50 protein-coding genes and 5 pseudogenes (1 of these 55 cut by a window edge) are annotated in these 57,671 nt (G+C 52.6%); 24 read left to right on the top strand and 31 right to left on the bottom strand.

All coding sequences use genetic code 11. The features are described from left to right. Nucleotides 1-323: 323 nt before the first annotated feature. The gene (locus ACERJA_RS13875) at nucleotides 324-551 is read right to left on the bottom strand and encodes a hypothetical protein (protein ID WP_373608853.1); all 228 of its coding nucleotides are present in this window, start codon (nucleotides 549-551) and stop codon (nucleotides 324-326) included. Between the two features lie 324 nt (nucleotides 552-875). On the opposite strand from ACERJA_RS13875, the gene ACERJA_RS13870 reads away from it, so the two are divergent. Further along, the gene (locus ACERJA_RS13870; protein ID WP_373608852.1) at nucleotides 876-3,644 is read left to right on the top strand and encodes a hypothetical protein; all 2,769 of its coding nucleotides are present in this window, start codon (nucleotides 876-878) and stop codon (nucleotides 3,642-3,644) included. Nucleotides 3,645-4,699: 1,055 nt separating this feature from the next. Then, nucleotides 4,700-6,664 (top strand): homing endonuclease associated repeat-containing protein, encoded by a 1,965-nt coding sequence (locus ACERJA_RS13865; protein ID WP_373608851.1) that lies wholly within the window; start codon nucleotides 4,700-4,702, stop codon nucleotides 6,662-6,664. 116 nt (nucleotides 6,665-6,780) lie between these two features. Here the strand turns inward: ACERJA_RS13865 and ACERJA_RS13860 are convergent, their stop codons facing one another. Then, nucleotides 6,781-8,889 (bottom strand): DUF262 domain-containing protein, encoded by a 2,109-nt coding sequence (locus ACERJA_RS13860; RefSeq protein WP_373608850.1) that lies wholly within the window; start codon nucleotides 8,887-8,889, stop codon nucleotides 6,781-6,783. Nucleotides 8,890-9,199: 310 nt separating this feature from the next. Further along, nucleotides 9,200-9,715, bottom strand: a complete 516-nt coding sequence (locus ACERJA_RS13855; RefSeq protein ID WP_373608849.1) for a hypothetical protein — start codon at nucleotides 9,713-9,715, stop codon at nucleotides 9,200-9,202. Nucleotides 9,716-10,064: 349 nt separating this feature from the next. On the opposite strand from ACERJA_RS13855, the gene ACERJA_RS13850 reads away from it, so the two are divergent. Next, on the top strand, nucleotides 10,065-10,649 hold the full coding sequence (locus ACERJA_RS13850) for a hypothetical protein (RefSeq protein ID WP_373608848.1): 585 nt from the start codon (nucleotides 10,065-10,067) through the stop codon (nucleotides 10,647-10,649). A gap of 139 nt (nucleotides 10,650-10,788) precedes the next feature. On the opposite strand, the pseudogene ACERJA_RS13845 reads toward ACERJA_RS13850, so the two are convergent. Further along, nucleotides 10,789-11,085 (bottom strand): annotated as a pseudogene (locus ACERJA_RS13845) (cell division control protein Cdc6); the annotation flags it as partial. A gap of 396 nt (nucleotides 11,086-11,481) precedes the next feature. Between ACERJA_RS13845 and ACERJA_RS13840 the strand changes: the two are divergent. From ACERJA_RS13840 to ACERJA_RS13825, 4 genes are read left to right on the top strand one after another with little or no spacing between them, the layout of a single operon-like run. Next, nucleotides 11,482-12,672 (top strand): metallophosphoesterase, encoded by a 1,191-nt coding sequence (locus ACERJA_RS13840; RefSeq protein ID WP_373608847.1) that lies wholly within the window; start codon nucleotides 11,482-11,484, stop codon nucleotides 12,670-12,672. Continuing rightward, a complete protein-coding gene (locus tag ACERJA_RS13835) occupies nucleotides 12,669-15,977 on the top strand; it encodes an AAA family ATPase (RefSeq protein ID WP_373608846.1) in 3,309 nt (1,102 codons plus the stop codon). The genes ACERJA_RS13840 and ACERJA_RS13835 overlap by 4 nt, the downstream gene beginning before the upstream one ends. Then, on the top strand, nucleotides 15,978-17,258 hold the full coding sequence (locus ACERJA_RS13830; protein WP_373608845.1) for a DNA double-strand break repair nuclease NurA: 1,281 nt from the start codon (nucleotides 15,978-15,980) through the stop codon (nucleotides 17,256-17,258). Continuing rightward, nucleotides 17,251-19,125, top strand: coding sequence for an ATP-binding protein (locus ACERJA_RS13825; protein WP_373608844.1), 1,875 nt, complete (start codon nucleotides 17,251-17,253; stop codon nucleotides 19,123-19,125). Before ACERJA_RS13830 ends, ACERJA_RS13825 begins: the two co-directional genes overlap by 8 nt. 43 nt (nucleotides 19,126-19,168) lie before the next feature. Here ACERJA_RS13825 and ACERJA_RS13820 read toward each other — a convergent pair whose 3' ends face one another. After that, nucleotides 19,169-19,315 (bottom strand): hypothetical protein, encoded by a 147-nt coding sequence (locus ACERJA_RS13820; RefSeq protein WP_373608843.1) that lies wholly within the window; start codon nucleotides 19,313-19,315, stop codon nucleotides 19,169-19,171. A gap of 141 nt (nucleotides 19,316-19,456) precedes the next feature. On the opposite strand from ACERJA_RS13820, the gene ACERJA_RS13815 reads away from it, so the two are divergent. Next, the gene (locus ACERJA_RS13815) at nucleotides 19,457-20,497 is read left to right on the top strand and encodes a hypothetical protein (protein WP_373608842.1); all 1,041 of its coding nucleotides are present in this window, start codon (nucleotides 19,457-19,459) and stop codon (nucleotides 20,495-20,497) included. A 958-nt stretch (nucleotides 20,498-21,455) separates the two neighbouring features. Continuing rightward, on the top strand, nucleotides 21,456-22,388 hold the full coding sequence (locus tag ACERJA_RS13810; RefSeq protein WP_373608841.1) for a hypothetical protein: 933 nt from the start codon (nucleotides 21,456-21,458) through the stop codon (nucleotides 22,386-22,388). 156 nt (nucleotides 22,389-22,544) lie between these two features. On the opposite strand, the gene ACERJA_RS13805 is transcribed toward ACERJA_RS13810, so the two are convergent. After that, on the bottom strand, nucleotides 22,545-23,534 hold the full coding sequence (locus tag ACERJA_RS13805) for a homing endonuclease associated repeat-containing protein (RefSeq protein ID WP_373608840.1): 990 nt from the start codon (nucleotides 23,532-23,534) through the stop codon (nucleotides 22,545-22,547). Nucleotides 23,535-23,718: 184 nt separating this feature from the next. Between ACERJA_RS13805 and ACERJA_RS13800 the strand changes: the two genes are divergently transcribed. Then, a complete protein-coding gene (locus ACERJA_RS13800) occupies nucleotides 23,719-23,934 on the top strand; it encodes a hypothetical protein (protein ID WP_373608839.1) in 216 nt (71 codons plus the stop codon). Nucleotides 23,935-24,113: 179 nt separating this feature from the next. Here ACERJA_RS13800 and ACERJA_RS13795 read toward each other — a convergent pair whose 3' ends face one another. The 6 genes from ACERJA_RS13795 to ACERJA_RS13770 all read right to left on the bottom strand — a co-directional run bounded on the left by ACERJA_RS13795 (nucleotide 24,114) and on the right by ACERJA_RS13770 (nucleotide 30,250). After that, nucleotides 24,114-24,491, bottom strand: coding sequence for a hypothetical protein (locus ACERJA_RS13795; protein WP_373608838.1), 378 nt, complete (start codon nucleotides 24,489-24,491; stop codon nucleotides 24,114-24,116). After that, nucleotides 24,488-24,733 (bottom strand): hypothetical protein, encoded by a 246-nt coding sequence (locus ACERJA_RS13790; protein WP_373608837.1) that lies wholly within the window; start codon nucleotides 24,731-24,733, stop codon nucleotides 24,488-24,490. Before ACERJA_RS13790 ends, ACERJA_RS13795 begins: the two co-directional genes overlap by 4 nt. A gap of 647 nt (nucleotides 24,734-25,380) precedes the next feature. Then, complete coding sequence (locus tag ACERJA_RS13785) at nucleotides 25,381-26,676, bottom strand: TRAP transporter large permease (RefSeq protein ID WP_373608836.1); 1,296 nt, start codon at nucleotides 26,674-26,676, stop codon at nucleotides 25,381-25,383. Continuing rightward, a complete protein-coding gene (locus tag ACERJA_RS13780; protein WP_373608835.1) occupies nucleotides 26,673-27,260 on the bottom strand; it encodes a TRAP transporter small permease in 588 nt (195 codons plus the stop codon). The genes ACERJA_RS13785 and ACERJA_RS13780 overlap by 4 nt, the downstream gene beginning before the upstream one ends. A 20-nt stretch (nucleotides 27,261-27,280) precedes the next feature. Then, nucleotides 27,281-28,408: a TRAP transporter substrate-binding protein DctP gene (dctP, locus tag ACERJA_RS13775; protein WP_373608834.1), complete on the bottom strand. Its 1,128-nt coding sequence runs from the start codon at nucleotides 28,406-28,408 to the stop codon at nucleotides 27,281-27,283. 717 nt (nucleotides 28,409-29,125) lie between these two features. Further along, nucleotides 29,126-30,250 (bottom strand): class II histone deacetylase, encoded by a 1,125-nt coding sequence (locus ACERJA_RS13770; RefSeq protein WP_373608833.1) that lies wholly within the window; start codon nucleotides 30,248-30,250, stop codon nucleotides 29,126-29,128. Nucleotides 30,251-31,080: 830 nt separating this feature from the next. On the opposite strand from ACERJA_RS13770, the gene ACERJA_RS13765 reads away from it, so the two are divergent. The 4 genes and pseudogenes from ACERJA_RS13765 (at nucleotide 31,081) to ACERJA_RS13750 (ending at nucleotide 33,708) form a co-directional block, all read left to right on the top strand. After that, entirely contained in the window at nucleotides 31,081-32,307 is a 1,227-nt protein-coding gene (locus tag ACERJA_RS13765; RefSeq protein ID WP_373608832.1) for a Zn-dependent hydrolase, read from the top strand. Between the two features lie 155 nt (nucleotides 32,308-32,462). After that, nucleotides 32,463-32,808 (top strand): annotated as a pseudogene (locus ACERJA_RS13760) (ISH3 family transposase); the annotation flags it as partial. Nucleotides 32,809-33,170: 362 nt separating this feature from the next. After that, nucleotides 33,171-33,329: pseudogene (locus ACERJA_RS13755) on the top strand (transposase); the annotation flags it as partial. Between the two features lie 106 nt (nucleotides 33,330-33,435). Further along, entirely contained in the window at nucleotides 33,436-33,708 is a 273-nt protein-coding gene (locus ACERJA_RS13750; protein WP_373608831.1) for a hypothetical protein, read from the top strand. 139 nt (nucleotides 33,709-33,847) lie between these two features. On the opposite strand, the gene ACERJA_RS13745 is transcribed toward ACERJA_RS13750, so the two are convergent. Beyond that, the gene (locus ACERJA_RS13745; RefSeq protein ID WP_373608830.1) at nucleotides 33,848-35,548 is read right to left on the bottom strand and encodes an ATP-binding protein; all 1,701 of its coding nucleotides are present in this window, start codon (nucleotides 35,546-35,548) and stop codon (nucleotides 33,848-33,850) included. Nucleotides 35,549-35,805: 257 nt separating this feature from the next. On the opposite strand from ACERJA_RS13745, the gene ACERJA_RS13740 reads away from it, so the two are divergent. After that, on the top strand, nucleotides 35,806-36,126 hold the full coding sequence (locus ACERJA_RS13740; RefSeq protein WP_373608873.1) for a helix-turn-helix domain-containing protein: 321 nt from the start codon (nucleotides 35,806-35,808) through the stop codon (nucleotides 36,124-36,126). Nucleotides 36,127-36,131: 5 nt separating this feature from the next. Here ACERJA_RS13740 and ACERJA_RS13735 read toward each other — a convergent pair whose 3' ends face one another. Next, entirely contained in the window at nucleotides 36,132-37,436 is a 1,305-nt protein-coding gene (locus ACERJA_RS13735; RefSeq protein ID WP_373608829.1) for an RNA-guided endonuclease InsQ/TnpB family protein, read from the bottom strand. A gap of 44 nt (nucleotides 37,437-37,480) precedes the next feature. Between ACERJA_RS13735 and tnpA the strand changes: the two genes are divergently transcribed. Further along, entirely contained in the window at nucleotides 37,481-37,888 is a 408-nt protein-coding gene (gene tnpA / locus ACERJA_RS13730; protein WP_373608828.1) for an IS200/IS605 family transposase, read from the top strand. Nucleotides 37,889-38,547: 659 nt separating this feature from the next. Here tnpA and ACERJA_RS13725 read toward each other — a convergent pair. The 6 genes and pseudogenes from ACERJA_RS13725 to ACERJA_RS13700 all read right to left on the bottom strand — a co-directional run bounded on the left by ACERJA_RS13725 (nucleotide 38,548) and on the right by ACERJA_RS13700 (nucleotide 42,664). Continuing rightward, entirely contained in the window at nucleotides 38,548-39,081 is a 534-nt protein-coding gene (locus tag ACERJA_RS13725; RefSeq protein WP_373608827.1) for a hypothetical protein, read from the bottom strand. Between the two features lie 75 nt (nucleotides 39,082-39,156). Next, nucleotides 39,157-39,612, bottom strand: a pseudogene (locus ACERJA_RS13720) (ImmA/IrrE family metallo-endopeptidase); the annotation flags it as partial. Further along, nucleotides 39,612-40,061 carry an SRPBCC family protein gene (locus ACERJA_RS13715; RefSeq protein ID WP_373608826.1) on the bottom strand — a complete coding sequence of 150 codons (450 nt, stop codon included), beginning with the start codon at nucleotides 40,059-40,061 and terminating at the stop codon, nucleotides 39,612-39,614. The gene ACERJA_RS13715 and the pseudogene ACERJA_RS13720, both read right to left, overlap by 1 nt. 435 nt (nucleotides 40,062-40,496) lie before the next feature. Continuing rightward, nucleotides 40,497-40,943, bottom strand: a complete 447-nt coding sequence (locus ACERJA_RS13710; RefSeq protein ID WP_373608825.1) for a pyridoxamine 5'-phosphate oxidase family protein — start codon at nucleotides 40,941-40,943, stop codon at nucleotides 40,497-40,499. A 209-nt stretch (nucleotides 40,944-41,152) separates the two neighbouring features. Beyond that, nucleotides 41,153-41,791 carry a hypothetical protein gene (locus ACERJA_RS13705; RefSeq protein ID WP_373608824.1) on the bottom strand — a complete coding sequence of 213 codons (639 nt, stop codon included), beginning with the start codon at nucleotides 41,789-41,791 and terminating at the stop codon, nucleotides 41,153-41,155. A gap of 408 nt (nucleotides 41,792-42,199) precedes the next feature. Then, nucleotides 42,200-42,664: a hypothetical protein gene (locus ACERJA_RS13700; protein WP_373608823.1), complete on the bottom strand. Its 465-nt coding sequence runs from the start codon at nucleotides 42,662-42,664 to the stop codon at nucleotides 42,200-42,202. 420 nt (nucleotides 42,665-43,084) lie between these two features. On the opposite strand from ACERJA_RS13700, the gene fer reads away from it, so the two are divergent. The 4 genes from fer (at nucleotide 43,085) to ACERJA_RS13680 (ending at nucleotide 45,578) form a co-directional block, all read left to right on the top strand. Beyond that, nucleotides 43,085-44,257, top strand: a complete 1,173-nt coding sequence (gene fer, locus ACERJA_RS13695; RefSeq protein ID WP_373608822.1) for a ferredoxin Fer — start codon at nucleotides 43,085-43,087, stop codon at nucleotides 44,255-44,257. A gap of 115 nt (nucleotides 44,258-44,372) precedes the next feature. Beyond that, on the top strand, nucleotides 44,373-44,684 hold the full coding sequence (locus tag ACERJA_RS13690; protein WP_373608821.1) for an IS200/IS605 family accessory protein TnpB-related protein: 312 nt from the start codon (nucleotides 44,373-44,375) through the stop codon (nucleotides 44,682-44,684). A 6-nt stretch (nucleotides 44,685-44,690) separates the two neighbouring features. Next, nucleotides 44,691-45,035 (top strand): hypothetical protein, encoded by a 345-nt coding sequence (locus ACERJA_RS13685; RefSeq protein WP_373608820.1) that lies wholly within the window; start codon nucleotides 44,691-44,693, stop codon nucleotides 45,033-45,035. A 159-nt stretch (nucleotides 45,036-45,194) separates the two neighbouring features. Further along, nucleotides 45,195-45,578 (top strand): hypothetical protein, encoded by a 384-nt coding sequence (locus tag ACERJA_RS13680; RefSeq protein WP_373608819.1) that lies wholly within the window; start codon nucleotides 45,195-45,197, stop codon nucleotides 45,576-45,578. A gap of 4 nt (nucleotides 45,579-45,582) precedes the next feature. Here ACERJA_RS13680 and ACERJA_RS13675 read toward each other — a convergent pair. Further along, nucleotides 45,583-45,951, bottom strand: a pseudogene (locus ACERJA_RS13675) (RNA-splicing ligase RtcB); the annotation flags it as partial. A gap of 79 nt (nucleotides 45,952-46,030) precedes the next feature. On the opposite strand from ACERJA_RS13675, the gene ACERJA_RS13670 reads away from it, so the two are divergent. From ACERJA_RS13670 to ACERJA_RS13660, 3 genes are all read left to right on the top strand, one after another. Continuing rightward, nucleotides 46,031-46,945, top strand: a complete 915-nt coding sequence (locus ACERJA_RS13670; protein WP_373608818.1) for a DUF6159 family protein — start codon at nucleotides 46,031-46,033, stop codon at nucleotides 46,943-46,945. 81 nt (nucleotides 46,946-47,026) lie between these two features. Continuing rightward, nucleotides 47,027-47,719, top strand: coding sequence for a hypothetical protein (locus ACERJA_RS13665; RefSeq protein ID WP_373608817.1), 693 nt, complete (start codon nucleotides 47,027-47,029; stop codon nucleotides 47,717-47,719). A gap of 1,225 nt (nucleotides 47,720-48,944) precedes the next feature. Next, nucleotides 48,945-49,916, top strand: a complete 972-nt coding sequence (locus tag ACERJA_RS13660; RefSeq protein WP_373608816.1) for a hypothetical protein — start codon at nucleotides 48,945-48,947, stop codon at nucleotides 49,914-49,916. Nucleotides 49,917-49,968: 52 nt separating this feature from the next. Here the strand turns inward: ACERJA_RS13660 and ACERJA_RS13655 are convergent, their stop codons facing one another. Then, nucleotides 49,969-50,193, bottom strand: a complete 225-nt coding sequence (locus tag ACERJA_RS13655) for a hypothetical protein (protein WP_373608815.1) — start codon at nucleotides 50,191-50,193, stop codon at nucleotides 49,969-49,971. 124 nt (nucleotides 50,194-50,317) lie between these two features. Beyond that, a complete protein-coding gene (locus ACERJA_RS13650) occupies nucleotides 50,318-50,836 on the bottom strand; it encodes a DedA family protein (RefSeq protein WP_373608814.1) in 519 nt (172 codons plus the stop codon). A 229-nt stretch (nucleotides 50,837-51,065) separates the two neighbouring features. Between ACERJA_RS13650 and ACERJA_RS13645 the strand changes: the two genes are divergently transcribed. Further along, the gene (locus ACERJA_RS13645; protein WP_373608813.1) at nucleotides 51,066-51,356 is read left to right on the top strand and encodes an ArsR family transcriptional regulator; all 291 of its coding nucleotides are present in this window, start codon (nucleotides 51,066-51,068) and stop codon (nucleotides 51,354-51,356) included. A 664-nt stretch (nucleotides 51,357-52,020) separates the two neighbouring features. On the opposite strand, the gene ACERJA_RS13640 is transcribed toward ACERJA_RS13645, so the two are convergent. The 8 genes from ACERJA_RS13640 to ACERJA_RS13605 all read right to left on the bottom strand — a co-directional run. Further along, a complete protein-coding gene (locus tag ACERJA_RS13640) occupies nucleotides 52,021-52,386 on the bottom strand; it encodes a hypothetical protein (RefSeq protein WP_373608812.1) in 366 nt (121 codons plus the stop codon). 6 nt (nucleotides 52,387-52,392) lie between these two features. Beyond that, nucleotides 52,393-52,893 carry a hypothetical protein gene (locus ACERJA_RS13635; protein ID WP_373608811.1) on the bottom strand — a complete coding sequence of 167 codons (501 nt, stop codon included), beginning with the start codon at nucleotides 52,891-52,893 and terminating at the stop codon, nucleotides 52,393-52,395. A gap of 84 nt (nucleotides 52,894-52,977) precedes the next feature. Beyond that, on the bottom strand, nucleotides 52,978-53,418 hold the full coding sequence (locus ACERJA_RS13630; RefSeq protein WP_373608810.1) for a hypothetical protein: 441 nt from the start codon (nucleotides 53,416-53,418) through the stop codon (nucleotides 52,978-52,980). 164 nt (nucleotides 53,419-53,582) lie between these two features. Further along, nucleotides 53,583-53,876, bottom strand: coding sequence for a hypothetical protein (locus ACERJA_RS13625; RefSeq protein WP_373608809.1), 294 nt, complete (start codon nucleotides 53,874-53,876; stop codon nucleotides 53,583-53,585). Between the two features lie 25 nt (nucleotides 53,877-53,901). After that, complete coding sequence (locus tag ACERJA_RS13620; protein WP_373608808.1) at nucleotides 53,902-54,624, bottom strand: hypothetical protein; 723 nt, start codon at nucleotides 54,622-54,624, stop codon at nucleotides 53,902-53,904. Nucleotides 54,625-55,274: 650 nt separating this feature from the next. Then, nucleotides 55,275-56,159 (bottom strand): hypothetical protein, encoded by an 885-nt coding sequence (locus tag ACERJA_RS13615; RefSeq protein ID WP_373608807.1) that lies wholly within the window; start codon nucleotides 56,157-56,159, stop codon nucleotides 55,275-55,277. A gap of 823 nt (nucleotides 56,160-56,982) precedes the next feature. Continuing rightward, nucleotides 56,983-57,312: a hypothetical protein gene (locus ACERJA_RS13610; protein ID WP_373608806.1), complete on the bottom strand. Its 330-nt coding sequence runs from the start codon at nucleotides 57,310-57,312 to the stop codon at nucleotides 56,983-56,985. Between the two features lie 9 nt (nucleotides 57,313-57,321). After that, nucleotides 57,322-57,671: the 3' portion of a hypothetical protein gene (locus ACERJA_RS13605; RefSeq protein ID WP_076610457.1), read on the bottom strand. It continues 7 nt past the right edge of the window; 350 of the gene's 357 nt are visible here — the last part of the coding sequence; its start codon lies off the right edge, out of view — the gene reads right to left on this strand; its stop codon occupies nucleotides 57,322-57,324.

The following is a 57,671-nucleotide window of genomic DNA, read 5'->3' as shown; positions in this document are numbered from 1 at the left end:
TTCATGATGTCCCGTTATCAATTACTGTATGTAGGTACACTCTCATGCTTCCTTGGTAACCACACACAGTTCGAATAAGGATGGACCATCACGATATTCCGATATTATATTTCACCTGATTAGCCAGAATTAACCGCTTCCAGAGTGCGTTCCGTACTAAACCAACTGATGAGAATTTCTCCTCGGTTCGATAGGTACCCAATCCATCTTAGGGGTATGTCCCTAAGGGTTCAGGAATTGCTTCGAAATGGGATTCGATAGGGACAACTCGAGCGTCCAGTGGGCCAGAGTGGTACTCAGGTATACTTGTTGTCGACTTCGCCTTAGGGAGTGTAGTCCTCTATGAGTTCCCTTTTCCGCTCCGCGTACATCTCCGCCAACTCATCACCATCATCAGCTTCCTCAATCATCTCCTCAATCTCTTCTTCGGGAACTTCCGTTTGATCCGCGAGATCCGTCAACCGCTGTATATCTGAATCATCAAGGTCATGATCCAGCGCCTTTGCGACCATATGCGCTATCTCCTCATTATCAGGCGTATCATCCGACATGACATACCACGGGTCACCGAGCGAAGTGATAAAACTCCGGGAGAAACTCAAATAACGACACCAGCGAGCCAACCGAGTGCGCATATCCCAACCACAGCAGGCTTGATGCACTACCTCACTGTATTAAAACAGCAATTGATGACACGCTCACAACGTTTGACGAAAGTCACAATATGAGAATTGCCAATACACTTTCACAACGATGACCACTTTGTCGTCAGCTTTCCGATCCCTGAACTCGGCATTGATATTAACGATGACAATAATTTGTCCATTTGGTGCAAGTTGTTAGTTATTTGTATTGATGGCTGGGAGAGGGGGTGTGTGACATTACCAGACCGCATTTCCCGAAGAACACTGTTAGCATCACTTAGCAGTGGAACCGTGGCAGGTACGGTAATCGGCCAGTCCGAATCCACAGAAGAAGAGGAGACGAACAATAACGATACGCCCGAATGGCTGACTGTGAGAGCAGGGGAAGACGTCTCCCGCAATGGGCGGGTTATATCTGGAGCCGAGGGCGAGGCAGTCACTGCCTCGGTAGGCATGTCCGACGAAATACTTCCGATTGAATTCTCGGTTGACTACACCGTGCCGGGGACAAATAGGGAATTCCCACTCAAATTCATTTACCACGGAGGTTGTGAATTGGAAGCGCAAGTAGACACTGCTACAACCGCGTCCATCGGAATAACTGAAGAGTGCCAAGAAGAATACGCATTTGGGATAGATGTCGTCTCGTTTTCTGGCGAGTTACGACTGGACCCCGAACGGGAACGCATAGCCCCGGGGACATACATAATAACGGGCCTCGACTATGAACTAGAATTTTGCGCTGAGCTTCAAGACGAATGTGGGGACATTAACGATTTAATTGACCTCGATGCCCTTGATGGGTTCAACGATTATAGGAATAACATTGAGAATTACGAGATATGGGATGGCGATGAGTTCTACGAGCAGTGGGAAACAGGAGAATATCGTACACGGTGGGAATCAGGTTATAGGTATACGGACCCAGACATGGAGATTCGGGAGGTAGATACTCCAGAAGAAAGCAATCACGCACTCTCGGTTGAGCATGATGCCACAAGTCACCAGTTCCTCGAGACTCGTTATGAATTCCCATGGTCAGGTGAGTGGACGGTAGAAACAGTGTATCGAATTAACACGGAAGAATTATACTCCAGTCAGAAGCTACGGCTTTGGATTGCTGCTTCTACTGATAGTGAGGTTGAGGGTGGTGTTGTCTGCAATCTCGGATACAATGATCCGGGAGGGATTGGTGCCCCACGTCGCTTTGGGCCGAAATTCAACAGATCATGGAGTACACTGTTAGATGACACCGGATATGAAGAAACAATGGACTGGAACATCGGTCGGTGGTACAAGGCAAAGTGCTACCACGATGGGAACGGTGAGTACGCGATCAAGGTTTGGGAAGCTGAAGAAGAAGAACCGTCTGATTATCAAGTGACTGTATCTGGGGACGTACCCGATTCCGAGCGGTCGTCATTAATGATTCACACCTACTATAATAGCGCTGCGCCAGAGACAGCGTTTGACATTGCTTCTCTTTCAATTACAGAGGGTGACAGTGATGAGTTAGAAGATTTGGAAGATGAGCATGAAGACTCAGAAGAAGAGGAAGACGAAGAGGAAGAAGAGGAAGAAGAGGCAGATATCACAGCTGCGCCTGACACGGAATTGTTATTCGAAACAGAATTGCCGTCCGGCGTCGAATCGCATGAAATCGAGTGGAGTGACGGCGATAATGAAGACAGTTCTGGTCTATTTTTAATGGGGTATCAGGACCATATCGGAAATGCTGCGTACTCAACGGCATTTGAGGGGACTGGTACTTATGAGGTCACGGCCGAACACCCCGATGGAAGCGAACTCGAAGCGTGGATTGTCAGTATCGAAGATGAAGCTCTGAGTGAACCAACCATCACCGAGATGGAAGCTGAGCCAAGCACCGACGACGTTATTCATGCAGACGAGTCGGTTGATATCACCGTAACAGCGAATGATCCAGCAGGTAACCTTGATCGTGTCCTATGGCAGGAGGGCCAAAACCAAGTTGATATTTGGGAAGAGACATCCGTAAGCGGAGGAGAGGACACGGCTACGATCACTGTGACTGGGCCCGAAGGTGACCAACCAGCACATTGGCTTCTAGCAGGATACTCGACTCTCGCAGTCGCGATTACAGAAGACAACCGTATTAGCGCAGTCGAATCCGATGACGGTCCGGAGATCATGCCACCACTTATGATCGATATTGAGGAGACGGTCGTCAATGAAGAAGTCGAGATAACTGTTACCGTCCAAAACGAAGGGAGTATGCAGAACGTGCGGATGGACGAGGAACAAGAAATCACGCTTGCACTCGATGGTGAGCAAATCGATTCCGAATCAGTAAGCGTAGACACAGTTGAGTCGGAAACCGTCACGCTAAGCGGTGATCCAGCAACTGATACGGATGGCGAGGTTGATGTAATGGTTGAGAGTCCTGTCGACGAGGCCTCTACAACCGTCGAATTAGATGCTGATAATGATGTTAACCTCGAGGTAAACATCACCAATACAAACACACCGGTTGATGCTGGCGAATTCCTTGAGGTAACTACCGAACTCGAGAACACGGGGTCTTCTGAGGTCACAGAAACAGTTGAACTCGTTGTCGGCCATGACTCGGAAGTTGTTGAGAGAGAGACTGTCTCGGCCGCTGGTGGCGAACAGATGGAATTGTCACTCGGGTATGAGACACCAATGGTTGACAACGACCAAGAATTCCCAGTCCACTTTGAAACCGAAAATGACGATGATGAGCAAATTGTGACAGTGTACGGAACGGCTGAGTCTGACAACGAACCAGATGACGAATTTGATGAGTTCGAACCAGACGATGGGGACGACGAGACTGAACCAGACGATGAATTCGACGGGTTCGAACCAGATGACGGGGACAACGGGACTGAACCAGACGATGAATTCGACGAATTTGAACCAGATAATAGTGGGGATGAAACCGAACCAGACGATGGTTTTGAGTCCACAGAAAATGATGATGATGTTGGACAATCATAGTGTCCACTGATAAAGCTACTAACGTATGTCGGTCTAGACATACTCGCGACCAGCAGCGACACATCCTATACCCGAAATTGCAAAATCCAAGTCCTCGATAATATCTATGTTGTCTGTACCATTATGTTCGGTAGCGGGCTATCCGACGGACCATTCTACATATTGATCACAGGGGAGAGACAGACGCGTGACAACGGGGGTAACGGTCATACAGTAGGTGTATCTAATATCAGACGAGCGCGTATATCCTGACCTCATTGCGTCTGATGCACTATACTACTGTATTAATAAAAAGTCAAGCCCCCAATATTCTATTTACCCGTAGACATTATCATGACAAGCAAACTCTACGCAATCCGACTCGAGGATACGAACGAGTTCAAAAGAGAAATTAGTAAATTGGAAATCGAACATGACGAATCTCATGGGGCGTACTCTCATGAAATCCATACGGCCATGTTCCGACTGGCAGTAGGCACTCCAGACCAGTTCCTCACAAAATTACGCAATGTGGAGGGGGACTAACCGCTATGGGCGACTGAAGTCCTATACTATCCTGTATGGGTTGGTATTATTAGATTGAAAGCGTAATTGACAGGATACAAGCTCGGTAACTCCACTCAATTGTAATCTCAGTGAGTATACACTGTCTCTAGTTCTGTACCTGCAGCGCCCATCCTGCCGCGTAACGCCTAGGAGTTACACGACGGCGCCGACTTTCTTATAAAGAATCCGCACGCAACGCGGGAGAGTCCATCACGTCGCAACACGCGGGTCGCCTCCGTCATGGGATTCGCCGGATCAAACCACTCGGCGCTGCAACATAACGTCAGTGCAATGCTCAGCCAGGGATAAAAATCTCGATTCCATGAATTATTTTCCCTAATCATGAATTGGTTCACTATTCATTTAGTGAACAGTGGACCGGCGGGTACGGTCATGACGACCCATACGGAGTTTGGCATTCGAAACTACACACGGGTACCCTTGGCAGCACCACGCACCTTTCCCGTGTTCTACGAACTAATATAGGGTATAAAAACGAACATGAGGGAGTGACACGACGGGTCTCGAATGAGGATCTCCTCGATGAACTGCGACGTCTAAGTCGAGAACTCGATTGCGTCCCTACGGCAGCGGATATGACCGATGATGGAAAATATGGGGTTAACACCTACTCTCGCCGATTTGGATCGTGGACAAAGGCAATTGAATCCGCCGGACTCGAGCCTTCGCAAAGACGTGACATTCCTACTAACGAACTTATAGAAGAGATTGATCACCTCTGCGACCGACTTGGCCGGGTGCCGACCGCTGACGAGATGAATGAGAAGGGGAAGTTCTCGGAAGCAGTGTACGCAGATCGATTTGGGTCCTGGAACAGTGCGCTTGAAGCGGCAGGTTGCGAAGTGAACTACATTTATGATAACACCGACGAGGAGCTTTTGGCAGAACTTTGTCGAGTGCGCGACCACGCTGACAGAACACCCCGAAAAAAGGATATGGATGAAATTGGCGAATTCCACAGCACGACCTATATCAACCGGTTCGAATCGTGGAATACCGCTCTGAAAAAGATCGGTTGCGAACTAAACCAACAGATCGAAATAGGGCCAGAAGCCGCTCTCGAAGAGGTGAAGCGAGTGGCTGATTTGGTGGACGGGTCCCCAACGCAGGAGGATTTCACCGAATACGCGGATTTTTCGCTCGCTGTTATCCGCCGTCATCTTGGAGGATGGAACGCCGCTCTCGAGGCTGCTGGATTGGAACTCAACCGTCGAAACGACGTTACACGAGAAGAACTACTTGAGGAGATCGAACGGTTGTACGAGAGGACAGGAGAAACCCCGACCTTGTCCGTTCTTGACGATCACAGCAAATACACACGCTACACTTACTACAACGAGTTTGGGTCATGGACTGCCGCGCTCGAAGAGTGCGACTTTAAACCGGAGACCGGCGGGATCGAGTACACTAAGGAGGAACTTCTAACCGAACTTCACCGCTTGGCAGAGGAGTTGGACAGAACGCCTACCACCGAGCAGATGACGCGGTTGAGTAAGTACGGCGTCGGTTCCTATCAGCGCCACTTTGGATCATGGAATGACGCGCTCATTGAGGCGGGCCTCGCTCCCAACGTGCGGATCGACATTCCACGCGAGGAACTTCTAGAAGAATTGGAAGGTGCCGCCAACCGTCTCGGACGCAGTCCGACCCGAGAAGAGATTCCCGAGATGTCGAAATTTTCGGCAGAGCCGTACAAACGGGAGTTTGGCTCTTGGAACGAGGCCCTCCGCGCTTCCGAACTGCCGGTCGTAAAGCGCGAAAAGATTGCTGACGAAGAACTTCTTGATGACCTGCAACGGGTCGCTGGCGAACTCGGGGGGACGCCATCACGTGCACAGATGGAGAGGCACGGAACGTACTTCCCATCTATCTATCCGAAGCGGTTCGGAACGTGGAACGCGGCCGTTGAGGAGGCTGGTTTAGAACCCACACCACAGGTTGAATACACGAGAGAGAAATTGCTCGCGAATTTGGAGGACATCATCGACTGCCTTGGCCATGTCCCGACCCAGGAGGAACTGAATGAACATGGAGACATTTCGGAGGGACCATACCACAGCACCTTTGGATCGTGGAGCGACGCGATTCAAGTTGCTGGCTTTGAACCGCGCTTTCCCCGCGACGGGGAGTATGACTACACGTACTACGGCGCGAATTGGCAAAGACAGCGCGAAAAGCGGATTTCGGTCGATGGGTATCAGTGCCGCAGATGCGGGATGGGACGCGGTGAGCACTACAAGGAGTACGACCGGGATCTATCAGTTCACCACATCCGTAAATTCAACAAATTTAGTATATATAAGACAGCCAATGTACTTGCAAATCTGATTACAGTCTGCGAGAAGTGTCACAGGATTATAGAGGGAAAACCTAAGTCGTACTTCAACAAACTCATGCCGGACGACATCGTCACGGATGATAAGGAACACTACCGGCTAGATATGTTTAAATAGAGTAATTATTTTCCATTACGGTAATGTACCACCTTCCATTCAAAAGGTATTGAGCATGTGCTGTCGTAGAGAAAGGAAGGGTCTAGGATCAGATTCGTTCGGGCGACGTGTAGACTTCAGGGCAGCGAGAGCCTTTCCACAAAGATGCATTCCTGTTCGTCGTCGAGTGTCAACCACCACTTGAACTGATTGCCGGTCCACTGCGCCGACATGATCGAGCGTCTGAACGCCTTCGAATGCTTCGAGGTCAATCCCGCCAGAATTCCGGACAGCCCGTTACTCCCACCGACTGTTTCACCGTGATCGGCCTCCATTCGGCGAACGAGTTCGTCAGTGGTTATTGGACCCTCCGCTTCGTACAACACGCGGAACATCGCCTCTTGCTTCGTGGTCAGGCGATCGAAGAAATCCGACGGGAAGTAGCCCTCGAACTCCTCCGGAACATTTGAATTCGATTGGTCGATCTCGGGCGGATCGATCGCCCACTCCTCGAGGGCAAACTCAACGAGGGTCTCCTCTCGCGAATCGATCTCCGATTTACCGAATTCGTCGAATTCGGCCAACTCCCGCTGGACGCGCAGTGTAGAGGACTCATAGTCCTTCTCGCGGCTGCCGGTGGACCGCTTCTTCTCGGCAAACGGCAGATTGCCGTACGAGCTGTTCCAGTATCGACTGGCAATCGTCAGGTTGCCGAGCCGGTGGACGTGCTCGTCAAAGTCTTCGGCCACGCTCTCCGGAATCGCCTCCTCCGGGAGCTTCCGCGCGAGGACGTGCTCGACCTGAAACTCGCTCGAGAGGATGTGCGACAGATCCTTGAGAACCTCCTCGCCGGCGTCCGAGTCGATCTGCTGGCCGTACCTGTAGAACAGGTACTTCGCGTCGCGGCTGGTGTTGCTTTCGTAGAAGTCGGGATCTCGAAGCTTGCGTTCGAACCGCTCATCGGACGTGTAACGATCAGTGATGGCATCGATGCTCATCACGATTTCCTGGGCCTTGAGCGATCGATCGGTGTGGACCTCGTGGGCCAGACGGACCAATCGCCCTCGCCCGGTATCTGCGCGCCGACCATCAATCGCGTACATCCTGAACGCGAGCGTCTCGCAGGCATCGACGATCGCGGCGAACGCGTCCGGCTCGTCCGTGCCGAATCTGAGATACGACGCCATGAGGAGGGGCAGGACGTTCGCCATCCGCCCGAGTTCCAGCAGCCGCACCAGCGGCGTCCGCACTTCGTCCAGCCGGTTTTGCGGCTCGAAGATCGCCGCAAACGCCGAGGCCGCCTCGCGGAGATCCTGCACGTAGTGATCGATCTCCTTCTGAACGGCCTCGAGGTCGCCCGCGCGGTAGCGCTCCCGCAACCGTGTCTTCAGCGTCTCGAAGCCCTGGAAGTACTCATCGGAGTCGTAGCCGTCGTATATCCCCCAGTGAAAGCGGAGAAAGCTGTCCTCGTCGAAATCGGAGACTCGCTCGTGTCCGGTGCTGAGGACGAAGAGTTCGCGGTAGATGCTTCCAAATCGGTCCTTGATCTTCTCTTCCAACGCTCCCCCGTTGCTGGAGCGATCATCCATGTACATCAGGAAGCTCTTCGTCTTATCTAGCGTCGAGAGCGGCCGTCCGCGATCGTTCAGGCTCTCGAAGATCGAGGCAGCCTCCGATCCATCATCTATCTCGACGACGTTCACTCGACAGTCGTACCGGAGTTTCTCGGCCAGTTCTCGGATCATCCCCTTGCCGTCCAGTTGCTCGAACTCGCGCTCGAAGAATTCGGAGGCTCGTTTGAGTCGCTCCTGGGACGGCGTCTGGGTGTCGATCGCAGCGGAACCGAGCAAGCAATCGCGGAAGTACTCCTTGTCCTGATCCTGCGGAAGCAAGCGCGGTCGTTCTGCGATCGGCGAAACGAGGTTGTCTTCGTCCAGGGTCTCGGCCACCGTCTCGTCGAACTGCGCGGCCACGTGGAGGAAGATGACGGCGGAGGTCAGCCGCTGTTGCCCGTCGACGACGTCGTACTTGTCGAATCGCCTGCCACGATCCGTTCGAAATTGCTCGCCTTGCTTGTCCAGGATGATGTTCCCGAAGAAGTGTGACTTGCCGTCCGGGAGGTACAACAGATCCTCCAGTAGCTCTTGAAGCTGTAACTCTTCCCACGAGTAACTCCGCTGGTAGCCAGGGATATCAAACAACCCATCGGTTAACAGAGAGTCTAGGTGGACCGTTCGGGTCTCCATGAACGCGTTGACCAGTCACTCGGATATAATTTCTTCTCCTCCATCACTGGTTTTCATTGCTTAAGCATCCTCGAATATCACCGAAATTTGGTACTGCTGATGAGCATACTTGGCGTAGGTGTCACACTCGCCTCGATCGAGGTGGGCCGATGACGAGAGACGAAAAGAGACAGCCAGATCACCCGTTCGTTGGTCGCGACCGATGGGAGTGAACTTGCGAATCAAGAAAGCAACGTTGAGCGAGCACTTTCTCACGCGAATCATTGCGCGCAGAAATTCGAAAACGCAATAAAAAAGTGGGAACCGTTACCTACCGATTACGGTCGAATTCCACTTGGAACCGCGTCGCCAAGACGGCCTCCGTCTCGGTGATTCCCCAGTAGACGAATCTGCACTCGCCCGAAAGGAGCGGCCGACAGCGAGAGGTCTGGTCCTCGATTTTGAAGCCTTGCGGATGGGTCGTGAGTTTCCACGTCACCACGCTGTCAGGGTTGAGGACGGATCGGTTGGAAGGGGCAAAGGCATCGGGATTTCCGAAGGGCGTCACCCACTCGCGCTTGCCAACTCGATGCTGGAGGGCGATCGGTTTCCATTCCCGAATCGCGACGGGCGTCGGCCCGTCGTTTCGCAGTGTGATCCGGCGGTCAGTGCGCAGTCCGTCCGGGTAGGTTGTCGTCTCGACCGTAAAACGAAGCGTCAAGTCGTCGGTCACCAACTCGTCTTCTTCGACCTGTTCGAGGTCGAAGCCGGACCCCAGTCGATCAAACGCCACGTTGCACGCGTAGCAGTAGTACTCGGAGTAGTCGTCAAGCGGGTTTCGCGTCACGTCGGCGTCGTCATTACACCACGGACACGGCCAAGCGGATGGATTGAACGGACGCTGACACCGAGAGCAGTAGTGAAGTTCGGGCCAGTTTGTCGTGTTCGATTCGATGGAGTCCGTCGCGCAGCAATTCGGGAACGGTTCTTCTGCCACGTTTCAGTAATCAGTGAGTTACGTGCGGCACTTGAACTGCTCGTCCCAGGGGGTGGTCCCGGAAGGGCCGAGCGTTGTCGGTCGGATCCTGCTACTCATCACGCCGCGACAGAGCGCGTGCTCAGCAGACCCGCTGTACTAATGACTGAACGAAGAATTCACACTTGCTTACTTATTCTGGCGAGTTCATCGTGACTCCATGCCAGTGAATGCAGGATGGGGAGAATTGCTTGTCGGCGCGTATCACAAACGATTGAACGGCTGCGAGGTTGTTAGCTACAACAATCGCTCGGAGAAACCGGGTAACCAGATGGAAGCGGATGTCGTTGCAATAGACAACGACCGGGAAACAGGTGATCAGAACGTCTACGTCTGCGAAGTTGTCACCCACATGAGCGGGGATCTGTATTCGGGATCGCCGGATGAAGGCTGGTGGACCGAATATTCCAACACCAAGGCGTACCATTACTCACTGCAGAAACTTTGGGAGAAATTTCAGTCAGACTATCAGTACGTCAATGATACCTTCCCGGAAGCAGACGGGTATTCGTATCAATTCTGGGCTCCGGTGGTGTCCGGTTGGCAAAACGGAGGTGCACTAATCGAGGGCCTCGAGGCACTCGCAGAGAAGTTCGAGGAAGAAACGGACGAAGAACTGGACCTCGTAATCAATCAAGACTACACCGCGAGGATTCGTGACCTTCAGGATGCGGCAAAGGGCGACATCAGCGATCACGGGGCGCCGGCGTTTCGCTTCCTCCAGATTCTGGAAAACTTGAAATAGAAACCGGTTACCATCCCTAAGAGAGCGCTTAGACAACCAGAGGTTGACCACGCTCAGGACGCGATTCTTGACGCAATCCACATAGTGTATATTAGTAGATGAAAGACACGTATTTGGACTGTTGTAATACCCTTCCTATGATATTATTCTGAAGAGACATTCCACCGACGATCTCCAGCACACGGCTTTTGACGGCCGAATCATTGGCCGCATGCACATGCTGCTCCATGACGACCGCCTCACCGTTTCTGTTCGTAATCTCTCCTGCGTCACGAAGCAGGTCGATTGCCCGTCGCGCGTCACCTTCGTTTTTCGCTCCGTATGCAGCAACAAGTTCAATAACACCTCCATCAAGGGACCCGTCTTTGAACGCATCACGGCGACGATTGATAATTTCAATGAGTTCGTTAGCATCATAATCAGAGAAGTTCAGACCATTATCGAAATGAAAACGGAAAAACGAAAACAGAGATGTGCGAGAGGTCCCAAGTCTTAGGAAAAAATAATGGCGTGATTTCTTTGTCAAGATTTGCTAAATAGCAGTATCAGTTCTATCGGAATCCTCTCTTACTCACATCAAACAAACTGCTGCTCACTACAGTTGCTAATCTATTAATCCTGAATGTTCAGCGTCTCCCCTGAGTGGATAGCTGTCAGAGCTTCATCTCTGTCTTACATTCTTTAAAATAGTGCTAAAGTAATAAATATCTCTGCTGAGCGAAAGTAAAGATTGTTTATTCGATCAAAATAAGGATCAAGCACATCGGTCCCGTCCTTCGCTTTCACCTCTATGTCTGTGTGTTTATATATGCTGGAGAACATCATCTGAAATGTGTCACGAACCCGTTTACTCCATATCAGCGACACTCATCTCGGAAATCGACAGTACGGATCGGACATTCGTCGCGAAGACTTTGCGGATGCTTTCGAACGAGCGATCGATGTCGCCGTCGAACGCGACGCCGATGCCGTGATCCATACCGGCGACCTATTTGATGATCCTGTACCATCGCTCGAGACGATTGTACGTGCTGCTGACGTCATCAAATCGCTTGAGGAAAACGACATTCCATTCTATGGGATCGTTGGCAACCACGAACGAAAAAATGACGAGCAGTGGTTAGATCTCTTGCGGCGGACGAGCACCGCTAGTCGGCTGGGGAAGCAGCCAACGCTCGTCGGAAACGTTGCACTCTACGGGATAGACGCAGTTCGGCCGAGCATCTGGGATAGCGTCGACTTCGGACTCGAAGAGCCACCGGAGGAGGCGGCATGGACGATCCTCTGTATGCACGAACTCCTTTCCCCGATGGTCTCCGGTAAGGGCCGAGTGTACCCGACCTCGGAAGTGCTCGACCGTGTCGACATCGACGTTGATGGTCTAGCACTCGGCGACCTTCATCAGCCGGAGAGCACGAAAGTCAACGGGACAGACGTCTGGTACGCGAGCGCCACCGAACGCGGCGGAAAAGACCAAGAGGAAACTGGCGTCGTCCAGCTCATCGACGTCGATAATGGCGGCATCACCCGTCGACAGATCGAGATCGACACGCGCCCATTCGCTGTGCTGACCATCAACTTCGGGGAGCACGATGGCGCTCCGCACGCTCGCAACGTAATCGACCGCCATGACCTTGACGGGGCCGTTGCAAAGATCGAACTCACGGGCGATCGGAGCTCGGTAACCGCGATGGAGGTGACGCAGATGGCTCGTGACGCTGGCGCCGAGGTCGTGAGCGTCGACGATAATCGCGGCCGCGTTGACCTCGATGTCGAGTCGATCGAGGCGATGTCGCTGCAGGGACTCGATACCGCCATCGAAGAGAAACTCGCGGATGAGAATTTGACGGAGGTAGCCCTCGAAATCGACAGGCGTGTCCGGGAGGGTGACGCGGAAGATACGAACGTGAATCGAGTCGCTGACGAACTGGATGAACCGCTTCGCGAAGCACAGCAGCGGGCGTTCGGGGATGCCGATATCCCAGAGTCAGAGGAGAACGCGACGGCGGAGGTTCACGAATGAAGGTCACAAACCTACGGCTTCAAAACATCCGCAGTTACAGCGAGGAAAGAGTTGAATTTCCAGAAGGAACGTTACTGATCCATGGCGATAACGGGTCAGGAAAGACGACGCTCCTGATGTCGATTTTCGGCGGATTGTTCCTCTCGAAGATTCGAAACGTTGGATCGAACGATTTCAACCTCGACGATATCGTGCGACGTGGGGAGCGTGAGGGAGAGATTGAACTCACATTCGAGGTCGAGGGGACGCCATACACCGCAACATGGAATATCGATACCGAGGGGCAGAACTCAGCCACACTCGAGTCTCCCGCGCTTGAGGGTCCGGTCTCTGGTATTCGAGACGTCCGGTCAGAGGTCATCAACATTGTGGGCATGGACGAGGACAGTTTCTCGAGTTCCGTGTACGTGCAGCAAGGGGAGGTAGACCGGCTCTTCGATGACGATGCTCGGGCAGAACTCATCGATGACCTCCTCGGCCTCGACCGGATCGACCGGTACCGCGTCCGAATGAAGGGAGCGCGCCGTGCGGCAAATCGTCTTATAACCGAGAATGAGCAAGCAGCAGAGAACCATCTCCAGACGATCGACGAAGAGTTCGACTATGACGTCGGGGGATATGAGTCGGAAATTGTTGACGTCGAGGACGACATCAGCGACAAGGAGTCCAAACTGACGGAGGTCGAAGACTTCCTCGAGCAATTGGAGGACGCGAAAGACGACCTTGAGTCGACGATCGACAAATACGACGAACTGGTTGAGAAGTTAGAAGAGGCTGAATCGAAACGTGATGGCCTCCTCGACGATCGCGCCGACGAGCATCTCGCTATCGAGGAGGCAGAGGGAGCCATCGAGGAGGCCGAGTCGAAGATCACCTCCCTCGAGTGTGATATCGACGAAATGGCCGCAGCGATTGATGAACTTAACACTCCCGCTACGGCAGACTCGGTCGATGTCGATATATCTGGAAAGGATAGGGCGAAAAAGACACTCAACGCCGCGCAGGACGTCGTCGAGACAACAAAGGTCGCAAGGAGTGACGCTAAGAGTACTCTGGAGCAAGCCGAGGATGAACGTGACCGGCTGGTCGACGAGCGTGACGAGCTGGCGGACGAGAAGAAAGAAGTGAGCGAGACGCTGGACGATCTCGAAGGGAAAGTCGAAGACGTACAGTCCAAAGTGAGCGCCGCTGAGGACGAACTCGCTGACGCAAAGAAAGAGCGCGACGAGGCGACAGAAACGTTCCTTCCAGCGGACCTGTGTCCAAAATCTGTCGGCGATGCGACCAGAGACGTCGTAGAGTCGCAGGTGGACGACCTCACGACCGAGAAGAACGATCTTGAGCAGGAGAAGGCTAGGCAGGAGGCTTCATTGGATGCAGCAGAGCAGCGCGTTAGCGAGGCCAGTGATGACGTTGACGAGGCCGAAAGCAAGAGCGACGACCTCAAAGAACGGATCGATGAAGTGGAAACCAACCTCGAAAGTTCGCGCAACGAACTAGAGGAAGCTCAGACCGAACTTGAGGATGACGTCGACGTCCTCCAAAACGATCTCGAGGAGTTTGACCTGTCGGTTTCGGTCAACGAACTCCAGAGCCTGATTGACGACCAAATCCCGGATACGAAAGCCGAGATACAGGTAGCTATCGAGGAAGCCAACAACCGGGTTACCGAACTGGCAATGCGGGAGTCCACGCTCGAGAACGATCGGGAAGAGATGGCAGTCCTCGATGGCGTCGCAACGTGTCCAAAATGTGGTCAAGACGTCGAACCTGAACACGTCGAAAACGAACTTCGGAACATCGACACAGAACTGGACGAACTCGAGGAGCAACTTGAGGAAGCCAAGGCGGAACGCGACGACCTCATCGACCACCGCGACGAGTTGGAGGCCCTCCGAAAGCGGGCCCTCGATCTACGATCCTTTAGCGAGGGAACTGTCGACGCCGAAACCGAACGTGTCGATGACCTCTCAGATGAGCTGGAGGAACTTGAGGTCGAACTCGAAGAGGCGAAAGAGGATCTCAAGGAGGCCGAACAAGAGCACAAGGATGCTGAATCTGCTGTCGCCGAGTTCCAAACTGAAATCGACGAACTCGAATCAGAAATCACGGATCTCGAATCAGAAATCGAGGAAGGCGAGAAAGTGCTGGAAACGTTTGACCGCGTCGAGGAACTTCGGGACGATCTGGAGGATCATGAATCCGAACTCGAGGATTTGCAGCGCGAGCAAAACGACATTGAGGAGGAGATTACGGAGGCTGAAACGGAAATCGAGGGACTCAAAGAGCAGATCGAGACACAGCGTGAAACCGTCGACGAGGCCGAATCCGAACTCGAGATTGCCAAGGACGCGGTAGCGACAGCAGAAGAGCAGCGGGAACTGGTTTCGAAGGCGGTTGACGCGTATGACGAGATTGACGACCTCGAGACGGATATCGAAAGCCACAGGCAAGATATTGACCACGCACAGGACACTATAGAGAACCTCAACGGACAGATCGACGATCTCGAGGATGATATCGAGGAGTTTGAATCAGAGAGCGGTGAGATGGATATCGAGGCGTCGCGCGAAAAACTGGACGACGTCGAGGAACGGATCGCCGAGCGTGAAGAGACCGTCGCTGAACTTGAAGAGGAGGTTCAGTCGCTTAGAGAAGACCGGCGCGTTCTTGAGAACGAACTCCGGAGTCTCGAGCGGTTCCACGATCGGCTCGAACTCGCGGAAGAGAAGCGTGAGTGGGCACAAGGCCGACACGACGAGTTCGATCGGATGATTGGCGTCTATCAGAGCACCAAGTCTGATCTCCGAGAACAGTACCTTGCGTACGTAAACGAGTACACAAACGACATTTTCAACGACATCTACAAAAATAGTAGCTACCAGCAAGTCCGCATCCTCGAGGAGGGGCCGGATGGCACACCGTACGCGATCCAGCTCTTGCGCGACGACGGGACGCTCGAACACCCGAGCAACGCCAGTGGCGGTGAGCGGGCAATTGTCAATCTCGCGCTCCGCGCCGGGGTCTACAAGCTCATCGCGGAGATGCGCGAGGGGAACGCCGGGCGTCTCCCGCCGTTCATCCTCGACGAGCCAACAACCTTCCTCGACATGGGACACGTCGGGCGTCTCGAAGACATGCTCGACAGTATTTCCGAGTGGGACGTCCCGCAGGTGCTCGTTGTCTCACACGACGAACGCCTCATTCAGGGGGCAGAACACGAGATGGCTGTCTCAATCGACGAGGAGACGAACGCCAGTCGGGTTGACCTCCGGCGCGGCGGCCGCACTACGGGTGACGACTAGATGGACGAGCGCGCGTTCGACGTTGTCCGCCAACTCGCCGAGCGCGTCGACGCCGGCATTCCACGAAAAGTGGACGATCAGGCGACGTACGCTCGCAGCCTGTTTGATCTCCTCACTTACGACGGGGGAACGGTCGACCCACTCGGCGACCCGGAGTACTTCAAAACCCGGAAAGCCGAGCTCGGAACGTGGACGGACGACCCGTGGGACGGTCCCACGTACGGTGTCGATGCCAGCACGACCCGTCCTCTCGAGTACAATAACGGGCTCGTCGTCGACACGGCCCACGCGAAACTCGGTGTGAGCGGTGCCGACGCTGACCGGATACCCGAACAGCGCGGGACCCTTGTGACGGGGGTCTACCTCGAAGACGACGACGTCAAACTCCAGCAGGAACGTGTTGAACGCGGTGATGTCGAGGGAGAAATCATTCGTATTCCGGAGATGCGCCAGCGGACAAACGTTACCTCGATTCTCACGTCGACGGTACAGCGGCTCGCAGAGGGTCGTCACGCGCGTCGTTGTCTGGAAGATGTGGACGGTCCGTTGTTCCTCGACGGTTCCGTGTACCCGCTTAGCGTCATCTACTGGACGCTCCTCGAGCGTTCGGGGCAAGGCGCACCTGTTGGAAACTGGGACCTGCCCAAGGAAGTGATCCAGAACTACGTCGCAGTCGTCGACGCCTGCTACGAGCAAGACATCCCCGTGCTCGGCGTTGTCAAGACGTCCTCGATGGGTGAACTGACGGAGTCGCTTCGCGAGAAAATCGCTCAGAACAATCTGCGCGGTCCACGCGGAACACTTCGAGACATCCCATGGCTCCGCGACCACCAGTTCGTCGGCGAGGTACTTCGCGACTCGAGTCTGGACCACCTCACATACACCTCGTGGTTCGTCCAACAGCGCGTAGAGCTACGTGGTGACTCGTTCTCCCTACTCGAGGCGGTCGAGAACGAACTTGAACACGGCCGGCCGGCAGACTATCGACGCGCATTCGCGTATGTGCGGACACCGAAGACGGGCAACGTCTTCCGTATCGAGGCGCCCGCGCTATTTCTCACTGACAATGAGCGCCGTGAACAGGTACTACTGAAGGCACTCAAAGAAATCGCGCGTCAAGGTGACGTTCCGGGCGCCGTCGCGCGCGCCGACCGTATCGCCCGCATCAGTCCCGACAACCGCGAAACGATCCGCGACGCGCTTCAGACGGTTGAACCTGCGTTCGACTACAATCGCGACGGTCGCTGGAGCCACCTCGAAGATTCCCGAACCTATGAGTGACAATATCGACAACATCCTCGACAGCGATCCAGTTACAGACGAAAAGAATGACCAGAACCCTGACCAAAACGAGGTATCAACTAACGACAAGGCCAACGATACACAGGTGCCAGAGCGATCCGTCCCCAATGGCGCATCCGCTCCTGCTGACGACGAGCTTGGTCATGTCGTCGCGAGCGAAGAGATCCACGTCAGCCGACGTGACTACCAGATCAATGCCTTCATCAGGACTGCAGCTCGCGATGATATCCGGCTCGGCGACTACGTGCAGATACCGTATCCCGACGCCGGAACGGAGTTGTTCGCGGCAACAGACGCGCTCCGCTACGAACCGTATACAGATCTCGACGACAAGTCCGACGCACACAATCAAATAAGCGCGTACGTCGATCTTGACGAATCCGAGTACGTCCAAGTTGCAGAGTTGGAGCCGCTTGCGATCCTGAAGAACGTGGGAACAGACGATATCGAAAGCGGAATCGTCAACCGAATCCCGAAGCCGAACTCCCCAGCTCGCCTCGCTCGTGACGAGGACTGCCTGCGGACGGGGCTCAATATCCCGGGTGACGGTATTTTCGCTGGATGGCTCTCTGTCGGTGGTGAGGCAATGACCGTTGGCGACGACGACTTCCCCTACTACCTTCACAACCCGGGTATCGACCCCGGAACGGGGGAAGTAGAGGACGGCGAACCCGCCGTTTTCCGTCACGCTCTCGTCGCCGGCTCGACGGGGAAAGGGAAGACGCACTTCACGAAGAACGTACTTCGCCAATTCGTTTCTGAGAAGCGATATCCAATTCGTCACCACGACACCGGAGAAGAGCAACAGCGCCGACTCAACCTGGTCATTTTCGACCCAGAGAACGAGTATTGGGAGATGCGCGAGGACAATGAGGCCGTCGTGAACGACGAAGCGATCCAACGCAAACTCCGAAAGCATGGAATCAAACACGGTGGTGTTGATGATCTCGAAGTGTTCGTCCCGCAAGTTCGGGGGACGAACGCGCCATCGACAATGGAGAGTCGCGAATTGACGATCCCCTTTGAGGTCGTGCGCGGGCGGCCGGAGATGCTGATGCCGTACAAGCCGACCGAGGTCACTCGAGGAGCGATCGAGGACTGTCTTAGCGCGTACTTTTCCTGCTTTGAGCAGGGAGGGTATCCTTCACGCGACATTGCCCGGCCGACGTACGTGGATTTCCTCGCGTTCCTTGACGAAAACGATAATGAAGAAAGCCGACTTCGCGCCGAGAACGATATCGGCGGTGGGACGTGGAGCGCGATCAACCGCCGTGTCGACCGCGACACGTTCCGCGCAGTGTTTGATCAAGGGACCGACTTCTTGCCCGAGATCTCTGACGAGGTGTTCCGAGAGGGGCAGGTCACCATCATCCCAACGAGCCACCTCAACAGCGGGAAAGACAGCCTGACCGTTCTGTCGCTCCTCTCGTACATTATTGAGAACAAGATAGACGACTATCAGGTCGACGGAGCGGTCCGAAACACGCCGATGCTCGTCGCTGTCGACGAGGCGCATAACTACTTTGCGAGTGCCGACAGCCTCCGCGAGAAGTACATCCTCCGTCGTGCACGAGTTGCGGTCAAGCAGGGCCGGAAGTACAAGCTTGGGCTCTGTCTCATCACGCAGAACCCAGATGACATTGATGACGACGTCATCAAGCAAATTAACACCAATATCTTCCTCGGACTCAAGGCAGAGGTCGTTGACGACGTTCCCTCTATTCCAAACGAGTTCAAGAAGGACCTCCCGAACTTCGGCAAGGGGCAGGCGGTTGTAAAGGCGCCCGACGTCGAAGCTGTCGAGGTTGTCGGTCTCCCATACTGTTTGACTCAGCACGGGAACTGACTCTTTGTCTCCTTTTTGCTCGATAACTCGAGGAAGAGGTGTATTAGGTGGATTTGAACTGCTCGCCGGACACTAGCATCGGCAGCACGGCATCGAATGACGGACCTGCAGTCACCGTGTCGCGATCGCGTTTGATAACGCCGAGTTCGGCGAGTGGATCGAGATGGTAGTCTTGCAGTTTGTGAACCATCTCTGTCACGGACTGACGGTCAACGCCCTCAGAAGCGACCTTGCCAGCCTCGACGACTGCAGTAACTACACAGGAGCATTGGACATCATCTCTGTAGCTTTGGCCAGTATATTAATACGTTATCCCTGCACAGACTATATTATGGATGAAATTTCAGATATTTCTAAAGTTTACAATGAGTACAGTTTAGATATTGGAGAAGATTTATTTGAAGATATTGTAGGTGAAAAACTGGGTTTGGCTGCTGGGATGGGGTATAACGAAGATACTGCAAGAATGGCTGCCAATGAAATTCAGTTATATAACAAATCTGGTTTTGATATCCCATTTGATGCCTTTATTAATGAAGTGAAAGACAAATCAGTTTCAGATATGCTAAAGAAGGATTCAGAAGGAAAATATGATGAAGAAGATGTTTTATCCAATAGACCGATAGTGGCTGAGAATTATAAGTCAATGGAAATGATGATAGCCAATGATCAAGCAACACCAATTAAGTCTGCTCGTAAAAGGAACGACCTCTTGGTGGTCTGCGGAGAGGTTGTTGAGTACAAATCATCGAGTTCTCCATCCGATGAGTGGGATAATTGGGTCAGTGCTGAGATAGAGGATGAAAGCGGTTCTATTGATTTGATGTTGCATGATTGGACCGGGGAGAAGTTCTTAGAAGACGTGGATATCGGAACAACAGTTAGAGTTTGTGGTAAAACTCATATTAGTGAGCAGGTAGGGAATATGAGAGTGAATTACTTTAAAATAGATGAGGAAACAAATATTGATACTGAACTTTCGAAGCGAATTTTAATTGAATACCTAGAAACTGATTACACAGCCGTTCCGGTTGCTGGAGAGATCATTTCTATTGGTGAAGAACAATCAATTTCAACAGATATTAGAAACGATGTAATGACATCTAATATTCTTATTGGCGATGAATCAGGCTTCATTGAGGTTGTCTTTTGGGATAATAAATCGGATGTGATAAATAGATTAGAGGTCGGGAATGAGATTAGACTAACCGATGCTTCTGTCAAATCGACAGAGGATGGCATGAGGCTGGATGTTAGCCCTGGGTGTCAAGTTACGACGATATATGATGAAGTGGAGTTTAGGACTGATATCGAATCAGTTGATCAATCACTTGCAAAAGAGAATATGACTTTCTATGATATAAATGGATAGTCACTTTATCCCATAATAATTTGAAAGAACGATTGTGGAGTTTTCGAGTTCTTGTTTATTCAACTCAGCCATTAGATCGGCCTGACCTCGGTCAGTAATCCTGTAATAAACACGACTGTCGCTACCTTCTCTGGAAGTTCATGATCAACCTATTGTGGCAGGCGCTCTTTTCGTTAAAAAAGACTGGAGAGAAATGAACTAGAAACGAGCCAACAGACGTGTCTACTCAGAACTGTTCGAACCGGAATCGCGAGCCCGACGCTTGCCTTTCGAGACTCGTTGACCGCCAAAGATCGGTGATCCACTATCGCCCGAGTCACTCGAGCCCTTGTCACCGCTGCCATCATCGCTCATAATATGATGGATACGACGAATCAATGAATAGATCGGGGCCGCTTCTAGGAGGATCATCCGCGTAGCCACAAATCTAATGCCTGAATTTGTTCACGGAGTTCGTGTACATCATCGCCGTCTTCGTCATTCATCATTGCTGTCGGTTTTCAATCCAAATTTGCTCGGAGCGTCGCCTGTCGAGACTGCTGGCAAGAGTCGCCGGCCAATCAAAACGAGCTGACCCTCGAGCAGTGGTTCTTCGCTTAGGACTTGGTCGTCACTCATAAGTCAGCCTCGTTACAGACGAACCCTTGTGGGGTTGAAGCATTGTTTGTGGTCGCCAACGTTGTAAGTTGATGGATACGTGGGTCCAAGTGATGGATCTAGTAAACGCAAAACTTGACCATCCCGTCTCTATGCTCCGGATCAATAGCATCGTCTTGCAAGCTGGGAATCATCTCAGACAATGGCGATTGTCGTGCCGAAAGTAGAAGCACTCTCGAGGCGTACTTCGAAGACGAAGTGGGACTTGCCACGATGGACAGCAAACGACTAGCACGAGAACTGACTGTTGCCCTCGAGTAGTGCATGATCCAGAAGGGAGACAGCACACCAGTCATACAATATGAGCCTCACAGACTTTATTAAGCAAGAGGACGTCCGGGATCGCCTAACTGCAGAGTTTCCAAATAAAGGAACTCGAGCGAGTGAGCCAGTGAAGGCCAGCTGGCAGACGAAGAATTACATGCTCGTCGGCACGGCGTTTGATTACCTCCTTCGGTGGTGGATGCGCCGAAAGGTCAATGAATTCCAAGCCCGTCCGTGGGTTGCTGAGACGTCGCTAAAACTAGCCGATGAAATCTGTCCAGAGCTGAAACCGGATATTGAAGAGACCATAGACGACGCGAAAGGGAATCGTGACGAGTACGTCGACACAGGGACTGTGACACGACCGTTGGTCGAATCCGCTATCGATCTCGCTCGTATCGACGGGATCTATAGGGGCGGAGCACCTCCAACTGATCTTGGGAAATACGACGATGGAGATATCGTTGACTGCATTCGCCTTCTCGAAATTCTCGAGACCACAGAGTCTCTCGATGGTCAGAATGCTCACCTGAATTCCGCCTTCGGACTTGGCTCTTCTCTCGTCAGTGGAGCCGATGCTGATGTAATTCTTGATGGCATGCTCGTCGACGTAAAGGTGACAGGGAGAGCAACGTTCAAGGCCGACTATTGGCGGCAACTCGTTGGCTACCTTGTCTTAGCGGACATACACAACGTATTCCTCGAAAGTGGAACATACGATCAGCTGGGAATACGTGATGAGCCCGATTTCCAGCCACTTCCTCAAATCGAGACTTTCGGTGTATACTTTGCCCGCCATGGTGATCTCTCGACGATACCTGCTAGTGTAGTGTACGAGGCAGAGGATTACACAGAATTCAGATCTTGGTTCGTTGAGTCTGCGTTGGACTACAATTCGCAATTTGGCACGGAGTTCAGGAACGTATTCAGGACTATTTTCAGCCCGACTCAACACGGAACATCCAGTTGAACGACTACGAGAGGACGAATCAGAGCAGAACGACTGGCTCTGAGACCCACCTACAGCGGTTCGGTTGTGATGCGTGCCCGAGAAATGGTTGGGGCCTCTGGCTGAACGGGAGAAACTCGCACAGCTCGCAACGAACTCTTTAGTCTCAAACACTTCTTAACCCTGAGATTGGCTGACGGTTTGTGGTTGGATTCCCCATGATTCGACCGTCCGGTGACAACCGAGACAGAGCGTAACCAGATTGTCGACCGAATTCATGGATTCCCAATTTGGTCTTTCACTCTCCTCGTAGAAACTTCTCACCGGCGTCCTGTGATGTACACTGAGACCTCGGTTGAGGTCGTTGAGGGATTCTTCCCGTGTCAGGCTGCAGCGTTGGCACTGAAATCCGTCGATTTGCAGTCTCTTTCGACGTTGGCGCTGCCAGTTCGGTCCGTAGTATACATCCCCGCCACCTTTCCATCGAGGATGGTTTTCACCGGTTCGTTCGAACGAGCACCATTCACTGTAGCACTCAGAGTCGCAGAAGTGGTGCTCACGATCGGTGACGATGGAGGGTCGCCGAATCTTTATCTTCCCGCACACATCGCATTCAACTTCTACCCGATGGTAAAGCGGATGGTCCTCTCCACAGAAATGTTCGCTTCGCCAGTCATTCAAACAATCCGGTGAGCAGAACACTCGGTCTTGGTTTTGAATACTACTGGCGAGCCGCTCCTCTTCTGATTCACAATACTGACAGGATGCTTCGACGGTTTCTGGATCTGTGGGCCTGTTAGGCTCATACCCTAATTCGCGCAATGCGGCGTTCCAACTGTCAAATTCGTTCCGGTATGCCCCCTCTGAGTATTTGCCGTACTCTTCCATTTGGTCTCTGGTCGGCGTTCCACCAACGTTGTCGGCCAGTTCGTGCAACGCATCAACCAACTCCGATCGCAGAATTTTGTTCTGACCACCCCGCATGTCAATTTCAGGAAGCCCCGCCTTTTCTCTCCCGGCAGTATACTTCCCGAATTCTCTCCTAACAGCGGATGATGAATAGTCTCCGTGTTCGTCGTAGTCATTCTCAGAGGGCGTTTTTCCTAATTTGTGGTGAACGCGCCGTATGTCCTGGAGCAGTTCGTCTTCAGAGACTGGTGCTGGCATATTCAGGATAGTAGACCTGTGTGACATTAAAAATAACATTTATGAACATTATCCTGGTGCTTTATCCGAGAGGTCGGTGGGAATTAGTGCAACTACTCCCGAACCCGCTCGAGTCGCCACGCTAAACAGCGAATAGCCGTTCGTTGCCGATACCTTCAAGTCTAATGTGAAAGAATACTAACTCGTGGTCAATATCAAATTTGATTTTGACGACGATATGATTGCGATCGACGACCACGACCGCAAACGCCGACTCGTCGCCGCCCAAGACGGCGGTGTCTGGCGTGTACTCGAGGGGCCGATCGGCGGCCCGAACACGCTCTCACAGCGGACGACTGTCGAGACAGCGAATCAGGTCCTCGTCGATACGTTGCAGTGGCTTGCTGAGTCTGACGAATAGCGAGTACTACGGCCTACTTCTCACTGAACTCGCTCGAGTGCGACGTTTTCGGAAACGAACAGTCGCTATTCGGTTACGAATCGAACTCTAACCCGGCCCGAACCCCCCTCTGATACCCTATCTCCTAGATTTCTAACTCGTCGTCGGTCAGCCCCTTGAGAATACTCGACCCATTCTCATCATTGATGCACTCGACGCCGCTGTACTCTGTTGAGTCGAGATTGCCACGGTCGCGGCGGTCGAGATAGGTAGGAGTTCTGCCTGACCACAATCTTGTCATCGTCCCGATCGGGGCTCTGGTCGGCAACGGCGGTGTTGAGCATCACCCAGCTGTTGTAGATCAGCGTGGACATCACCCAGAGATAGCGGCGGAAGCCGAGGTCTCGAGACCGCTTCTTGATCTGGAACCGCTCTTTTTGATCTCGGAAGGCGGTCTCGACGCCCCAGCGATCCCGATAGTGTCGACCGTTCCCCCACGCGGTTCCTTCGGGATAATGACCAACAGGGTTCCCGTTCGAGTCGATCCCGATGCCTGGGATTTCCCTGTTTGTAATCATGCAGAAGTAATCAATCTCCTTATCGTCTTCCTGTGACTCGTCGATAGCCTGCCGATCGTCAGCTGCTGCTCGCCGGTCTGGACTTCTTCCTCGTCACCAGTGAAGTCCGAGAGCGTTGTCTCTTCGGTCTCCTCGTCTTCCCCATCTTCATTATCATCGGACGAGCCCTGAATCCTCTTGAAGTTCTTTTTCATGGCGACCAGCGTTGTGCCGATCTCGTCGAAGCGACCTTTGCTGATCATCGTCTAGTCAGCTTTGCCCTCGACCTCTTCCTCGATGGTGACTTTGACCGAGTCCGTAGCGTCTTTCCGAAAGATGAAGTCACAGCCGCGATGGGTGATTTACCGAGCAATATCGACGGTCACAGACTCAGCGTCGGTCATAATCGTGTCGATGTTCACGAGGTCCTGTGATCGCTCGATTGGGTACTGGACGTACTGGAACTGGTTGTTCGTCGGTAGATAGTTGACGACACGATTACGAACGCTCGTCTGTTGATTTTGATGCTCGTTTGGAGTTCCTTCCAAGCGTAGCTGGTACCAAGGTGGCTCTGCTTGTGGACACTAATCGGCGGTCGGCTGTCGGTCGAAGAGTGCCGCGAGTAGTTGTGAGACGTATAGTCGATCCGAAAATTAAACGATTCATCTTCGTCAATTACATCTTCTCTTTTGAGTCACTAAATCTGGCGCTCGACGCCTTCTTCGGTCTGCCGGTGCCAGACAGACGTTTTGCCCCGTGGCTATGAGAATTGATTGTCCAGTCCCGTTCGAGAAATTCAGGGGCGACAAACCGGTTGGTCGGTCGCAAAGATAGTAAGACACTACGACTCAGTATGCGATTCACCAGAGAACTATCAAATCAGATTCTATTAGAATATGGAAACGCCGATTTAAATATATCCCCACCGTTCTGGTAATGCAAGCGTCATCTCTGGGATAAACATAATAAGCAATAGGACCGCCGCGTTAGTAACAAAGAATGGTAAGATCTTCTTAGAGATATCCCACACAGGGACCTCACCAACACTCGATGCGGCAAAGAGACAGATTCCAACTGGTGGCGTTATAAGGCCAAAATTTAACGTTAGTATGAATATGATACCAAATTGTAAATCTGGGATTCCTACATCTGCAGCTAAATCTGCGAGAATTGGTCCAAGGAGAATAGTAGCAGCACCAATCTCTAACCATGTTCCAACAAATAGCAGAATGACAGCGATGAGCAGCAGGAACAAGATTGGACCGAGTCCGAGATCTGCAACATATGCTGCTAAGTCTCGAGTCACGCCTTCACGACCAAGAATCCAAATCATCAACCCTGAAAATCCAATTATTGCGTATAACTGCGTGGTTCTCTCGACAGTTACATAGAAGGCAGATTTTATTTTACTGAGATTTAACGACCGATATACAACAGTACCAAGTATGAACGCATAAGCTGATGCGATGGCTGCTGCCTCTGTCGGCGTCATATAACCTTGTGTAATTCCGATGAGAATGACGGCCGGCACGGATAGCGCAACGATAGTGTGGAAGAGAAGGCTCGGAAGTTCACTAGTATCCACATCGGGTTCATGCTTGGGAAGGTCGCTGGTTTTTGCTATGATAGCGACAGTAGTCATTAATCCAAGCCCAAGGAGTACCCCTGGTATGAGAGCGGCTGTGAACAAGGCACCAATTGATACGCCTGTTACTGCCCCATAGACGACAATGATGATACTAGGTGGAATAATAGGCCCAACAAGCGAAGAGGCTGCTGTCACAGCAGCACTGAAATCCCTGTCATAACCGTTATCAGCCATTGAAGGGATAAAAATTCGTCCCAGAGCAGCAACATCAGCAACTGCAGCGCCTGATAATCCAGAGAATAACAGGCTAGCACCAACATTGGACTGTGCGAGCCCTCCTCGAAAACGTCCAACAGTGAAATTTGCAGCGTCAACTAGACGACTCGTAACACCGCTCTTGTTCATTAACTCTCCCGCCAATAAGAAAAACGGTATAGCTAGTAGGACAAAGCGGTCCAGACCGCTGAATATCCTAGTCACACCAATAGTACCAGATTGACCTGAAATTGCTAACCATACAATTGAGATCAATCCTATTGCAAAAGCAATTTCCAGTCTAAGGAATATAAGAATAAGCAGCAAAGCAAATAATCCTATAACTATGAACCCATCAGTCATCGTTGTCCCTCGTTTTCCATTTCTACGTTCCCATATCTCATCTGATGATCACTTTCTAGTTGATTTGGATTTAGGTTTATTTGTATCAGCTTTGATAGTGAAAACACGACTATGGACAGGCCAGAAACTGGAATTGAAAGGTAAAACCAAATCATCTGGACTCCAATTGTTGATGAAACAGACGCTGTTCCGAGATTAAGAGCATATTCCAAACCGTATGTTATCAATTCAACACCAATGAAAACTATTAGCAGTAGCTGTATGGACCGGATGCGTCTTTTACTACTGTCTGATAGCCGTTTAAATATGAATTCAACCTGAAGATGCTGATCTCGCCAAACTAAGGGTCCAATGAGTAGCAACGCCACCCATATAGCAATATATGTAGATAAGGTGCTTCCCCAAACAGGCGTCCAGCCAATGAGATAGCGCGTAAACACCTGCAAAGTGATTAAAACCACCATTCCTGCTGTCAGCAGGAGACTGATTTTCCATATAAGTTCAGATATTGAATCTAGAATTTCAAACCATTTATTGAACAGATTTTCGTACTCCCTCAACTGCGCTTTTGATTTAATCGACATGATGGAAAAGGCGAATGTATTTAGACGTACTGGCTGGTTCCTAGTTCTTCTTCAGCTGTCTCAATAGCATCAAACAACTCATCAATTAAACCAGGATTGTCCATTTCGTCCTCCAGAAGGTCGATAACGGGCTCCTGAGTTGCTTCACGGAATTCATCTATTTCTTCTTCTGTCGGAGTATAGACCTCTACACCGTGCTCATTCTGAATATATTCGAAGCCGTATTCCCTGTGTGTCCTATTCACTCGCTGTGAGTCAAATGACGCTCTTGCCAAGCCTTCACTTACTAGCCGTTGGTAAGTTGGATGTAGACCACTATACCAATCTTCATTCGCAAGCAAAAAGTTCATAGAAAACACGTGTCCGTCCCTGATGTAGTAGTCCTGAACTTCTTCAAGAGATGCCGCCATCATGGTTGGTAGAGCGTTTTCTTGTCCATCAACTACACCCGTATCGAGTGCTTCGTACAGCTCTGCCCAGTCAACTACCTCGGGATTTGCACCCAATTGACGGGTTATCTCCATATGTGCTGCACTATCTTGATTCCTAATTGTTAGTCCCTCAAAATCGTCAGGGGATTGTAAAGGCTCATTAGCTGTAAAGTCTCGGAAGCCACCATTATCGTGGTGACCAAGGGCTAAAAGTCCGGTCTCATCTGCCAACATAGATTTCAATTGTTCACCAAATTCATTCTCCATTACATAATTGCCAACGTCAACACTGGGGAAGGCGTATGGAACTCCAAGGACATCAATATCTGGGAAGAAAGGAGCAAGGTGTCCTTCAGTTGGACCGGCCGCAATCTCGATCGCACCCTCCATACATTGTTCGACTGATTCTACGGCTCCCGCCAGCTCATTGTTGGGAGCAATATCAACAGTAAAACGTTGGTTGGTTGCATCTTCCATGAATCGTTTGAACGTGGTTGCTGCTCGGTGATTGTCTTCCCAAATGTCTGCAGGGGACATATGATGATAGAGTATCTCTTCCTCTGGCAGTTCATCTAATTCATCGTCACTAATACTCCCCTCATCATCGCTTTGGAGAAGTGAGGTACACCCAGCAATTGCTATTGTACTACCAACTGCAGTTATCCCACCCGCAGTCCTTAGCATCTCACGGCGACTTTGCTTACTGTTACCAGACATGACAAACTTGTCTTCTCAGAGGAAACTCATATAACTTTCCCTGAAGTACAAATATTTCACTATGTAGTGCGGCTTCAAAAGGAATGTAAACCGTATTGTTACTAAATACGTTCTATGTAAAGTTCTAAGGTTTACACGTTGGGGTGTGTAACACATATTTCCAAAAACGACCACAAGAAGCGGTCTCATGATGTATTCTCGTAATCAACGAAACAGCGGATCAGCCTCAGTACCTCACAAAGCATCCTCGGCTAACTGTTTCTGAAGCCTGAGTTCTGTGTCGAAGCGGTTGCATTGACGATTCTAACGAGCACATCGTAACCGAATCGACGGAAAGTTTAGCTGTCGGCGTCGGTCTGCCGCTGACGCGACAGCGTTGCGACTCCTCGCCGTCGTGTTCTCTGGCTGTGAAACGACGTGCGCATATGATCCCGACTGAGTATGGTCTGGGTGGCAACGCAAACAAGAACATTGCGTTGAACATCGGAAAACGAATGTTTTGGCAGGATCTCGAAACCGCTGTCCGAGGTGAGTACATGGCGGCATGGTCCGAACCGCAGGTCATCGTTCAGCACGACGATGAACCTATGATCCCCCGTTTCCGCGGGATCTACTCTCAATCGGGGAACCTGCGATTTTGGTCATTAAAGTAACATCAGAAACTCAAACACCCAGAATGAGATATACCTATGATCTACTGGGAGAATGTTAAATAATTCAAACCGGCCAGAAGGCGCTATGTGCGTCTTTTATTTCTGGAAGTTCCTCATCGATTACTGCTGAGCTTGGTTCTACCCAATCGAATGGGTCTTCAGTACCGTAATGTTCTAGGTCAATTTCAACATCGAACAACCCCTCAAACACACCAAGGGTTGCAAAAGATAAGTGAGAAGGTTGATAACCTCCTTCTTGAACGAGTGCTAAATTACCACTCGCAAATTCATCTGCGATTTCATCGGTTATTTTTCCTAGTTCCCTAAACCCGTCTCGTGTAACTAGATTCCGTGCATTCGGATCCATAATGCTGGCGTCTTGTCCAGCACTAATAATAATGGCATCAGGAAGATACTCTTTGATAATCGGACGGACGATTTCCTGGAAGATTTTAATGTAGGCAGAGTCTCCAATTCCGGGTGAGAGTGGAATATTTATATTGTAACCTTCTCCCTCATCTTCACCGTTCTCTTCGAGAGACCCCTCCTGTGGGTGGTTCTCTGAATCCCAAGACCCGTGATCATGATGTATACTGATGAATAGGACATCATCACGGTCATAGAAGATCTCCTGTGTCCCATTACCGTGGTGAACATCCCAGTCGATAATTACAACCTTCTCCGCGCCGTCCAAAATTGCTTTTTCAGCTGCTAACGCAACATTGTTAAAGAAACAAAATCCGTCTGCACAATCTGATTGTGCATGATGGCCGCTTGGCCGGCATAACGCATATTGATAGTTGCTATCAGAACTAATAACATTAGCCCCAGCAGAGATAGCTGCTCCTGCGGCCATAGACGCAGAATCAAACGTGTGCTCGTTCATACCAGTAGTTGTGGTACCAATACGGCCACCACCGTTCCTCGAGAATTCTTTCACCCATTCAATATACTCTGACTCATGCACTAACTCAAGATCCGATTTTTCAGCCGGATCGGGAGAGGCGATAGTAGTTCTATCATCGAAAGAGTGCTGAATCATTGCAAGAATGTTTTGAACCCTCGACGGTTGGTCAGGATGCTCTTCGTTTATTTTTACGATAGGTGTAGATGGCAGTTTGAAAGCTCCTTGCGGGGCTCGATGATCAAGCATCTTTTCGTCCCAGTGAACTGTCAATTTTGACTGCATTGTTACGCCTAAACATCACAGTATCAGTCATTAAAACTTTTCGTTGGTAGATAATATGCGTCTATGGTGTCGAGTCCTCAAATATGAGACACCATACTATCGCTCTAACAATTTTGAATTTTACCGTTCCAATTTAAAGAATATCTTGTTCGAGATTCGCTCAATTTATATAATTCTGGATCGGTCCACAAATTACATCCGTACCACCCCTGTCTGTTTATATGTAATCACCAGTGGAGCCATTAATCTGAATACATTCTTCTCAACCAGCGTACCAAACCAGCATGCCTTTTTGGAAACATCTAATTTGGACCTCTTCAACAAGATTGACTGCCGAATCACCCTCTTCTCTAAATCCGACACCAATAAACAGACCTTTGCCTCGAACATCAACTATTTGATCAATATCTTCAACGAGTTTTCAAAACGAGTCCAGACTAATTGACCTACAGTTACAGCATGTGACAGCAGATTATGTTCTTAGTCGGATCTAGTAATCGCTAGACGTGGCGACTTATCCTTAGAGATCATGTTGCTCGAGGCGTCACGCTGAAACGGTCGTGACTGTAATCTTGAAGAATCCGTCGGTGACGAACCAATTGGTCGATCTCAAGAAGATAGCGAGATATTGCAACTCGACGCAGTCTATCGATTCACCAGATCCGAAAGTTCATAGACTAGGCGACCGCTTGAGAAACAGTCCGCAGCGACCTCGGTTTGGTGCAGAATCGTAATAGAGGTTCTAATAACAAAAACAACCTAAATTTATGTAGCCAAAATAAGGTTAAAAACACCGTAAGATTTAGTTATATGATCGAAGATATGGAAGCATGGTCTCAATTGACAAAGATAGACTCAAGAATACTTTTGAAACATACTCAGAGATCGGCCGTACTGACAAAAATGGGCTTCACAGACTTAGCTTATCGAAAACCGACAAAAAAGTTCGGGACCAATTTGTTCAAGATCTTGAAGAGCTTGGCTTGGAAGTCCGCATTGACGAAGTTGGAAATATTTTTGGACGCCAAGAAGGGGCCGATCCGGATGCAGCGCCAGTACTGATCGGTTCCCATCTTGATTCTCAGCCCTATGGTGGTAGATTCGACGGCCAACTTGGTGTTTTAACTGCATTAGAAACGCTCCGTTCATTCGCAGACGAGGGAATCGACCACCGGCGGCCGATCGAGATCGTGAATTGGACAAACGAAGAGGGTTCTCGGTTCAAGCCTGCGCTAATGGGTAGCGGTACGTTCGCCGATGAGTTTGATGTTGACGAGACACTCTCTCAGACGGATTCTGAAGGAACGACTGTCGAAGAGGCACTCGAAGAAATCGGATACCGTGGGGATTCGCCTTGCAAACCGCGTGAGCCGATCCACGCGTATTTTGAACTCCATATCGAACAGGGGCCTGTCCTTGAAGAACGTGATCGGGCAGTTGGTATTGTTGAGGGAATTTACGGAATGTCTTGGCTCGAGGTTACAATTACTGGTGATGCAGACCACGCCGGCCCATCGCCAATGCATTCCCGACGTGATGCGTTAGTCGCAGCAACAGACGTCGTACAGGCGGTTCGGCGACTCTCGAACCGTGTTTCCGATGATGTTGTCACGACTGTGGGAGAATTTGAAGTGGAACCCAATTCGATCAATGTGATTCCATCTGAGGTCACGTTTACTGTTGATGTTCGAAGCTACGACGACAAGGTTGTTGCAGACCTCGTAGAACGGGTCGAAACAGAAGTAGAAGCAGCGTGCAGTCGTGAAGGGACAACATATGAAATTGAGGAAATTTGGCGGATTCCTCACACTGAATACGCAGAAAAAGTGCGAACAACTGCAATTGAGGGAGCAGAAGCAGCAGATATTTCTTATCAGAGCATAGTCGGCGGTGCGGGGCACGACGCCAATTATCTCTCAGAGATTACTAATTCAGGTATGCTATTTGCGCCTAGTGTCGACGGCAAAACACACAATGAAGCCGAATATACCGAATGGTCGGATATTGTTGATGCCGCATTCGCATACGCAGAGACAGTTGAGCGATTGGCTGAGTAGCATCGTCGGTTGGATTTTACGGTAACTCAGTACCTCATAAAGCATCCTCAGCTAACTGCTTCTGAAGCCTAAGTTTTAGTCGGAGCGGTTGCACTAACGATCCTAACGAGAAAATCATAGCGGAATCAACAGAAAGTCGTCGCTGTCGGCGGCGGTCTGCCGCCAACGGGACTTCAGTCTCGACACTCTGCGAGAAGAGCGAAGACTCACCTCACCAGAATCCGGTTCTGTACCACCTCTGAGAGAGGTTCGACGTAGAGTCGGTCAAACGAATCGGCAACACGCAGCTTCAGAAAGATGTCCTCGACATTCTTTTCGAGCAGGTGGAGATCGTGGCTGACCTCCACCTACGACTCTACTACGGTGACAAAGACGAGACAGACGGCCTATATCATTCAGAAGAAAGCGTGGAACCACTGCCTTCCACGCCTATGTCACGCTCTACACGCGTGTGAAGAACAAAGCGATTCACGCTGGCAGTGTCGCCGTCTTCGAGACGGCGCACAACCACGCGTACGTGATGTCGATCTTTCTATTCGTAGTACAGTCTTCCCGGTGCTGTCTATAAAAACTCATACAACTTCTATCAATCCCAATCCAATGTAGGCGCGTGTCATTATATTATACGTGATCGCTACCGCGGGCGCTCGACACTCGACACCTGGCCAAAAACCGCACGACATGGTGGGGTTTCAACTGTCGACTGTCGTTCGACATGTACAATCACTCGAGTTCGTCCCACGGCACTTCGAGCGCATTTTTCCCTGTCTTCGAGAGCGAATACACACCGTCGGTTTTCTCGAGGCCGCAGGTTTCACAGTAGACGCCGAACCTAATTCACGACACTGCTGGTGAGGTTGTCTATGGTCAAGACAACCGAAGCAAAACAAGTCTGTCGTGCCGCATCAACCCTTGTCTACCCAGAACTCGACTTTGACATCAAGTCGTGTGGAAAGTACACGAGAGAGGACTTCGAGAAAGTCCTCTCTCGGATCGCTTTTGAGCAAGAGTTCGCCAATACCAGTAGTTGCCGAACCAGATTTTTGGCAGATCAAAAATGCTGGACTGAGACCGGAATCACGGATACTGTTAAGCGGATAACTGCCGAAATGACCAGACAGAACTGCAATGGCTGGCATCACAGATCCACGACCACCACTTCCAGAGTGGATTCTCAAGTGCTACGACCTCCTGTGCTCTCATGCAGACCGGCTAGACAATGGAAAAGCTGCTGTTCGAGTGATCGAGCACGACGATGCCGCCGACGTGCTGCTCTCTGATTCAGAGTTAGCACTCGAGCAACGGGACGTCGAGTACGCGCTTACACGGCTCCTCGAGCGAGGCTACTTCTACGAAGTTGAAGACGAACTTCGGGTCACCTCCCCAGAAGGGCAGTGTTAACGACTCTTCAAAGAGCTGTCCCTGTATATCGACAGATCAACGCACTATGCCTATCTCGAGCCACTGCACTCTCCTCGATCCAGTCCGACATCTCACCTCCCGATTACCGAACGTGGCCAAAAGCGATGACTACGTTCTGCTAGAATCCCACCCCGTACGCTTCAAATACGGACTCGAACCCCTCATCGACGACCTGCTGGACAAGCTCCGCGAACGAACGCCGATTTCCTGGATCCTCAACAAGCGACCGAAACGTGCTCTCGAAGTGATGCCCATGCGAGGGCCGATCCCGACTCGAGGTCTCGTGGGCTGCCTCATGCAACATCACGAGATACAGATCGTGCATCCAGACGGCACGCTGACGACTTGTCACAGCCGAGTCGGTGATTACGATGTACGTCCTGCCATCGGTCCAAGCATCGGCACTCGCCTCGCCGTAGTACACATCTCGGTCAATTCCAAGCTCCGCTGCCAGCACTCGAGCGAAGCGAAGATACCGCTGCTGGTCAGCGTTCAACTGTGATTCGTCCTCAATCCGATGATAGCCCGTCCACACACCTTCTGATTCGGCTCGCTCGCCAACGTTGAACGTTTCCGGCACCGCTATCGATATGTTCTCATCGGTGGCGAGATCACGGAGCCGCTGCGTCGCTGAATCAGTTGTATCGAGGACAACGTAGCCACGCTCGACGAGTTTGTCCGCACCTTTCTGGGGACCGTCGACCCACCCGATTTTCGGTGCTGCCTGGATCTCCTCGAGACTGATACGGGACTCCGTTGCTAACTGGAACAGCTTGCGATCGGCCCACTGATCATCCGATTCTGATTCGGATGCCATCGCTTCGGCCATTACTTCCCGACTCTCGGCAGTCAGCCGGTCGTCCGAGACGTCCGTATATAGATCGTCACGTGCCTGCTCGAGTGCGTTGTTGATCCGCTGCCAGCGCTCACAGCCGGACTGGATGTCATTGCGCGCAAAATTCAACGTTAAATTCCCTTTCGAGACGATTACGCCACCAATGCCGTACTCGCGCTTTGTCGTCACATACAGTCCGTTGCTATATATGTCGAGCCCGTCGTGGGGTGTGTACTCGAGTGCGAGAATCGCATCTTCAGTTTCGCGAGTAAGCGACGGGTGTGGTGAGTCTGCCACTGCTTCGAGTGGGTCGCCCCTATCGACCGGCTCACCATTGATCACGACCGAGACGCCCGTTCGGGACTGCACGTACGCGAAGCGCTTGCGAAGGTCGCGAACGTAGCGCCGCCAGCGGTAGCTGTCTGGATCGGGAACCTCGTCTTCGTAGTGATCAATCTCGACCAGCATCCCCTCGAGATGATGCTCAGCGTCCACAAGCTGGCCATCACGACCGCTGACGTCTGCCCACGATCCTGAGTCGCGTCGATTGCGATAGTCAAAACACAGTGCAGTGTCGTGACTCCAGATGCGAACTGCACCCTTCGCGATGATCGCACCCTTGCCGATGCCCCACTCACCGATCGTCTCGTCGTCCGACCGTTGCTTGCTTCCCGCACCCAGCACTGAGAGGTTACGTCGCCCTTCGGTCGACTCGAGATCGACACCAGCACCATCGTCAAGGATGATCGATCGCTCAGGGGAGATGCTGACCAGCACACGGGATGAACCCGGACTGTCGATGCCGTTTTGGACGGCTTCACGGATCGCGTCTGTGAGATCCGCCATCTGATCTTCGATAAGATACGTTGCGACTCGCTCGTCAGCGGTCATTGTCACGGTCTCGTCAGTCGATGGTTGATTGGCCGGCCTCGAGTCAGTCGTTTCGTTCGTGGCGAACTCTGCTAACGTCGGATGTTCTGTCATGGTGTCCACCCCTGTGGCACCACACAAACCGAACAGAGCAACTCAGGCGCTTTCGTCTAGTCGCGGTTGCTGCTGGAATTGGTGACTCGATTCGGACAATGCAATCTTGCTTCGTTCTGTCAGTCTTTCCTGAAAGGGCTTATTGCGATCTGCGTGCAATTCGCTACTAAGATGTCACAAAAGAAGCAGATTGGAATACGCCTCTCGATACTGGAGGTGAGGCATTTGAACTCCTTAGGAACGCCCGGAAAGCGTGGATATATACCTATATCCGTCACAACGCGGAAACTACGACCGACGACGTTGTCGATTCCCTTGAGATCCCACAACGGACTGCCTACGACTATATTAACGACCTCGAGTCTGCAGGATTCATTGAACAGTCGAACGAGGGACGGCCCGCACGATATACTGCCCATGAGATCGATCTCCAACTGGTACAGGATGATGTCCAGCGGCAGATCACGCCAGCATTGATTGAGGCGATTGCACGCCGAGAAAAGGATGAGGATATCGATACGTACATCGAACGCCACGGTGTAAACAGCCTCGGGCGCGGTGGCCCGAGGCTTTTGTAATTCCCTCAGCCCTGCGCTAGCACTCCCTGCTCGGCAAGCGAGCGGGATGAGGTTGGGCGGCTTACGCGCCCCGACCCGGACAGACGCACCAACCGAACCTGTGGTTGGGTTTTGTGAGTCCGGTAATTCGTCGTATTACCGTCGAATTTCACCTTCTCGCGCCACGCGATGTTCACCGACGCATTCCGGTCAGCGTGGTCTTGCACCACGTCACACTCGTCGTTCGTACACCGGAACCGCCGTCCCTGCCGACTTCCACGCTCACCACAGCACGAACACGTCTTCGAGTTGTAATAGGCGTCCACCGTGTCCGTGGGAATCTCTCGCCACGTCGCCTTGTACGAGACGAACTTTTCGAACTTGTGGAACGGTAGTTTGTGCAACCGGCGGTTCATATACGTCCCGTACTTGATTTCGTCGCGGATACCGCTCATATCCTCAAACACGATGACCGGGTTCGAGAACTGCTCCGCAAACTCCACGACAGCACGGGAAAGCCGATGCAGTACCCACTCTGTGAATTGTTCTTCTTTGTCATCGAGTTTCCGGTGGATGCTCGTCTTGCCGTGTTCCTGACAGCGTGTGGTGATAGTGTGGTAGCGTTGGCGTTCCTGTTTGACTCGTCCGTAGTCGAGGACGAGTGTGCCCTTTGTCCGCATCGTGTCGCGGTCAAGGGCGGTGAGAGCGACGTTACGCTCGTTGATGTCTACGCCGACCACAGTCTCGGCGGTGTGGAGTTCGGGCACGTCGAACTCGCGTGTGACCGTAACGTGTAGGTAGTACACGCCATCGCGGTACAGGAGTTCGGCCTGCCCCACATCCACCTCATCCGCTGTGATAGCGTCTCGAAGTTCGTCCATCGCGTCCGGCTCGCCGCGTAGGTGTCCTTTCACCTTCTTGTAGGGCTTCGGGCTGATGCGGAACTGGACACGATCGGTGTCGTCGTCCACGGTGAGGCGGTAGCCTTCCGTGTGTGCCATCACGAGCGGGTACGCACCTGGTTTGTCCGTACTCGGCGGCGTCGGCTTCCCTCCGTCAGGGTCGTCTTGATTCTCCCACCACTCTTTGAGCGATTGGTAGGAGTCCCACGTTTGGAGGGCTTTGCCGACGACCGCGCACTTGTTGTTCCGCAAGAAGTCGTCGCGGTCAACCTCTCGTTGTATCTCGGTGCGATTGTACCCTTGCTGTTTGAGGCGGATGGTTTGGTTGAATATTTCGCGTGAGGCGAGTCGGGCGTCGTGAAGCCACGACCGCTCACCAGACGCTATGTGAAGGCGCGTCTGAATCGTCTTCGTGGCTTCCTCACCCATACTTTGACGGTTGTTCCGATTGATCATAAAAGTGAGGATTCGGGATGAACGAGTACCGCAGTCACGCACATTCGGTTAGTTCCTGCAAGTATCACTTCGTGTGGTGTCCCAAGTACCGCCACCCGGTTCTTGGTGTAGTGGAGGACGATGTGCGGGAGTTGTTTGGTGAGACTGCTGATCACTTTGGGCACGAGATTCTGGCGTTGGAGATTGCGGACGACCACGTACACTTGTTCGTGCAAACAGACCCAAAGCACAGTCCGGCAGACATTGCTCGGCAATTCAAGTCGTACTCAGGTAAGCACTTGCTGGAGCGGTATCCCGAAATTCGGGAGTCGTATTTTTGGGGTGGCGGATTCTGGAAGGTCGGGTACTACGTGGGAACGACGGGAGCGGTGTCTGAGGAAGTGGTTGAACGGTATATCGAAGAGACGGAACACGCGCCAGAGTGACGCGCTTCACCCCCGCCCACGGTGGGGCGGGGAACTCGCGCTGTTTTCGTTTAGAGGCAGCTATCATTCTGGATGCACTTTCCCCGATTGTTGAGGAGTGAGTCGGACGGACACCGACAGTGAAATCTTTTTTCTTGACTCGTTAATATTCATTTATCGGTGTCGGTGAGGGTGACAAGCCCCCGTCCTCAAGGAGCGACCGGAGGGAGCGAGTAGGGCGGGATAGTTCACTTAGGCATGTAACGTCTGGACACGATCTTCGATCCACTCCAGCATGGCGAAGAGGACATCCAAATGATGTTCACTCTTGAGTGAGGACTGCTCTGCATTTGCGGACGCGTCTGGTGGCGGATGGAAATGCTCTCGAGGTGCCTCTGGTTTTGGGTGTCGATCCCATCGACATTGCCAGGTCTCATCTTCATGACTCTCGAGATAGTGAACCGTGTAGTCGCCTCCGACAAACCACCGGATGTCGATCCGAATCTCACGCACTTCCGAGGGATACTGTGTTCTGTCCAACTGTAGCTCGAGAACACGCGGAGAAATTGCATCAGGCCGGAACTCCCACGTTGAAACAAGTGGATGCGTTGCCGCACGCTGTGCGAGTACTTTAAGCGTCGGAACATCAAGGGGACCGCTTGGCGTTTCGTCTCGCCCCGTCACGTATTTGATTGGGCTCGACCATTATTTGACGACTCGGCCCGCTGAACGGCGCGTTTCAAGATTATAATATCTTGACGAATCGTCCGCCATTTTGTGAGGTCGTCCCATCGGTCATGAAGCGCTTCGTGACCTTCGGTAGGATCATCAGAGATGACGACAGCATCCGGATCTGGGACCCCATACGTTTCCTGAAGGTTCTGGTCTGCGTCAATGAGTTCTGACAAACGTGAGCGAAGCTCACCTGCACTGTGCTCGCGTGCAAGCGTTTCGACACGCTTCCACTGAAAGTACGATGGATTACGTTGATACTGAGCGGGGCGGTTTCCCGTTCGTTCTGCAATCCCCATCTCAACAAGTTGCTCGAGTGCCTGACGAGCACCGGTCTCAGAACAGCGAGCCCACTCTGCGAACTGTTGTGCAGAAACAGGATCGGTAGTGCCGACGAGAATGTCGTAGACACGCTGGAACGTCGTTCGATCCGAATCCCACTGTCTTGACGGATCGTTTGGTGGGTCTGGTCGTTTTGTCATAATTCCTTCTTCGAGGACACTGCCAATATATCTTTTCTAAAGCACAGATATATGATCTCAATATCCGGGTTCTCATCAGGTTGTTTCGGCTATCTCCTCAGCGACGTCGACGATCCCTTGGGCGGTCGAACTAATTCGCCCAAGTCGATCGAGGATCGCCTCCGGCTCATCCCTCTCCCACGCAGCGAGGTAAAACGCCGACCCACTCGTGTCCAGCCCGAAATACCGACCAACGATGTAGGCAATGGCTTCGGCCTCGAGTTCGCGTTTCGACCGTTCGTCTTCGGTATCGATGCCACCGTGCAGCAGTGCGTGCGCGTACTCGTGAACGAGTGTGACGGCGAGATCAGCCTCGTTTTCGCGATCACGAACTTCTACAAGGGGCTGCTTCTCCAGGCGATACTGACAGACGCCCTTGGCGCTGCCGTGAGACCATTTTCGAGGAGACACGACCTCGACAGCTACCTCGAGTGCGGACGCTGCCTCGAGGAGTGCTGGGACCAATTCGCCGGCGTTACCGTTCGCCTCGGTTACTCCTCGCTCTCACCTTCGAGTTCCAATCGCTGTTTCAGGTTCTCCAAGGCGGTACGGAGCTCCCGTTCGTTGTACTTGACGGCGAACGGTTTGACCACCTTACTCATAACGCGGCCGGGGATCTCGTACTCGGCGGTATATGTCACCTCAGTGCCGTCGTTCACCTCTGCAAACCGAAGCTCCAGTTTACCGTCGATGCCACTGTGCATATCAAAGACCATCCGCCTGTTCGGCTCATGAACCGTCTGTTCGAGCTCCGTGTTCAAGCCGACACCCGCCATCGTGTATGTGCAGTCCAACCGCTTGCCGCCGTTGTTGAGCCGTTCGACGTTCTGGACGTTCGTCACGCTAGGGGTGACTTCGGCGTGATTGTACGGATCGTCGAGGTACTCAAAGACCGTTTCGACTGGGGAATCGATCCGGATCGACTCGCTGACGGAGGTCATTGCCGGTGACTACGCGGTTCAGTCATATTTGTATTCTCCCCATATATTATCGGACGTTCCCTTTGGTCACGCTCAGTAGGGGTCACGACGGGACGAAGGAAAAACCACTCCTCAACAGTAGTCGTTGAATCTCGTCTGCATTCGAATCGGATGGCCGACCTCGGTGCGAGAACCTTGCCGGACATGCACTCCGGTAGGCGGTCGAGAGCGCGGACGTTCCGAACGTCTCCAACGGTGTGAGGATTCAGCGGTACGCGTGTTGTCTCCGCGTCCTCAAAAAGCGACACGTTTCGGTTGTGGCTCGAGACGTTACCCGTCTCGTCATCCCAAAAGACGGACGTCTTTCGGACGACAGCAAGAGCTTTGCTCACGCCATGCCCGCGAACGGCGAGGCTTTGCGCCTGCTCAGCGTATAAACAGTCACAACAGACACGGTCAGTCGCTGGTCGCTCGTCCGTAGACGTCGTCGATCCGGAGTTCGTACCACTCGAACTCGAGTTCCTTGAGCGGTTGCTGGAAGATCTCTCGCGAGGCGATCTTCGAGTAGGCCGCGAACAGTCCCGGCGCCCAGGGCTCATCGACCGATGAGAGCTCGTGGAGCGTTCCCCGGATGACGACGCTTCGCCAGTCGTCGACAGCGTTCCACTCGTACGTCGAGAGCGAGACCTGGTTTCCTGATCCGATGTAGGTTGCCTTCTCGCTGTCCTCGCCGAACGAGAGTTGGAGGATACAGCGCTCTCGGGTCCGGTCGTAGCCGAACGACATCGGAATGCCGTAGCCGCCGCGTTCGTCACCCATCGAGAGCGTCCCGATACCCTGTTCCTCGAGGAACGTCGCTACCTCCTCGTCGTCCATCACGACGCCGTATTCTCCGCTGGACATACGGCGGTTCCCACAAGCCGGGTAATAAATTTGTGTTGACACGAGATATAAAGTCACGACTGTTGACATCGCCGAGGATGAGCAGACAATGCAGTGTATCACCTGTAACTGAACGTCGGTTCGGGTTTGATTCCACTCATGTGTCTACACGATCGGCCTGCTCGAACGCGGGGTCAAAATCGACTCAAGGCGGCTGTGTTGAGCGAGGGCTACAGGTCCGGTGGATACTCGCCAGTCTTCTGATATTCGGTGACGATCTTGACGAACGCGGCGACCTGGAGTACGACAACGAGAACGAGCGTGATTAGGTATAGCCAGTGGATCGGGTCTCCGGATGGAAACTCAGGTCGGAGGTAGGCCCTGTCGTAGATGTGGACGGAGAGGAGCCAAAAGATTGCGTACGTCCCGACGGTCTGATGCCACTTCCACGCCTTCCCGCCCATGTAATCGTAGGCTTTGTTGTTCGAGGTGGCCGCGAGCGCAACCGCGATGATCACGGCTACGAACGAACCGAACGCCCACGGGCTCATGTCGGCCAGGTAGCCGATGACGTCCCAGTCTCTCGCCTGGAACACGAAAAGCAGGTGAACGACACTCCAGATAGCGAACCAGATCCCCAGTTCCGACCGCCAGTTCACCGGAAAGTTCCCGGTGAACCGGCGCCTGATTCCGGGCCAGAGTCTCACCGTCGGCCCGATGACCAGCACGAGGATCAGAAGGAACCACGGAACTGCTCCTACAACCCGCTGCACGTGATACCCAGCTACCCACAGCAACGCGGCGAAGACAACACTACCGAGGCCCACCGCCAGATGGTGAGTGAGTTCGTTGTTCGTGTTTACCGACATATCTGTTACAACGATAATGTTTGCTGCTCTCCAGTATAGTTCTACTTGTCAACAGCCTCGGGGTCAAGTGGTTCGAGACGCGAAGCGTCTCGTCACTAAGCGGGATCGAAGATCCCGCGAGGTCGGCGAATCCTTTTAGATTCGCTTGATCACGGAAATCTTCGATTTCCGTACGACCCCGTGGCATCCGCCTTGCTGGTCTGTGAATCAAGTCGATAGAATGAGATGTCTCCGTGCACTCACTGCGTGGTGAGCCGAACGAATCGGCTTCCGGCTCTGTTGAAATCATTGACTGATGATAAGTTCCAACGGTTGTGCTGAATACAGAGGATGAGTTTAGCACGCCAACGTTGTTTGTTTCGAGACGAAGGTATTGAATGCCTCTCCGCTGCACGTGAAATTTCCCGGTCAACATATATCATTGTCATATATTGTTACTCCGCCACCAGAATGTAGACGAACACCCCAACTACCCCCAACTTCCTCTTCTGTGTCTTCTGCGGTGCAGTCCGCTGTAACTGTCTTTGAATTAATTTCCCTACCAAAATCACTATCAATAACTTCAATAGAAAACCGATACTCCTCGTTCACGTAGAACGTATCCGCAATAATTAGCTCTGGACGCCACGATTCACCGTCACGTCCTCGGGAAACAGGATTCACTTCAAGAGTGTGGTCGAATATTAGCATCTCATTGTCGTTTCTCACCTCCAATTCCACTTTCTCAGCCTCATATCGGTTGTTAATGATTGTAAATTCAACCGGTGTCGTTGATGAGAAGTAGCTTAGACAACCAGAGACTGCCATTGCCGATCCCAAGCCAAGCGAGGTGAGGTATGTGCGGCGGGAGACCATCTGTCCGTTTATTTCCATTACCGATATGAGTGTCTTTTGAACTTAAAACGGCCACTACTTGTCCTGTATTGACCGGTCGCTACTTTTCGTAAATTGAGTCAAATGACGTGCCACATTCGCGCTGTGTATTCAGCAGGCATATCTTGTCATTGTTGAAGGGTTTCAACAGAGCCCGGCTTCCCAATTTGTATCTGAAATGAGGGCACGTTCAGTCCAGACGTTATCGTATACGTCCCGGGTGAAGACAACATCGTGTCAGTCCCGATCGAGTTCGCGTCCTGTCCCGACGAAGTCACGTCCCTCTCGAACCTGGATCGGCTATCGTTGATTCAAAAAGCAGTGTGCCACGCCAACGCTGACGGAAAAACAAGTAGATGGCTATCTTTCGGCTGCAAAAACGGGTGGGTTTGATGTGGTACAGAGACTGTAGTTCTGTGTATGTACAACGAGATTCTCGTCCCAACGGACGGAAGCGAAGTGGCGGAGCGAGCCGGAACTGTTGCCGTCCGAATGGCCGAACTATTCGGCGCCGATCTGACTGTTGTCTCCGTTCGAGAGCCGAGCAACAAAGAGCAAGCGGAACGTGCCGTGGGAGATATCGAGGAGGCCGCGATCGAGGCCGGGCTCACCCCGAAGACTGAGATCATTGACGACGAGGAAACGGCGATCCATCGGGTGATTCTCGACTACGCCGAGGAGCACGATATCAACGCCATCGTGATGGGGACGCATGGCCGGACGGGGATCAGTCGGTTCTTGATCGGCAGCGTGGCCGAACAGACCCTTCAGGAGTCACCGATTCCTGTCGTGACCGTTCACGAGGACACCGCGGTCGACTTCGAGATAGATAACGTCCTCGTCCCGACCGACGGGAGTGAGGGGGCCGAGGCCGCCACGGAGCACGCAATCGACCTCGTGACTGAAGCCGGCGGGACGCTCCACGCACTCCACGTCACCTCGCGCGGACGCGAAACGGAGTCGTCGCCGATCGACGACGTACGCGATCAGGGTGAAGCCGCCGGCGTAGACATCGTCACGGCCACGCGGAGCGGTCGGCCACATGAGGCGATCGCCGGGTACACAGCGGAAGCGGAGATCGATGTCGTCGTGATGGGGACGCACGGTCGCAGCGGCCTTAGGCGATACCTGCTCGGGAGCGTCACCGAACGCACGGTTCGGTTCTCGCCGGTTCCGGTCGTCTCCGTGAAACCGGAGTCGGTCGGCGCCACCGTCGAGTTTCTCAACCACGAGGCCATGGAGGACAAGGACTGGTCGCTCGAGGACGACGACCTCTTTGAAAAGGCGGCTGAAGCCAACCTGTCGGCGGAGGCCTACGGGACGATGACCGTCGAAAAGGGAGAGTACATCCTCGAAGCGGCCGAGGCTGAAGGCTACAACTGGCCGTTCTACTGCCGAGGTGGTGGCTGTATCAACTGTGCGGCGGTACTGGTTGATGGTGAGGTTGAGATGGAGGTCAACCGTAGCCTCTCTGACGAGGAGGTGGACGAAATGAATCTGCGGTTGACCTGCATCGCTACGCCGACGACCGACGAGGTGAAACTGGTCTACAACGCCAAGCAGCTCGACCAGCTCCGAGACCGGATCATATAGGCGCTCTGTCCAACACAAGAGGCCGGGCATCGTGTTCGAAGATATGAGCGGTATCCGCAGATAGTAGCACGGGCCGAACCGAACACGCGACACTCGAACTCCGAAAATCGGAACGATGGACGTTGACTACCATCGTCCCATTCCTGAAGACGGAATCATCAAAGAAGTTCGTCTCAAGGAAGTGGTACTCTCGAACAAGCGCAAGGATTTCATCGAGAAACTCGCTCGTTCGTACACGACACAGTACGACGCGGTGTTCGTGGAGAAACTGAACGTTCGAGGGATGCTTGAACAGGACTCGAATGGGCGGAACATCGCGTCGATGGCGTGGAGTGACGCCATCAAGACGTTCGAGCGCCACGGTGACAAAAACGGTTGCCGCGTCATGACTGTCCCTCCCGAGGGGACGACGAAGCGATGTGCTTGATGTGATGTGGAATCCGATAAGCCACTCTGGGTTCGTGAGCCTTCATGTCCGTCGTGCGGATCCGAGGCTGACCGGGATGAGAACGCTTCGTACAACGTTTTGAAACTCGGGTTGGAGGAGTTAGGTGTGGAGTACGATGTGGATGCGGTAGTAGGTCTGGGAAAGGCCAAATCAACGTCCTCAGAATCTTTCAATTCTGATGGGCTGCGAAAATCGGCAGACGATTTTCGAGCGCCTGCGGAGACCGCGCTCCCTACGGGTGCGAGTGTGAACGACGATTCGTCGTTCCGTGTCGTGCCTGCAAAGCGCGTTTGTCGAGGGAACCTCGACAGGCTGTCAGACTCTGTCTGACAACGTCGTTGAAACAGGAAGCCACGAGTCACCCGACCCGTGGTAATTCACGCGGACGATCCCGGCAACCGCCGAATTTCTGCCCCCGTAGGAGTTCTGTCGTGCCCGGGGCCGATTTGGGGGACGGCTTATATATGCCTATTTGTCGTACGTCCACGCATGTCGATGCCCGAGAATATCGAAGAACTCGCGTCGGAACTGGTCAGCGTTTGTCGAACCGCTATTGGCGACGAACTCCGCAGTATCACGTACTTCACCGCCGACGACTATGAGCAGCTGTACCTCCGGGACGATCTGAAACAGGACGCCGACCTCGATCGGTTCGTCGCGAACGAGCGACTCGGGTTCACCTCCCAACAGACCTACGGCGGCTCCGAACTCGGCGATTACGGGTTCACGATTCGAGTTTTCGAGCACGGATACGTCACCCGGGTCATCGCTGGCGAACGTGGGGTGTTCGTGACGACTGATCCGCTCAATATGAACGGATTCCACGAGGTGGAGACAGCGGTCAGATCGGTTCTCGAGGAGACAGACACCTGAACTGTCCCTTTCGAATCGTCAAATCCCGAAAATCGATGTAGTTGTGGATCGATTCGATCCAATCGGCCGGTTGGACGTTCAGTTCGTCACAGATGGCCTCGCTCATCAACTCGCGGTTCCATCGGGCGTACTGCTGAGCGAAGAACATATCGACGTAGTAGCCGTGGGCTTCCCTGCCCTCGAGCCAGTCGAGTTCCTCGTTGCGCTCTTCGACCGCGTCCTGTGGTCGCGAAAGCACGTCGAACGCTTCCTCGAGGTCATCGCCTCCGAAACCCGCCCGGAGACGCTCCTTGTCGAGGTGGAGTTCGCCTTTCCCGCCAGTGATCCACTCGTAGAGGTCGTGATCGCTCACCGTCTCACGGTCGAACTCGAGATTGTCTCCGCCGTGTACAAAATCATGAAGACCTAACTTTCACCGTCATCAATAAGTAGTCTCGATGAGTTTCCTACCTATGGCAACAAGTTCTCAATCTGGTAAATTCGGCTTCTTCGACCGGATAAAGACCGGTTGGACGCTGACGAAAGACAGCACCGGCGTGATCCGGGACCACCCGAAGCTGTTGGTGTTTCCGCTGCTGGCGGGGATCTCCAGCGTTTTCTTCCTCGTACTCTTTTTCCTCCCGCTGGTGATTGCGGACGTCATCGGCGGTGGTCTCGAGTACGTCGTGCTCTTTGGACTCTATTTCGTCACGACGTTTTTCAGTACCTACTTCTCGGCCGCACTGGTCTATGCGGCCAACGAGGCGTTCCACGGCCGCGAGCCTGGAATCCGCGACAGTATGTATACGATCAACGACCGACTCGGGCCGATCATCGTGTGGTCGCTGATCTCTGCGACCGTAAGTATCGTCTTCAGGATGCTCGAGGACTCCGACAATCCGGTCGCTGCGATCATGCGATCACTGTTCGCCGTCGGCTGGTCGATCATGACCTTCTTTATCGTACCTGTCCTCGTCTTTGAAGATGTCACAGCGACGTCAATGTTCAAAAAGAGTGGGACGACGTTCAAGGAGACTTGGGGCGAGACGCTGGGTGCCGGATTCGGGATCACTGGTATCGTCGTGGGTCTCGGAATCGTTTTCGTCTTGGGAGCAATCGCCGTCTCTGCCCCGGTAGCTGCGGTGTTCCCTGGACCAGGAATCCTACTCGCTGTCGTCCTCGTTGCTCTCGCGTTGGTGTTCACGTATCTGCTCAGCCAAACTATTTGGGGCATCGCGAAGACTGCGCTGTACGTGTACGCTGAGGAGGGGATCACGCCCGAGCAATTCGATAACTTCGATTTCGAGACGCTCGGCGGTCGAACCGAACAGAAGGCGACACCAGGGACAATCTCGGATCGGCGTCCAGGTACGTCGGTCGACGACTAAGCCGTTGACCAGCATTGACATCCTCCCCGCCCTAAACAGTAGACACCGAACCTAATTTGTGCCGTTGCTGGTAGGGCTGCTATGGTCGAAACGACCGAAGCAAAACAGGTCTGTCGCGCCGCATCCACCATCGTGTATCCAGCGCTCGACTTTGGCATCAAATCCTGTGGGAGCTATACGAGAGAGGACTTCGAGAAGCTCCTCTCTCGTGTCGCCTTCGAACAGGAGTTTGCCAACACAGCTGGGAAAACGTGCCAACTCGATGACGGCGAGCCCGTCGACGTGACGTCGACGGCTCGCAACGGACTCGCAAAGTCGCTTCTCTACCACCTTCGGAACATGGAGGCGGACGCCATCGACGGCCAGTTCGATGGCGTCAGCGACGACCTCTTCGAGATCCTCCGGAAACGACGGCTGTTACCCGAGTGTGTCGATGTTGCAATCGATCTCCACGAGTGGCGGTTTTACGGCGATGCAGACACTGACTATGTCCTGATTACCTATCCCGACCAGGGGACCAATCGAACGTACTGTTTTGCGACCATCTGTATCGTCACACCGGGAACACGATTTACACTCGACGTGCTGGCGCTGGAGGCGAACGGCTTTCGCGAAAAGCGCGAAGCCGTTCGCTCGCTTCTCGAAACCGCACAAGAGTACGTCTCAATCAGACACGTCTACCTCGATAGAGGTTTCTACCAGGTTCACGTCTTGCGGAACTCGAGCAGCACGACGTCGACTATATCGTCCGTGCACGTCCGAGTAAAGGGATGAAAGCCGTCTCAGCGCCGACGCTGAGACGGTCGTCGACGACTATCTCATGCAGCGCAAGCGGGAACCGACCGCATCGGTTCCCGTAACGGTCTTTGCAGTCCCTCATCGCTCAAAAGAGGACGAATCCGTGTGGTTCGTTACAAACCTCGAGATTACACCTGGGTCCGCCCGAGCGTACGCGGCGGCGGAACGCCGCCGCTGGGGAATTGAAACCTCCTATCGCCAAATCGGAGACTCATCCGTCTTTAGTTAGTACCCGCAGTAATACTCAGCAGCATCGTTTTCTGTCCAGATTCAACCCTCTCAAGTCTGCTATGAGGTGAAAATAGCGCTTTCGAGGAGACGTATCGATCGATATCGGCAACACCAGAGTTCAAGCCATGACTCTTCTCGTCCCTATGACTTCTGTACATAATTTAGGATTAAATATTACTACTGGGCTTAGCTAAAGACCAATGTAACAAGGAAGAGGTGCGTGATGATTGGAGAAAGATACTCTCGAGAGACTCCAAGCTCATCGGAAATCGTCTCATCAACTCTTTTGGACATCTCCTGAATAAGATACAATCGACTCTCCCTATATGTGCTACTGGATATAGGGCGCGAATGTGGCATCAAGCCTGCCTCGGCCTGTAAAGAGGTGATCGGTCAGTACAGAGGATAAATGTAACACGACGGCTCTGTTAAGCCCTTATCAAAATTTAGATATTACGCTAGGTGTGCAAACGAATCTTGTTCTTTCCACACGGCATAGAGTGCGTAGAACATCAAGGCTATAAACCCAATTAATAGCAAAATCGCACTAATTAGTCCAATTGGATGGGGAAATGAAACAAGTGTTCCTTGTTCAAGCCCAACCAATACTTGGAAACTGAACCAAAGTACAAACGCCGAAAGGAAGTATCTTCTACCACGATTGGTCTCAGTTATTTTTGAGACGACCAAGAGAATACAAATACCTATCAGTGGAATAAGCATACTGATAACGTTCTGTTCTCCCCCAAGCCATTCTATCATTGAATGAGTGTTTATGTTTCTGAACTTATTTCCTTGGTTTATCATTTAGTTAATAATAAGCTCGTAGCCAGTACTGACTCGTCACTACCTTTCGCAGATCTACTTACCGACCCATTCACCGTCGAAGTTAGTGGATTAAACCAATAGAGGAATTCTCTGCTGTCCATCGAGAACAAGGTTTAGTCGGGATGGCGCGTAACTTCCGTGTATGCCATTCAGCGTCAGTTGGCACACGCTTCTCGAGCATCTGGATGAGCTGCCGGCGGACGCGACACTGATCACACCGTTGTCGCACTCTCGCATCCATATCACAGATGTCCAGGAACACCGCGTTATCATCCAGTTTGACGAGTCCAACGAGAAGCGTCCGCTCCAACGTGAGCAGTTCGAGACACTCTACCATCAGATACAGACCGCCCACGATGGGTTCAATCTCGACCGGCTCCCGCCAGATGCCGACCCGTATCCAGCGGTGTGGAGTGTCCATCCTCGGTTCGAGATTGACGAAGACGCGGGTGTGATCGCCGCGACAGACGGGCCGACGACGACCCAACTGGCCGACACAGCACACGAACCAGACACCGATGACGACCGCACCGAACCAGAGGGACTCGATGTCTACTCGGATGGTTTGCTGCTGATCGATGCACTCGAGCGCCACGACGTAACTGACCTGCCTGAGTTGGAGACGGCCACGCTCGTCAATCTCTATACGCTGCTGTCGGATGTCCAGCGTGACGCTAACGACTTTCGACAGGAGGTCGCCGATGTGCTTCTCTCCCGGCTCCATCACGACCGGCCTGTCGCCGGTCAGTATGGCTCGGTCCAGCGCACGAGTCGCCGCAACCGCTCGCTCAAAGATGATGAGGACGTCCTCTCGATGCTCGAGGCGGAAGGGATCGACCGTGAACGCGTCATGAGCGTTGACCGGCAGAAAGTCGACGAAGCACTCGAGGTGACGACGCTCACCGAGTCCGATGTCTACGAGATCGATGAGAGCGAATACGTTCGTAAGGCAGATGTCGACGATGACGTGAAGGAGTCACGCCTCCAAGGATTGAAGGATCGACTTGCTGCCAGTGAGGAAACAGAAGCCGAGGAACTGCAACAGGAAATAGAAGCACTCGAAGACCGTATTGACGACCTCACAAGCTTCCGTGCGGGGACGGAGATACAATGACGACCATTGAATCCCTCTTGGAGTCCTGCAATTTGTCAGCGAGCGTGCCAGGTCAGTCATCGTCCTGTGTGCGGAGTTCGATGGCTCTCTCCTCGAGTTGGCGGAGAATCGGGACGCGTTGTTGGTGCTGATTTTCGTAGGCAACGCAGGCCCGCAACGTATCCATATCGTATATCGTCTCGATACTGGCGTCGATGAGTCGCGGATTCGGTGGCTCAAGGCGCTGCGCTGGTGAGAGCTCGCTCGAGTCGTTGGATTGCTCTGGAGTGTTACTCATTGGATGGTGCCTCTGCTCCTGTTGAGGCACAACAAACTGTACCGGTGCTCTCGAGATCCGTCGTGAGTGAGAAGACGTCACTCTCTGCGGCAAGTACAGATATGAGGTGAATCAAATGTAAAAATCATAATAGACCAACAAATTCGAGTGACTCAAAAGCTATCAAAACGATAAGTACATAATTCAGAACTGTTGATGAGAGCGCGTACAAAATCGTCTGAAAAATTGAATATGAGGTCATTCCGGCAGGAATCATGATGAAGGACCCGACAAACGGAACGAGATTCGTAACGAAGATCCCTATACCGCTATACCGTTGAAACAGGTTTTCAGCCCGTATTACCTGCTCATTTGAAACAGAGACAGCAGGAAGAGAGTCAACGGCGCTAATTCCATAATTGCTTGATATCCAGTAGATTAGTAACTGACCCGTAACATATCCAAATGAAGCAACGGTAATACCGATAACAACCTGTTCTGAGGACGCTTTGATAGCAAGAAGATAGCCTGGCAAAAAAAGAGATGTTGGGAATACTTTTCCAATTATTGCCCCTTTTAAGAGGAATAGGAGAAATAACGCTGGCTCATCGAAAATCAATAAAAGCGAAAAAGTTTCTTCAATTAACTGTTCAGTTACGGACACGCGTTGTAAGTGATTGTATGAAATCAAACGTATTGTCTTTTACTATCTATGTATCAATCGTTCAGTTCGCATGTGTAGTAGCTGTATATTTCACGCAGATTTGGAATCAAAAAGTCTTTTGAAGGCTATGTCAGTCGAGAAAACAACGGCATTGATCACTGTCAGTAAATCATGTTATTAATATGATTTCACAATAGTATCTACACCTAATTGACAGTGGACGGCCATAATGAAACTCCGACAACCAACAGACTTCTTGATTCTCGAGGCACTCGAGGAAACGGGCCGAAACGTTGCGACGAATCTTAAGGCGAACACGGAGAAGAGTAGGAAGAACATCAACACTCGGCTGCCGATGCTTGCAGACTACGGTCTCGTACGCAAAATCGGACCCAAGGAACAGTCCGGGCTCTACGAAATTACATCAAAGGGGGAAGCGGCACTCGCTCACAGAGACGCGTACGATGAGGTGGTCGATTTCGAACAGTTGATCGAAGACGATACGAGATCTACTGGTTGAGGTGTGTTTTCACCTCGAGACTGGTAGTAGAGGATTATTTTCTTTTGAGTGTTCACTAATCGAATTAGATATTCCAGATGTAAACTCCGTTCTGTGCGAACACCTCTCTTTTTCATGGAAATTAGCGTCGATTCTCATACGTCCCTGTGTGAAAGATCACGAATGTGTTGAAATTGACATGCAAGACTTAGAGCGTGTATGCAGCACAGGTGGTTCGTTGCTTCCAATCGATCAGTGCTGAATCAGCTGCTCACTGAAAACTGCCTACTGTTCACGAGAACGACGCTCCGTGAGAAATGAGTAGAGTTCACCAAACACTACCAGACCGACGATAGCACCGGGGATAGCCCAAAGACCGCCAATACCCGCTACGGACATAACCAACCCTGTAGCGGCCCCAGCTACGATGAATAAGAGACGTGACGGAAGCGAACCGTACGACGAGAACTGAGCCGTCATTGATGTAATGAAGTAATATCCGACGGATAATATATCTGATCATCAGTGGACACTATGTTACCTGTACTGACCGACCACTACTCTTTGAAATCGAGCTTCAGCTCGTGCTGCATTCGCGCTTTGTATTCATCAGTTCCAATATCTCAACTCCTCGAGAGAAATGATATGAAACTGTGAGTTGCGTTGCTATTCCCTATCTGTTCTGCTAGCGTTCTGCGCCGTAGACGATCTGCGAGGGCGCTTCGTAGCCACAGTCAGGACAGTTGAACCATCGCTTAACCTTCGCACCAGTGGCAACTTTCTGGCCGACGATGACATCGTCGTTTGAACACTCTGGACACGAGAGTTCAGGGGCTGGTCGGTCCCGAAGTACATCCCGAAAGCTGGTCGCGTCTTTGGTCTCGAAGCCTCGAGACCAGATGGGATAGCCGTCGACGAGGATCGCTGCCCGCCACTTGTATGCGTAGGAGTCCGGGGTACGATGCAGAACGGCTCGAGCTCCAGTCTCGATGTTTCGATATGCTAGCGTGGGTGTTCGACTCTCTCGCGTCCAGTTGGGTATTCGTGGCATGATTACTCAGAAATGGACGTCTGCCGGCACGATCCAGCACGTCTTGTTCTCACCCTTTTCCTCGAGGAGTCGATCGAGGTGTCCACGGTGACGAATGCCAGTCGCATGTTGATCGTACAAGCAGATCGACGGACCACGGGAGGCACCGACCTGTTTAAAGGCATGACGGGTAAGGCCCGCATCGCGCATGATTTCGTCGTCGCTGCGTTCCTCGAGTGCTTGCTTCACTCGGTTCAGATTGCGCTGGAACTCTTTCTTGGTGGTCTCCCAGGCCCGCTCGAGGAGGTCTTCGCCTTCCTCTGATGTGATGGGCGCAGCCGTCGGCAGGTCACCCCACCGTGCTTTTCCAGCCACTGTCGTATCCTCTTCGTCGAAGGTGACGTAGTAGTCGAACACTGCACAAGAATCCGGCTCTGCACCAACCAGTCGATCGAACACTGTCTTCCCGGTTGACAGTGCCTCTTCTGCTGTCGATGCCTCTACCAGTGCGTAGATGATCATATGCATTTTCTCACCTTAGTTCGCCGACGCCTTGGTCAGTGTTCGTCTGTTTCTGCTCAGTGCGCCGGCACCCATCACCGGCGCACAAAATTACTGTTGGAGCACGCATCTCTCAAGAGAGTAGAGCGATCTGGATCGGTAGTAATATTGATAGTGGTCGTCAAGCCGCTCGACTGGTTGGTAGCATCGAATCAACGTGAATGCCTTCGCCGTGAATAACAGCTTCTCGCTGGTACCAATAGCACCATAGACCGCTTTCTCTACGTCTCCCTCAGGCTCCACATCCATGTCCTCAGAGGCCTCTACGTCCTCTCCTTCGGTAGCCAAATACTGGCGGACGGTCTCCCAAATGTCGTCGGGGAGGATTTGTTGGAGGTCTTGGGAAGTGAGGCGGGAGTCGTCTCCAAACTTCTCCGAGTTGTCGGCCACGCGGGCCTCATCGGCCTTGTGTAGTTCGTCCATGCGCTTGTTGATAAGGGCTTGAGCCTCCTCACGGCTAATCACGCCGTACTCCTTGAGGACTTCCTCCAACGTGCCCACAAGTTCATTCTTAGTGAGTGGGGGGGTCGTCGGACCATCTAAAATCGGATAACGCGGTCGTCAGAGGAGCTGTCCTCGAACGCTGATGACCGAACGTCTCTCGCCTGCCTCGAAAAACGTGGCCGGCTCGGACCGGACGTCGACCACCGGTCGGCTCACTTTCTCGTTTCGTCGTCGTTGTATAACCCGAGAGCCGATAGATCGGGGTCGAGAAACCAGAGGAACGCCGACGCGATGATGAGCAACAGCGCAACCGGGAGCACCACGTCGATCCACGACTCGGCGGCCGTCGTTCGTCTGAGATATTCGCTGAACAAGAACGCGAGCAGTCCGGACATCGCCAGAAGCATCGAAACCGATCGGACAGTGGTTTCCTGTCGAATACCGGTAATGAGAATAGCGGCTGTGCCGATGACGATCACAACTAGGAGCAATAGTTCCATGTTCATGTGGTAATGTGGGTGAAACCCGTATTTAGCACGTGCTCAAATCGGGAAGCGCAATCGGCTGTCGGAGCGGGTTCCACCATCGCGGTTGGTAGAACCGGACGTCGTAAAACCCTTGACACGACGTGTATCGTTCGATCGCGCTTTTCAATGTACAGCCGCCGCCGACGACACCACCACAGACGACGCCACCGAGTTGGGTTCCGGGGATCAGAAATAGCGCGAAACACGTTGCTCCGGCGAAAATACAGATGTCCGCCGAATTAACCGTCGCGACGTGACGGTAGCCAGGAATACTTGGCGGACTATTTCTCGGATAGTCGTCCGGAAACACCTCTGCCGAGAGTTCGACCCTCGACGGGTCAGCATCGAGTGACGCGGTCCAGTAGAGTGCCCCCTCCTCGAGCACAGATTCGACGGCCGTATTGCTAAGGACCATCGCCTCCGGACTGAAGCCATCGTCGAACACCGCCGCAGTGACGGTCCAGCGATCGCCGCTTTCCAGCACACGGAGATCGAGGTTGCGATCGTCGGCGGTAGACCGCGCCGATACGCGGTGAAGTCTTCCCTCCTCGATATCCAGCGAGCCGGCGGGCTCGTTTTCGATCCGGTTTGCATACCCCTCCCGTCGCAACTGCCGAGTTACCGCACGGAACTCGGGCCGTTTCGTGAGAACGATATCGTCCGCCTGTTCAGTCTCGGCAGTGTCCGTCACTGCGGCCCCGGTGCCGCCGAAAACGACGCTACTCACTCCCAGCATACCGGTACTTTTCAGGATCGATCGTCGATTGGACGCGAACTGCTCTCGAGTGTCAGAAGGCGGTCCGTTGTCTCCGCTGGTGTCGCGGCTTTCAGTACACTCGTCTACGTATTCTTTCGATCCGTCAATATCATCACTCATGTTATTCTGCAATACTTGTATTTCCCCTTGTAATACAAACACTTTTGGTGGTATATTTATGTGAATATATCCACTCCATAACAGAGACAACCGAGTCATCCGGGTTACCGATGACTGTCTCGGGACGATCCGGCTACAATGGCTGGTGAACTACCCTACTCGCTCACGGCTGACGCCGTTCGCTCCTTGAGGGTAATTAATGTGGGTATCAGTAGGTTCACGACGCTCTGGTCGAGTGAGAAGACCCACTTCTTCCAAGAGCGCCGTTGCTGTCTCGATCGTCTCTGTCTGCGTCAGTCAGCTGATCACCCTCGAGATTGTTGAGTTGGGTGAGTGCATGATACAGTCTGTATCTGGTGTGTTGCGTGGATCCATTGATTGCGACTCAGCCGATCGCAGCGCAGACAAACAGAACACGATCGCACGGACGACCGCTTCGATTAACCAACATCCACGCGGCTCCATTGCCGTCTGTTGGTTAAGACATGACGCGTGGCAATTTACTCTGGGTTCGGCCCGTAGCGTGGCGCCCCGCAGACCTGGCACTCCCAGATTGCGTGGCCGGTCCAGGTTTCGTCGGGAACCGATTCATGATCGCCGAATCGATGATCGGTTGTACGTCCGCACTGGAGACACTCGAGGCGTTCTTTGGTTGGAATGGTACTGTCTTGGTTCTCAGGTTCACGTTCTTGAGGTGCCTGCTGGAGAGCAATTGCAGGAACTAGCCACGCATCATCGCCGGCGTTGGCGAGCAGCGTCGCAAGTCGTTGCTCGTCGCGAATACCAGTCCCACCTTCGTCGTAGAGATACGTTGTTGGTTCGTAGTTGCCATCCACCGCTGATTGGTCAGTCCACCCTGTTCGATCATGGGCCGCTGCGAAAAGCTGCTCACCATCAGCGGACGAGATCCGTACTGCAGCGGGTAGTACAGGCCACTGATCGGTCAATTGGGCTGCAGGTTCGTCCTCGAGATCATAGATGATCGTGCAGTCGTTGACGGTTGATTCCGCCACACTCGAGGCAAGGAGCGTCGCAGCGGCCCCGCCTTTCGCGACAGCGCCGTAGAACGTCGACGACTCGACCAGCATGTGGACGACGCCGAGGAGTGTCCACTCTGGTGCTGTCGTGTCTGTCTCGGAGGAAGTGTCCTCGAGATGGTTGGTGAGACAGAACAGACATTTCGTCTGGTCAGCTGGGATCGGTGCGCCACAGGACCGACACTCGGTATCCGTTTCCGCTGGTGTGTCTGGATATCCAGTCGTCGCCGTCGCAACCCGCTGTCGATCAGGTTCACCGTCGTTACACTCGCTAAGTGTCTCATCTGGAACATCTGACGCTTCACCGGTCGGGCGAAGCTCCTCAAAGTCAGAATATCGATCAGTCATTGATTGAATAGTGGATCGTGTTATCTTGCGTCTCGATGCAGGTTCCAGTTCGATAGAGAAGAGCTAGCAATAGAATTACTTAGAAGCTACTGGTCGCGGAGTCCTGCTTCTCGAGCGTCACGGTTGGTGGAACAATGGATACACGCTGGCAGCTTCCCATCAACAGCGAAAACCCGGTAGTAGCTCTCAGTGACATGAGAGCCACAGCCATCACATTCTGGCATTGTTAAAAGCATTGTTGTCTCTTCGGTAAATGTCTTGCTTCAATACTTGTGTGAATTTGGATGATAGCATGTTATCTACGCGTAACCAACTCGTCTCTGCACCTGGCTGTGTTGCGTTTCTAGGAGGTTTCCACAGTCTTCACACACGGTTTCGACTACGTTGGTGGTAACCCGTCCGTTGCACTTGGGACACGGATTCGCGCTTGAGTTGGACTGGGCGTCTTCGTCGAATACTGTCTGGTAAACTTCTCTGAAGGTCATGGTGTTCTCGAGGGGCAATGAGTAACTCTGACTGCCCCTCACCCATTGTGGGTCACAGAAACCTACCTTGCAGTGAACCGCCTCGGGGTCAGCCCCGAGGCACTCGCCTTGCTCATCTGTAGACTCGATACTTGACTCAGCGCGTATAGGATACTGTCGGCGAAAGCAGAGTGGAGTGTACGCTTTGACGCTGACTGGATATCTCGCGCTGACGAGCGGATTCTGGAACATCTAGCTGATGCTGGGCCTGATACACCCAAAGAAGGGGATACTAGCTTGACGATCATTGGTTTGATACCGAAACGCAGCGGCGATCGCGGGCTTTCACGAGACGCGTCTCAGTCGCCTTGCTGCGCGTTCAGCTCGCCAAGGAACCAGCCAGCTGTCGTTCCGATTTGAACGCCATCGATGTTGCGCATCTCGAGATCAGACGTGGCGGTACGAAACGGATAGTGGTCGACGAGAACGCGACGGATAACCGTACGGACGGGTTCTGTCCCATATCTGTCCACGACGGTTGCCATCGTCACGTCAAAATGAGCATCTTGGTGATCCTCTCGAGGATTCTGGGCGCGCTCGAACACGAGCTCAACTACCTCGTCAATCGATGCGTGTTCGGGATTTCCGGTACGTTCACGAACGTCGTAGAGGGCGTCGCTATCAGTCATAAGTAGCACCTATTCACCATCGGCATTGTCAGCTGATCCAGATACAGAAGTCTCGAGACGACGCAGATGGCGTACTTCGGCGAGGGCATCTTCGAGCATTGCGAGATTATCTATCGCCGTGGCCTCACTCATGATGTCGTCGAGAAGTGTAGCTCGCTCGATAGTGTGGGCCTCTCCCTCGGTGATCTCGATCGAGTCAATGGATACCGACCGGTCTTCATTCCATCCACACGCCCAGCAATTTCGGGTGACGACGATTTCCTCGTTTTCATCGGCAGCAAGCAGTGCATCGGCCACTGATGCTGTAAGCGGCTGATTCGGCCCTACTTCCATCGTGACGGGTCCGCCACACGCAGGAC

The sequence above is a fragment of the Natronorubrum sp. A-ect3 genome (assembly GCF_041821125.1).
GTDB lineage: Archaea > Halobacteriota > Halobacteria > Halobacteriales > Natrialbaceae > Natronorubrum > Natronorubrum bangense.
The sequence above is the reverse complement of the archived record's forward strand: the minus strand, read 5'-3'. Positions and strand labels throughout refer to the sequence as shown.

Coding starts and splice junctions, on each gene's coding strand:
- dctP (WP_373608834.1), bottom strand. CDS start 28,408: ATGTCTGGTAACAGTAAGCAAAGTCGCCGTGAGATGCTAAGGACTGCG.
- fer (WP_373608822.1), top strand. CDS start 43,085: ATGTACAACGAGATTCTCGTCCCAACGGACGGAAGCGAAGTGGCGGAG.
- ACERJA_RS13690 (WP_373608821.1), top strand. CDS start 44,373: ATGGACGTTGACTACCATCGTCCCATTCCTGAAGACGGAATCATCAAA.
- ACERJA_RS13825 (WP_373608844.1), top strand. CDS start 17,251: ATGAGTGACAATATCGACAACATCCTCGACAGCGATCCAGTTACAGAC.
- ACERJA_RS13670 (WP_373608818.1), top strand. CDS start 46,031: ATGGCAACAAGTTCTCAATCTGGTAAATTCGGCTTCTTCGACCGGATA.
- ACERJA_RS13635 (WP_373608811.1), bottom strand. CDS start 52,893: ATGCATATGATCATCTACGCACTGGTAGAGGCATCGACAGCAGAAGAG.
- ACERJA_RS13780 (WP_373608835.1), bottom strand. CDS start 27,260: ATGTCGATTAAATCAAAAGCGCAGTTGAGGGAGTACGAAAATCTGTTC.
- ACERJA_RS13810 (WP_373608841.1), top strand. CDS start 21,456: ATGAGCCTCACAGACTTTATTAAGCAAGAGGACGTCCGGGATCGCCTA.
- ACERJA_RS13860 (WP_373608850.1), bottom strand. CDS start 8,889: ATGGAGACCCGAACGGTCCACCTAGACTCTCTGTTAACCGATGGGTTG.
- ACERJA_RS13615 (WP_373608807.1), bottom strand. CDS start 56,159: ATGACTGATCGATATTCTGACTTTGAGGAGCTTCGCCCGACCGGTGAA.
- ACERJA_RS13680 (WP_373608819.1), top strand. CDS start 45,195: ATGTCGATGCCCGAGAATATCGAAGAACTCGCGTCGGAACTGGTCAGC.
- ACERJA_RS13805 (WP_373608840.1), bottom strand. CDS start 23,534: ATGCCAGCACCAGTCTCTGAAGACGAACTGCTCCAGGACATACGGCGC.
- ACERJA_RS13835 (WP_373608846.1), top strand. CDS start 12,669: ATGAAGGTCACAAACCTACGGCTTCAAAACATCCGCAGTTACAGCGAG.
- ACERJA_RS13815 (WP_373608842.1), top strand. CDS start 19,457: ATGGATGAAATTTCAGATATTTCTAAAGTTTACAATGAGTACAGTTTA.
- ACERJA_RS13745 (WP_373608830.1), bottom strand. CDS start 35,548: ATGACAGAACATCCGACGTTAGCAGAGTTCGCCACGAACGAAACGACT.
- ACERJA_RS13715 (WP_373608826.1), bottom strand. CDS start 40,061: ATGACCTCCGTCAGCGAGTCGATCCGGATCGATTCCCCAGTCGAAACG.
- ACERJA_RS13665 (WP_373608817.1), top strand. CDS start 47,027: ATGGTCGAAACGACCGAAGCAAAACAGGTCTGTCGCGCCGCATCCACC.
- ACERJA_RS13790 (WP_373608837.1), bottom strand. CDS start 24,733: ATGATCAGCAAAGGTCGCTTCGACGAGATCGGCACAACGCTGGTCGCC.
- ACERJA_RS13645 (WP_373608813.1), top strand. CDS start 51,066: ATGAAACTCCGACAACCAACAGACTTCTTGATTCTCGAGGCACTCGAG.
- ACERJA_RS13655 (WP_373608815.1), bottom strand. CDS start 50,193: ATGAGTAACACTCCAGAGCAATCCAACGACTCGAGCGAGCTCTCACCA.
- ACERJA_RS13625 (WP_373608809.1), bottom strand. CDS start 53,876: ATGAACATGGAACTATTGCTCCTAGTTGTGATCGTCATCGGCACAGCC.
- ACERJA_RS13820 (WP_373608843.1), bottom strand. CDS start 19,315: ATGGTTCACAAACTGCAAGACTACCATCTCGATCCACTCGCCGAACTC.
- ACERJA_RS13770 (WP_373608833.1), bottom strand. CDS start 30,250: ATGCAGTCAAAATTGACAGTTCACTGGGACGAAAAGATGCTTGATCAT.
- ACERJA_RS13875 (WP_373608853.1), bottom strand. CDS start 551: ATGTCGGATGATACGCCTGATAATGAGGAGATAGCGCATATGGTCGCA.
- ACERJA_RS13750 (WP_373608831.1), top strand. CDS start 33,436: ATGGCTGGCATCACAGATCCACGACCACCACTTCCAGAGTGGATTCTC.
- tnpA (WP_373608828.1), top strand. CDS start 37,481: ATGAACGAGTACCGCAGTCACGCACATTCGGTTAGTTCCTGCAAGTAT.
- ACERJA_RS13640 (WP_373608812.1), bottom strand. CDS start 52,386: ATGCCACGAATACCCAACTGGACGCGAGAGAGTCGAACACCCACGCTA.
- ACERJA_RS13660 (WP_373608816.1), top strand. CDS start 48,945: ATGCCATTCAGCGTCAGTTGGCACACGCTTCTCGAGCATCTGGATGAG.
- ACERJA_RS13795 (WP_373608838.1), bottom strand. CDS start 24,491: ATGATTACAAACAGGGAAATCCCAGGCATCGGGATCGACTCGAACGGG.
- ACERJA_RS13710 (WP_373608825.1), bottom strand. CDS start 40,943: ATGTCCAGCGGAGAATACGGCGTCGTGATGGACGACGAGGAGGTAGCG.
- ACERJA_RS13705 (WP_373608824.1), bottom strand. CDS start 41,791: ATGTCGGTAAACACGAACAACGAACTCACTCACCATCTGGCGGTGGGC.
- ACERJA_RS13725 (WP_373608827.1), bottom strand. CDS start 39,081: ATGACAAAACGACCAGACCCACCAAACGATCCGTCAAGACAGTGGGAT.
- ACERJA_RS13765 (WP_373608832.1), top strand. CDS start 31,081: ATGGTCTCAATTGACAAAGATAGACTCAAGAATACTTTTGAAACATAC.
- ACERJA_RS13785 (WP_373608836.1), bottom strand. CDS start 26,676: ATGACTGATGGGTTCATAGTTATAGGATTATTTGCTTTGCTGCTTATT.
- ACERJA_RS13850 (WP_373608848.1), top strand. CDS start 10,065: ATGCCAGTGAATGCAGGATGGGGAGAATTGCTTGTCGGCGCGTATCAC.
- ACERJA_RS13830 (WP_373608845.1), top strand. CDS start 15,978: ATGGACGAGCGCGCGTTCGACGTTGTCCGCCAACTCGCCGAGCGCGTC.
- ACERJA_RS13735 (WP_373608829.1), bottom strand. CDS start 37,436: ATGGGTGAGGAAGCCACGAAGACGATTCAGACGCGCCTTCACATAGCG.
- ACERJA_RS13610 (WP_373608806.1), bottom strand. CDS start 57,312: ATGACTGATAGCGACGCCCTCTACGACGTTCGTGAACGTACCGGAAAT.
- ACERJA_RS13700 (WP_373608823.1), bottom strand. CDS start 42,664: ATGGAAATAAACGGACAGATGGTCTCCCGCCGCACATACCTCACCTCG.